Source organism: Vibrio sp. 1CM23M, from assembly GCF_023161755.1.
In the GTDB taxonomy this organism is placed as follows: Bacteria; Pseudomonadota; Gammaproteobacteria; order Enterobacterales; family Vibrionaceae; genus Vibrio; species Vibrio coralliirubri.
In genome coordinates, this window is record NZ_JALNTR010000002.1 from 115,343 (window position 1) to 173,013 (window position 57,671).

General features: G+C 44.6%; 43 protein-coding genes (2 of these 43 running past the window's edge). 13 read left to right on the forward strand and 30 right to left on the reverse strand.

Annotated elements, in window-relative coordinates; genetic code table 11:
• Positions 1-40, reverse strand: the start of a protein-coding gene (locus MSG35_RS05840) for a hypothetical protein (RefSeq protein WP_009846577.1). Its footprint begins 188 nt before the window's first position; 40 of the gene's 228 nt are visible here — the first part of the coding sequence; the start codon lies at positions 38-40; its stop codon lies beyond the left edge, outside the window.
• 616 nt (positions 41-656) lie between these two features.
• Here MSG35_RS05840 and MSG35_RS05845 point away from each other — a divergent pair.
• The 5 genes from MSG35_RS05845 (at position 657) to gnd (ending at position 7,177) form a co-directional block, all read left to right on the forward strand.
• Positions 657-2,309: a sensor histidine kinase gene (locus MSG35_RS05845; protein ID WP_248383330.1), complete on the forward strand. Its 1,653-nt coding sequence runs from the start codon at positions 657-659 to the stop codon at positions 2,307-2,309.
• Positions 2,310-2,378: 69 nt separating this feature from the next.
• Positions 2,379-3,074, forward strand: a complete 696-nt coding sequence (locus tag MSG35_RS05850) for a response regulator (RefSeq protein WP_017063807.1) — start codon at positions 2,379-2,381, stop codon at positions 3,072-3,074.
• Between the two features lie 410 nt (positions 3,075-3,484).
• Positions 3,485-4,987 carry a glucose-6-phosphate dehydrogenase gene (gene zwf, locus MSG35_RS05855; protein WP_048606938.1) on the forward strand — a complete coding sequence of 501 codons (1,503 nt, stop codon included), beginning with the start codon at positions 3,485-3,487 and terminating at the stop codon, positions 4,985-4,987.
• Positions 4,984-5,700: a 6-phosphogluconolactonase gene (gene pgl / locus MSG35_RS05860; protein WP_048606936.1), complete on the forward strand. Its 717-nt coding sequence runs from the start codon at positions 4,984-4,986 to the stop codon at positions 5,698-5,700. The genes zwf and pgl overlap by 4 nt, the downstream gene beginning before the upstream one ends.
• Positions 5,701-5,728: 28 nt before the next feature.
• On the forward strand, positions 5,729-7,177 hold the full coding sequence (gene gnd / locus MSG35_RS05865) for a decarboxylating NADP(+)-dependent phosphogluconate dehydrogenase (protein WP_017059712.1): 1,449 nt from the start codon (positions 5,729-5,731) through the stop codon (positions 7,175-7,177).
• Positions 7,178-7,309: 132 nt separating this feature from the next.
• Here the strand turns inward: gnd and MSG35_RS05870 are convergent, their stop codons facing one another.
• A complete protein-coding gene (locus MSG35_RS05870) occupies positions 7,310-8,458 on the reverse strand; it encodes an HD domain-containing phosphohydrolase (RefSeq protein ID WP_338108218.1) in 1,149 nt (382 codons plus the stop codon).
• A 441-nt stretch (positions 8,459-8,899) separates the two neighbouring features.
• Between MSG35_RS05870 and MSG35_RS05875 the strand changes: the two genes are divergently transcribed.
• Positions 8,900-9,313 carry a VF530 family DNA-binding protein gene (locus MSG35_RS05875; RefSeq protein WP_010438513.1) on the forward strand — a complete coding sequence of 138 codons (414 nt, stop codon included), beginning with the start codon at positions 8,900-8,902 and terminating at the stop codon, positions 9,311-9,313.
• A gap of 117 nt (positions 9,314-9,430) precedes the next feature.
• Here MSG35_RS05875 and MSG35_RS05880 read toward each other — a convergent pair whose 3' ends face one another.
• From MSG35_RS05880 to tssI, 28 genes are all read right to left on the reverse strand, one after another.
• On the reverse strand, positions 9,431-9,622 hold the full coding sequence (locus tag MSG35_RS05880; protein ID WP_017059711.1) for a hypothetical protein: 192 nt from the start codon (positions 9,620-9,622) through the stop codon (positions 9,431-9,433).
• A gap of 305 nt (positions 9,623-9,927) precedes the next feature.
• The gene (locus MSG35_RS05885) at positions 9,928-10,686 is read right to left on the reverse strand and encodes a sulfite exporter TauE/SafE family protein (protein WP_248383331.1); all 759 of its coding nucleotides are present in this window, start codon (positions 10,684-10,686) and stop codon (positions 9,928-9,930) included.
• Between the two features lie 191 nt (positions 10,687-10,877).
• Positions 10,878-12,398, reverse strand: coding sequence for a tripartite tricarboxylate transporter permease (locus MSG35_RS05890; protein WP_132968336.1), 1,521 nt, complete (start codon positions 12,396-12,398; stop codon positions 10,878-10,880).
• Between the two features lie 10 nt (positions 12,399-12,408).
• Entirely contained in the window at positions 12,409-12,909 is a 501-nt protein-coding gene (locus MSG35_RS05895) for a tripartite tricarboxylate transporter TctB family protein (protein ID WP_248383333.1), read from the reverse strand.
• Between the two features lie 241 nt (positions 12,910-13,150).
• On the reverse strand, positions 13,151-14,122 hold the full coding sequence (locus MSG35_RS05900; protein ID WP_017055247.1) for a tripartite tricarboxylate transporter substrate binding protein: 972 nt from the start codon (positions 14,120-14,122) through the stop codon (positions 13,151-13,153).
• A 285-nt stretch (positions 14,123-14,407) separates the two neighbouring features.
• Complete coding sequence (locus MSG35_RS05905; protein WP_248383335.1) at positions 14,408-18,103, reverse strand: response regulator; 3,696 nt, start codon at positions 18,101-18,103, stop codon at positions 14,408-14,410.
• A gap of 32 nt (positions 18,104-18,135) precedes the next feature.
• A complete protein-coding gene (locus MSG35_RS05910; protein WP_248383336.1) occupies positions 18,136-19,179 on the reverse strand; it encodes a two-component system response regulator in 1,044 nt (347 codons plus the stop codon).
• Between the two features lie 336 nt (positions 19,180-19,515).
• A complete protein-coding gene (locus MSG35_RS05915) occupies positions 19,516-20,181 on the reverse strand; it encodes an AarF/UbiB family protein (RefSeq protein ID WP_248383338.1) in 666 nt (221 codons plus the stop codon).
• A gap of 82 nt (positions 20,182-20,263) precedes the next feature.
• Complete coding sequence (tssM, locus tag MSG35_RS05920) at positions 20,264-23,656, reverse strand: type VI secretion system membrane subunit TssM (protein ID WP_248383340.1); 3,393 nt, start codon at positions 23,654-23,656, stop codon at positions 20,264-20,266.
• Positions 23,657-23,658: 2 nt separating this feature from the next.
• Positions 23,659-24,861: a type IVB secretion system protein IcmH/DotU gene (gene icmH, locus MSG35_RS05925; protein ID WP_248383342.1), complete on the reverse strand. Its 1,203-nt coding sequence runs from the start codon at positions 24,859-24,861 to the stop codon at positions 23,659-23,661.
• A complete protein-coding gene (gene tssK, locus MSG35_RS05930; RefSeq protein WP_048606919.1) occupies positions 24,861-26,192 on the reverse strand; it encodes a type VI secretion system baseplate subunit TssK in 1,332 nt (443 codons plus the stop codon). Before tssK ends, icmH begins: the two co-directional genes overlap by 1 nt.
• Positions 26,193-26,233: 41 nt before the next feature.
• A complete protein-coding gene (gene tssJ, locus MSG35_RS05935; protein ID WP_050621123.1) occupies positions 26,234-26,722 on the reverse strand; it encodes a type VI secretion system lipoprotein TssJ in 489 nt (162 codons plus the stop codon).
• Entirely contained in the window at positions 26,719-27,669 is a 951-nt protein-coding gene (locus tag MSG35_RS05940) for an FHA domain-containing protein (protein WP_102501095.1), read from the reverse strand. The genes tssJ and MSG35_RS05940 overlap by 4 nt, the downstream gene beginning before the upstream one ends.
• 3 nt (positions 27,670-27,672) lie before the next feature.
• Positions 27,673-28,401 (reverse strand): transporter substrate-binding domain-containing protein, encoded by a 729-nt coding sequence (locus MSG35_RS05945; RefSeq protein ID WP_248383344.1) that lies wholly within the window; start codon positions 28,399-28,401, stop codon positions 27,673-27,675.
• Entirely contained in the window at positions 28,388-29,386 is a 999-nt protein-coding gene (locus MSG35_RS05950) for an ABC transporter substrate-binding protein (protein ID WP_248383345.1), read from the reverse strand. Before MSG35_RS05950 ends, MSG35_RS05945 begins: the two co-directional genes overlap by 14 nt.
• Positions 29,383-31,950, reverse strand: a complete 2,568-nt coding sequence (locus MSG35_RS05955; RefSeq protein ID WP_248383347.1) for an MFS transporter — start codon at positions 31,948-31,950, stop codon at positions 29,383-29,385. Before MSG35_RS05955 ends, MSG35_RS05950 begins: the two co-directional genes overlap by 4 nt.
• 9 nt (positions 31,951-31,959) lie before the next feature.
• Entirely contained in the window at positions 31,960-34,572 is a 2,613-nt protein-coding gene (gene tssH, locus MSG35_RS05960; RefSeq protein WP_248383348.1) for a type VI secretion system ATPase TssH, read from the reverse strand.
• Positions 34,573-34,619: 47 nt separating this feature from the next.
• Positions 34,620-35,552 carry a type VI secretion system baseplate subunit TssG gene (locus MSG35_RS05965; protein ID WP_248383350.1) on the reverse strand — a complete coding sequence of 311 codons (933 nt, stop codon included), beginning with the start codon at positions 35,550-35,552 and terminating at the stop codon, positions 34,620-34,622.
• 64 nt (positions 35,553-35,616) lie between these two features.
• Entirely contained in the window at positions 35,617-37,368 is a 1,752-nt protein-coding gene (gene tssF / locus MSG35_RS05970; protein WP_248383352.1) for a type VI secretion system baseplate subunit TssF, read from the reverse strand.
• On the reverse strand, positions 37,361-37,783 hold the full coding sequence (gene tssE, locus MSG35_RS05975) for a type VI secretion system baseplate subunit TssE (protein ID WP_048606902.1): 423 nt from the start codon (positions 37,781-37,783) through the stop codon (positions 37,361-37,363). The genes tssF and tssE overlap by 8 nt, the downstream gene beginning before the upstream one ends.
• The gene (locus tag MSG35_RS05980; RefSeq protein ID WP_050654078.1) at positions 37,783-39,177 is read right to left on the reverse strand and encodes a type VI secretion system contractile sheath large subunit; all 1,395 of its coding nucleotides are present in this window, start codon (positions 39,175-39,177) and stop codon (positions 37,783-37,785) included. The genes tssE and MSG35_RS05980 overlap by 1 nt, the downstream gene beginning before the upstream one ends.
• Positions 39,178-39,215: 38 nt before the next feature.
• Positions 39,216-40,694 carry a type VI secretion system contractile sheath large subunit gene (tssC, locus tag MSG35_RS05985; protein WP_048606898.1) on the reverse strand — a complete coding sequence of 493 codons (1,479 nt, stop codon included), beginning with the start codon at positions 40,692-40,694 and terminating at the stop codon, positions 39,216-39,218.
• A complete protein-coding gene (tssB, locus tag MSG35_RS05990; protein ID WP_009846607.1) occupies positions 40,694-41,197 on the reverse strand; it encodes a type VI secretion system contractile sheath small subunit in 504 nt (167 codons plus the stop codon). Before tssB ends, tssC begins: the two co-directional genes overlap by 1 nt.
• 19 nt (positions 41,198-41,216) lie before the next feature.
• On the reverse strand, positions 41,217-41,738 hold the full coding sequence (locus MSG35_RS05995; RefSeq protein ID WP_017110736.1) for a type VI secretion system tube protein Hcp: 522 nt from the start codon (positions 41,736-41,738) through the stop codon (positions 41,217-41,219).
• A gap of 32 nt (positions 41,739-41,770) precedes the next feature.
• Positions 41,771-43,231: a type VI secretion system ImpA family N-terminal domain-containing protein gene (locus MSG35_RS06000; protein WP_248383353.1), complete on the reverse strand. Its 1,461-nt coding sequence runs from the start codon at positions 43,229-43,231 to the stop codon at positions 41,771-41,773.
• Between the two features lie 219 nt (positions 43,232-43,450).
• Positions 43,451-43,750 carry a PAAR domain-containing protein gene (locus MSG35_RS06005; protein ID WP_017110734.1) on the reverse strand — a complete coding sequence of 100 codons (300 nt, stop codon included), beginning with the start codon at positions 43,748-43,750 and terminating at the stop codon, positions 43,451-43,453.
• Between the two features lie 9 nt (positions 43,751-43,759).
• Complete coding sequence (locus tag MSG35_RS06010; protein ID WP_248383355.1) at positions 43,760-44,320, reverse strand: hypothetical protein; 561 nt, start codon at positions 44,318-44,320, stop codon at positions 43,760-43,762.
• 60 nt (positions 44,321-44,380) lie between these two features.
• Entirely contained in the window at positions 44,381-46,363 is a 1,983-nt protein-coding gene (gene tssI / locus MSG35_RS06015; protein ID WP_050650595.1) for a type VI secretion system tip protein TssI/VgrG, read from the reverse strand.
• Positions 46,364-46,735: 372 nt separating this feature from the next.
• Here tssI and MSG35_RS06020 point away from each other — a divergent pair, with 372 nt between their 5' ends.
• From MSG35_RS06020 to MSG35_RS06050, 7 genes are all read left to right on the forward strand, one after another.
• Entirely contained in the window at positions 46,736-49,909 is a 3,174-nt protein-coding gene (locus tag MSG35_RS06020) for an HD domain-containing phosphohydrolase (RefSeq protein ID WP_248383356.1), read from the forward strand.
• 391 nt (positions 49,910-50,300) lie between these two features.
• Complete coding sequence (locus MSG35_RS06025) at positions 50,301-51,020, forward strand: GntR family transcriptional regulator (RefSeq protein ID WP_061039750.1); 720 nt, start codon at positions 50,301-50,303, stop codon at positions 51,018-51,020.
• 96 nt (positions 51,021-51,116) lie between these two features.
• Positions 51,117-52,013, forward strand: a complete 897-nt coding sequence (prpB, locus tag MSG35_RS06030) for a methylisocitrate lyase (RefSeq protein WP_017100223.1) — start codon at positions 51,117-51,119, stop codon at positions 52,011-52,013.
• A gap of 146 nt (positions 52,014-52,159) precedes the next feature.
• Positions 52,160-53,362, forward strand: coding sequence for a 2-methylcitrate synthase (prpC, locus tag MSG35_RS06035; protein WP_248383358.1), 1,203 nt, complete (start codon positions 52,160-52,162; stop codon positions 53,360-53,362).
• Between the two features lie 100 nt (positions 53,363-53,462).
• Positions 53,463-56,099, forward strand: a complete 2,637-nt coding sequence (gene acnD, locus MSG35_RS06040; protein ID WP_248383360.1) for a Fe/S-dependent 2-methylisocitrate dehydratase AcnD — start codon at positions 53,463-53,465, stop codon at positions 56,097-56,099.
• A 9-nt stretch (positions 56,100-56,108) separates the two neighbouring features.
• The gene (gene prpF / locus MSG35_RS06045; RefSeq protein WP_248383900.1) at positions 56,109-57,281 is read left to right on the forward strand and encodes a 2-methylaconitate cis-trans isomerase PrpF; all 1,173 of its coding nucleotides are present in this window, start codon (positions 56,109-56,111) and stop codon (positions 57,279-57,281) included.
• Between the two features lie 118 nt (positions 57,282-57,399).
• On the forward strand, positions 57,400-57,671 hold the 5' end (the start) of the coding sequence (locus MSG35_RS06050; protein WP_248383362.1) for a propionyl-CoA synthetase. 1,633 nt of this gene lie beyond the right edge of the window; only the first 272 of its 1,905 coding nucleotides appear in the window; the start codon lies at positions 57,400-57,402; its stop codon lies off the right edge, out of view.

Here is a 57,671-nt window from a genome sequence, read left to right on the forward strand (position 1 = left end):
TAGTCTTAGTAAGACAAATTCCAAAGTTATCGCGTTTCATTGCCTTGTTTCCTTTTCAACAATGTTTATACGTTATGTTTGTTATCCTGTTTCTATTGGACGTTGCCACTGATCGATACTTCCTGCTCATCAATGCTTTATTATTGGTGCTGCTTGTATCAGTCACCTCTTCGTTGTCTGGCTAGCCGAGTTTGAAATAGCGATGGATGAATAGGGGAGAATACTTAATCCGTTTGTCCATCATTCGTAACGGCGAACGAGTAACTTTTACTTATCGATACGTCCAGTGAGTGAAGAGTTGTTGCCTTTCTGTTAATCGAAATTTCGATTTAAAGCGCGGTCTGAAAATCATGACCTATGGCTTAGCAACAATAAACTTCTTCATATGCAACCATTATAATTGTATTTATTTTGAACAACCTAAAAAACACCTAAAAGCTTAGTGATCTAGCTCAATATTTATTCGTTTATTTTGGTTTTTAAGCTAATCCGTTCTAAAAATGAACGATCAATCGAGATGAACAACGTAAAGGATTATCAATTAACAATCTGCTCAATTATTTAGTTGAGTAGCAGTCACAAATTCACGTCCCTAGAAAGGTCATGCGATTAACTTGGTGTTAACATCAATCGTCTAACACTAGGGACGGTGGAATATGAAATGGAGCAGTATCAGTTTCCGTAAAAGGTTACTGATTATCATGACGGTCACTGGCCTCGTTGAACTTTTGATTCTTGCAGCGGCTGGTTTTTACTACATCAAACAATCTCAAGAAGAAGAGATGGGTTTGAAAGCGTTAGGTGTTGCTGAATTTCTATCTGAATCGCCGCTTGTCACCAGCATTATTCAAGAAAATGGAACGTTGGACCCTAATGGCGTTCCCTACGTTCTGTCTGAAGAAACCCAAGTTAAGTTTCGTAACCTTACTCAGCTCATTGGCGCGGCGTTTATCGTTGTGGGAGATGATAAAGGTATCCGCCTGATTCACCCTTATGATGACAGGCTCGGTAAACCAATGCGTGGTGGCGATAACCAAAAAGCATTGGTATTGGGCGAGTCTTATGTGTCGACAGCCAAAGGATCGTTGGGTTTTTCAGTTCGTGGTAAATCCGCGGTAAAAGACACCCAAGGTACCGTTATTGGTGTGGTGTCAGTTGGTTACTTATTGGATTCTTTGCAAGATCGAATCGAACCTTACTTAGCCTTTTTGATTGTGATGGCGTTGCTGGTGGTTGCGGTCAACGCTTTGATTTCGAGTTATGTATCTCGCCGTTTTCAACGCGCTATTTTGGGCTTTGAGCCTGAAGAGATAGGCCGGTTGTATGTTGAGCTAGATGTAACCATGAGTACCGTGAAAGAGGGTATTCTGAGCATTGATAAGCACGGCATTTTACGTTCAATTAATAAGAGTGCCTGCGATATTTTATCGATAGACAGGGATAAAGCACTCAACCAACAGCGCCTTTCTGATGTATTGCCAGGCAGTGATTTAGAACAACTGCTATCAACGGGCGACACTGACCACGATGTTGAATTGTATTTGAACAATAAGCGAATTATTGCCAACCGCAGCCCGATTATAGTGGCTGGTGAGGTGGTCGGGGCGGTATCGAGTTTCCGATTACGCGATGAAATCAACGATTTAACAGACCAGCTCTCACAAACCAAAGAATATGCAGATCTACTGCGTTCACAAACCCATGAGCATCAAAACAAGCTCAACACCATTAGCGGCTTGATCCAGATGGGCGAGTTGGATTCAGTACAGCAACTGATTGGCCAAGAAACCGCGCACTATCAAAGCTTGATCGAGTTCTTGCGTGAAACCGTTAAAGACCCGCTCATTGCAGGTATGCTCCTTGGGAAGACGGAGCGCGCGCGAGAAATTGGTTTAGAGCTTAAAGTTGAAGAAGGCTCAAGGCTTGAAGCTCTGCCTAGCTGGTTAAACGCGGATGACGTTGTCACAATTCTTGGTAACCTGATTGATAACGCCTTTGACGCCACCATGACGGCGATTAAGCAAGAGGGTCAAATTGCGCCAGCGCGTCGGGTTATTGAAGTTTCAATCAGTGATTTTGGTAATGAAATTATCGTAGAAGTAGAAGACAAAGGGTGTGGTTTGCCGAAAGAGTTGGCAACCAAAGCACTTACCGAAAAAGGCGTATCGAGCAAAGCGAAGCAAAATCGTGGTGTGGGTTTGTATCTGATAAAGCAGTTGGCAGACCGATATCAAGGGCAGCTTGAAATGATCGACAACCACGATTTTGGCACGCGAATGACGGTTTATCTGCCAAAAGAAGAACAATAATAATTAAGCACGAAGCGATCTTGTGAAGATCATCGTGACGGAAAAAGCATGGTTAAAGGAAGAACATAAATGAACGCAATCACGAGAGTCATGGTCATTGAGGATGATATTGCGATTGCAGAGCTACACCATCGTTATTTAGAACAGATGGGTGGCTTTGACGTGGTCGGCATTGCCACCACACAGTCTGAAGCGCTGATGCAACTGGACATCTTAAAACCGGATTTGGTGTTATTGGATGTGTATCTGCCGGACGGTTGTGGGCTCGATATTCTTAATCACGTAAGAGGGAGCAATCAAGGCTGCGATGTTATCTTGATTACTGCTGCTCGAGATGTGGATACGCTGCAGCAAGCAATGCGTGGTGGAGTGGTCGATTATCTATTGAAACCAGTGATGTTCCCTCGCTTGGAAGCGGCACTGAAAAAGTATCAATCTCAACAGCAAGAGTTTGAAAGTGTGTCGGATTTGAATCAAGGTTTGGTTGATAAGATGCTGCAAGCCAATGCCAAAGCGGACTCTGGAAAAGTATCCACCTTACCCAAAGGCATTGATGGCGTAACGTTGGATAAGATCAGAGCCATTTTTCAGCAAGCTGATGCCGTTAATATTACCGCCGATGAAGCCGGAGAACGAATTGGTGCTAGCCGAACCACCGCTAGACGCTATTTAGAATTTTTGATTACCACTGGTGAGTTAGTCGCAGATTTAAATTACGGTACCGTAGGTCGCCCGGAGCGCTGCTACAACAAAGCGCAAAGATAAACACGACACCATCAAAATAAATATAAAGCCAGTTGAATAAGCTGGTTTTACCTTTTTCCCCCTTTCCTATTGCTCACTCCACCGACCAGATACCGTTCTTTCTTGACTACACTGTTTGAGAATGCCGATTTGCTTCTCCCTCGGGTCAAATGAACGGAACTATCGATTAGAATTTGTTCGAAATGAGTCAATATTTAATCGATTGCTTTCACAGTGGTTGATGTAAATCAAATAGTCATAGACAATACTGTCCCGAATAGAGGTGATAGCTTTCACCCTCGTTTACCAAACGCATTCTCAAATTTAATAGGCGCTTACTATTGATGTAATAGTTAAGACCTATTATCTATTTTCGTATGTCGCTGATACCTTTGGCGAATACTAAAAACCTTGTTTTTATAGGAAAGATGATGGTAATACCTGAAAACAGCAGCATCGTTATTTTTGGTGCGTCGGGAGATCTAACTTACCGCAAGTTAATTCCTGCTCTATACCACCTGTATGCTAGCAATCAACTACCAGAATCCTTTGCGATTCTTGGAGTGAGCCGTACTGAGTACAGCGATGAGTCTTACCGTGAGAAGCTGAAGAAGTCTCTTCAGGAAATGGAAAAAACTGAACCAGAGACGCTGAATGCATTTATTGAACATCTGCATTACCAAGCGATCAATACTTCAGATGTAGACGACTATGCTCGTTTAGCACAACGTCTAGACAAGCTTGAGCAAGACTACCAATTCGAAAACCATAACACACTGTTCTACTTGGCAACCCCGCCAAGCCTATACGGTGTGATTCCAGCAAACCTTGCTGCGCATGGCCTTAACGATGAATCGAACGGTTGGCGTCGTCTGATCATCGAAAAACCATTTGGTTACGACTTAGCATCAGCTCAAGCGTTGGATGAAGAGATCCATCATCACTTCCAAGAACACCAGATCTACCGTATCGACCATTACCTTGGTAAAGAGACGGTTCAAAACCTTCTAGTGCTTCGTTTCTCAAACGCGATGTTTGAACCACTGTGGAACCGTAACTTCATTGATTACGTTGAAATCACAGGTGCTGAGTTCCTTGGCGTTGAAGAGCGTGGCGGATACTACGACGGTTCTGGCGCAGTTCGCGACATGTTCCAAAACCACCTGCTGCAAGTGCTAGCGATGGTAGGTATGGAGCCGCCTGCGCAAATTAACGCTGATTCTATTCGTGATGAAGTGGTTAAAGTGCTTCAGTGTCTGAAACCATTAGAAGAAGATGATCTGCGTAAAGACTTAGTATTAGGTCAGTACACAGCATCAGATGTTCGTGGTCAGCACCTACTAGGTTACCGTGAAGAGCATGGTGTCGCAGACGACTCTCGTACTGAAACGTACATCGGCTTGAAAGCTCACATCAATAACTGGCGTTGGAATGGTGTTCCTTTCTACGTACGTACAGGTAAACGCTTACCAACACGTGTGACTGAAATCGTGATTCACTTTAAGAACACGCCACACCCAGTATTTGGTCAAGATGCACCAGAGAATAAGCTGATTATCCGTATCCAACCGGATGAAGGTATTCAGATGAGCTTTGGTTTGAAAGAGCCAGGCGCAGGCTTCAAAGCAAAAGAAGTGAAAATGAACTTCTCTTACTCTGACTTGCCTGAAACTCAGATGCTAACAGCTTATGAGCGTCTTCTTCTTGATGCACTGAACGGTGATGCGACTCTGTTTGCACGTACCGATGCGGTAGAAGCATGTTGGAAGTACGTTCAACCAATCTTAGACTTCAAGCAAGACCCTCAAGCACTGTTTGGCTATGCTTGTGGTACTTGGGGCCCACAGGAAGCAGATGAACTTCTGCAACGTGATGGCCGCGCATGGCGTTTCCCATGCAAAAACTTAACAGACACGGATTACTGCGAACTATGATCAATCACAAGATCTTTGCAACGCCTGAACTGGTTGTTGAAAACCTAGCAAATGAAATGAAAGCATACAGCGAGCAGGGCACACCTGTTCACATTTCACTGTCTGGTGGCAGCACGCCAAAAATGCTTTTCAAGCTTTTAGCACAGGCGCCTTACGCCGAAGGTATTCAATGGAATAACCTTCACTTCTGGTGGGGCGACGAACGTTGCGTTGCACCAGACGATGCTGAAAGCAACTTCGGTGAAGCGAATGCATTGTTGTTTACTCAAGTAAACCTTCCTGCTGAAAACATCCACCGCATCCGTGGTGAAGATGAACCAAAAGCAGAAGCAGAGCGTTTCGCAAAAGAGATGGCAGACGTAATCCCAACAGAAAACGGCACGCCTGTATTCGATTGGATTCTGCTTGGTGTTGGCGCAGACGGCCACACAGCTTCACTATTCCCGGGTGCAACCAACTACCAAGATGAGAACCTATCTGTATTAGCTTCTCACCCTGAGTCTGGTCAAATCCGTGTTTCTAAAACAGCGAAAGTTTTAGAAGCAGCAAAACGAATCAGCTACCTAGTACTGGGTGCAGGTAAAGTTGAGATCGTTAAAGAAATTCATACAACTCCTGCTTCAGAACTGCCTTACCCGGCAGCGAAAATCCAGTCTAAAACTGGCGAAACAGAGTGGTTCCTAGATTCAAATGCAGCAAGTGCTATCGCTTAAGTGCGAATAGCCGCAAGGAGATAAAATAATGAAAGGTGATATCGGTGTAATTGGCCTAGCAGTAATGGGTCAGAACCTTATCCTAAACATGAACGACCACGGCTTCAAAGTTGTGGCTCATAACCGTACTGCTGCTAAAGTAGACGAGTTCCTAGAAGGCCCAGCTAAAGGTACTAACATTGTTGGTGCTTACTCTCTAGAAGAGCTAGTTGAGAAGCTAGAAGCGCCACGTAAAGTGATGCTTATGGTTCGTGCTGGTGACGTTGTAGACACGTTCATCGAAAACCTAATCCCACTTCTAGACGAAGGCGACATCATCATTGATGGTGGTAACACTAACTACCCAGACACTAACCGTCGTGTAGCGCATTGTCGTGAGAAAGGCATCCACTTCATCGGTACTGGTGTATCTGGTGGTGAAGAAGGTGCTCGTTTCGGTCCTTCAATCATGCCAGGCGGCGCGGCTGAAGCTTGGGAAGCGGTTAAGCCAATCTTCCAAGGTATCTCTGCAAAAACTGACGCTGGTGAGCCTTGTTGTGACTGGGTTGGTAACGACGGTGCTGGTCACTTCGTTAAGATGGTACATAACGGCATCGAATACGGTGACATGCAGCTTATCACTGAAGCTTACCAGTTCATGAAAGATGGCCTAGGTATGTCTGCTGACGAGATGCAAGCAGTATTCGCTGACTGGAACAAGACTGAGCTAGACAGCTACCTAGTTGAAATCACTGCTGACATCCTTGGCTACAAAGATGAAGACGGTGAAGCGCTAGTTGAGAAGATCCTAGACACTGCAGGCCAAAAAGGTACGGGTAAGTGGACGGGTATCAACGCACTAGACCTAGGTATCCCGCTAACTCTAATCTCTGAGTCTGTATTCTCTCGTTGCCTGTCTGCTCTTAAAGACCAACGTGTTGAAGCTGAAGCTTTGTTTGAGAAGACAATCACTCCAGTTGAAGGCGACAAGCAAGAGTGGGTTGATGCATTACGTCAAGCTCTACTGGCTTCTAAGATCATTTCTTACGCTCAAGGTTTCATGCTAATGCGTGAAGCGTCGAACGAAAACGGCTGGGACCTAAACTACGGTAACGTAGCGCTAATGTGGCGTGGTGGTTGTATCATCCGTTCTGCATTCCTAGGCAACATCCGTGATGCGTACGAAGCAAACCCAGACATCGCGTTCCTAGGTTCTGACGAGTACTTCAAAAACATCCTACAAGGCAGCCTAGTGGCATGGCGTAAAGTAGCAGCGAAATCTCTAGAGTCTGGTATCCCAATGCCATGTACGATTTCTGCGCTATCTTTCCTAGACGGTTACACAACTGCACGTCTACCAGCGAACCTGCTTCAAGCTCAACGTGACTACTTCGGTGCTCACACTTACGAGCGTACTGACCGTCCACGTGGTGAATTCTTCCACACAAACTGGACTGGTACAGGCGGCGACACTGCTTCTACAACTTACGACGTATAATCGTTAGTTAGAATCAGTTAAGAACCTTGTTGTTCTTATCAGCTGTAGACTAGAAAACAAAAGGATGCCGATTGGCATCCTTTTTTGTTGGTTCTGCAAGAGAGTCACGTAAAGTAAATTTAATACAACCCGTTAAGCGAGCGCAGCTTGTGGACTTTGCACATCACTGTATTGCTCTCGTATCGACATGAAGTAATCAAGGTTTTGCTTCAGCGCAGACACACACTCAGGGTCAAACATCAGCCCAGTATGCGCTTCAATGTAGTCCATTACCTTAGATGCTGACCATGCGTGTTTGTAAGCTCGTTTACTCAGTAAAGCATCGAACACATCCGCTAGTGTGACAATTCTTGCCTCCAGTGGAATCGCTTCTCCAATGAGCGCATCTGGCAATCCCGAGCCATCAAACCGTTCATGATGGTGACGTACAATATTCTTGATGAACTGAACTTCTTCGCTACACATTGAGCTGTGGTGGGAAAGGGCAACCACGTCATCAATCATCTCTTCGCCATATATCGTGTGATTGTTCATGATGTTTCTTTCTTCTTCCGAAAAACGCTCAGTACTGAAGAGCACTTTGTCTGGGATTCGGTACTTACCAATATCGTGAAACGGGGCATACAAGCGAATACGGTGAACGAATTGGTGGGTAATCTCATTGTTACTATGCGAAAGCGTACGTGCCAGCTGCTCGCTGTATTTTCCCATGCGAATCAGGTGCTCTTTGGTTTCAGGATCACGTGCGTGCCCCATGTTTAGGGCGATTGCTAATGAGGACTGAAAATGTCGCTGACGTTCGAAGAGTTGCACAAACAGGTTCGAAATAGCTTGAGTGAGGTACGCGATGTCGCTTTGTATTGTCTGTTTAGCAAAAAAGTCAGTGCATGATGCGTTGATGAAAACGAACCCAAGGTTACTCTCTTGGTAGTGGATTGGAGTGGTGTAGCTACTTTGGTGACCAAGCTCGAGTAGATGAGAGATTTGCTTAGTCGGATTCATCAAAGAGAGGTCATCAACAATTCTTGTTTCCAATGATTCAGCCAGACGACTCAAAGCAGAGTTGGGTTTGATCTCCTGTTCGATGTAGTGATGCTTGGCGTTTTGGCACAGTGAGTCTGAAACAAAATAATTCGATGCTTTATTTTCACTGCATAGCACCACGGATAGCCGAGATAATATGGGGTAGTGTTCACGAGCTAGCTGGAAGAGATCATCGACTATGGCGACGATGTCTTTGTCTTGGGCCGCTGCTCTACTGAAATGGGAGTAGTCAAACATGTGGCAAGCCAACCTTTAATTATAATTATGTCATTGTTTAATCGGGTTTTTTACCGTTTCGATATTCAATAAAACCATAGCACTGTGTTATTAAAATGTAATACTGCGTACTGAAAAACTTTAATGTCATCACTAAATATATGGTTTTTGCATACGGTTACCGTAGGTTTTGTTAAGTTGAACCAGTTTCATAACCTTTGGGGTGAAGGTTTGTTTGCAGAATGTGCTTAGACTATATAGCGAGCTAACGTAGGGTGTTAAGTGACCAATTCGAAATTAATTTTAAAGATAAATAGGATAACGAGTATGCTTTATGCCATCATAAAGGCATAAATAAGGGCAATGGATGTAATGCCCAAGTGATTGAGCTAGAAATGGTCAGTGATGACGGTGTTCTAGAGTAAATTCAAGGCCTTTAGTTGCCTTGAAAAAGGTAATGTTATGACTGAAGAAGAAAGAATCGAACTGCAACAAAATAACCCGCTACACGGCTTAAAGCTTGAAACCATGATCACTGAATTAGTGGATCATTATGGTTGGGAAATTTTAGATGCGGCAATGCGTATGAACTGCTTTAACACTAAGCCTACAGTGGCAAGCGCAGTTAAATACCTGAAGAAAACCGAATGGGCTCGTGAGAAGGTTGAAAACTTCTACCTTTACCGTTTCAAGCGCATGCCTAAAGCATCTGACATCGAATACCAGATGCCTCCGCGTTCACGTACATTCCGCCATGGGCTAGAGCCTCGTGAGCCAATGGAACTAACGGTTGAGTCTATCCACGCTTCTCAAGCTAAAGCTGCGTCTGCATTTAAAGAGCGCCGCGGCGGTAACGGTCGTAACTTCCGTCGTTAATAAGAAGGCGTCGTTAAATAAGGCGTCGGCGATTAGTACGCCTAATTAGATAAGCGAAAAACACAAAAGGAGCCTATGAGCTCCTTTTTTAATTCGTACGATTTAAACCGTAAATGGCTAAGCTTCGCGGTTCTTTCTTTGATTCTTCCAAAGATCGGTGACATAAACGATCGCACTGACCAGTAAGAATAGCGCTGACACAGAAAACAGAGCGGGCATTTTTAGAATCCACGCGAATGTGGCAGCAAGAAAAGCGACAAAGCAAATGAGTCGACTTGATGACATGACATGACCGAGTTTAGTGTTCATAACGCCTCCTAATGAAGTCTCACTTTCGACAGAAGAATTATCCCACCTTTGGCAAAATAAAGGCTAAAAAACAGTCTAAATTGTTATCAAATTTGCTAATTGAAGGACTCGTCTCACACATTTTGGTCTGGCTATTTTATAAGCAATAAAATAGCGGGATCGGTATGAGAAGGGTGGAGCCTTTTGGCTTTATCTTTCCAGTTGCAAGCCTTATTGACCGAATGTCTAGTTAGCTTAAAACCGAGTTGGCACAGAGCTTATTTAACATAGAATCTAGTTGGTATAGAACCTACTTAGTATAAAACCTAGCTAGCATAGAAAAAGTAAGCGGTGATCAAAAAGCTCGCGATGATCACTGTGGTTCGAACATAGTGTTGAGGGATGCGGCGAGAGATTTTTGCTGAATAATAACCACCAACCAATGTACCCAATAATACAGCTATGCCAGACGGCCAATCAATCGAACCATTGACGATGAAAAACACGATCGCTGCGAGGGAAGCACACGCGGACACGAGCAGTTTGATGCCATTCATCACGTTGATGTTGGTGTAACCAGCCAGCGCCAAATAGCTCAATGTCACGATGCCCAAACCTGCATTAAAATACCCACCGTAGATACAGACAATCAAAAGCAATAAAGCGGAAAAGAATGCGCCTGCGCTGGTGGCGTGCTTATGTTTTGCTGTAGCTTGTTTAAGCCATTTATTGAGCGTGCCGCCAAACGTGAATAGCAAAGCAGCAAACAGCAACAGCCAAGGAACGGATTGAGTGAACAGAGCTTCTGGTGTGTGAAGTAGCAAGAAAGCCCCGATACCACCGCCAATGACACATAAAGCTATAGTCAGTTTTAGCTGCTTAGTACCAGATTGAATTTCGTGGCGCAGAGCGTAGGCTCCGCTAATGTACCCAGCACACGAAGCAAAGGTATTGGTCGCGTTGGCTGCTATTGGTGGAACCCCAGCAAACAATAGAGCAGGGAAGGTGATGAAGCTACCGCCACCCGCAATGGAGTTAAGCACACCGCCAATCACCCCTGATAAGAACAGAATCAACCAATCCATAGTTTAGAATCCAATACGTTAACTAACTGGTTACCTTACTTGAATTTGCTATGAATATCAGCGCGATGTGTGTTGTAAAGATAGGTTTGTGAGTTTGCTACCATCTTTAACCGCTGGTTTGAATTGAGGCTCTAAATGAAAAAAGGAGCCAATGGCTCCTTTCGTTGAGGTTTAGTTGATTCGGTAAAGCTTTACACTTCTACTGGCTTCGCTCTAAAACTCTTAAATAGTTTCACTAGAATCGGGCTAGACAGCACCAGTACCGCCAGAATAGTGAAGGTCATCGTAATAGGGCGTTCCCATAAGAAGTTCAGCTCACCATCACTGATCATCAATGCTCGTCTTAAGTTTTCTTCCATCAAGCCACCTAAGATAAAGCCAAGCAATAACGGGGCGAGTGGGAAGTTGGCAAGCCTTAATGCTATTGCTGCCATCGCCACTAATAACATCACAAATACGTCCATCGTGTTAAAAGAGACTAAGTACACGCCAGTGATTGAGAAAAAGATGATCATTGGTAGTAGTACTGTTCTTGGTACCGCTAGCAACTTAGATATGTAAGGAATAAGCGGTAGGTTCAAGATAACCAGTACGATGTTGCCAAAGTACATAGAGATAATCACCGACCAGAATACGTCTGGGTGTTCAACGAACAGGCGCGGACCCGGTTGAATACCGTAAGCGATTAACGCCCCCAGCATGATTGCGGTAGTACCAGAGCCCGGAATACCCAGCGTCAGTAGCGGAACGAATGAACCACTTGATGCTGCGTTGTTTGCTGATTCTGGAGCAACAAGACCGCGAATACTGCCTTTACCGAACTCTTTCTGTTTGTCTTTAGGTGCAAGGCTACGCTCCATGCCGTAACTTAAGAAAGCAGCGATGGTTGCGCCAGCACCCGGAAGTACGCCAGTAAAGAAGCCAAGAATCGAAGAACGAATTGAAACCGGAGCAACCTCTTTGATCTCTTCTTTGGTCACTTTCATGCTGCCGATATCAGACATCTTTTTGCTTTCTTCAGCACTGTTGTCTTGCTCAGGCTTAAGAATGCCCATTAAGGTTTCACCCAGTGCGAACGTCGCCATAGCCAACAATAGGAAGCTGAAGCCATCCATTAGATCTGTTAGGCCGAATGTGAAACGTTCAACACCAACGCCTTTGTCGATACCTACCGTTGAAAGCATCAAGCCTAAGATAGTCATCATCCATGCCTTGATAACCTGTCCTGGGCCTGCAAATGCCGCTACAGCTGATAAACCTAGTAGCATCAGTGCAAAGTAGTCAGAAGACTGGAAGCTCAGTGACACGCTTGCTAGAGCGGGCGCAGCGATCAAAAGCATAATTGCTGAAAGCGTACCGCCAGTAAAAGAAGAGTAAGCTGCTAGGGCTAATGCTTTACCTGCTTGGCCTTTTTGTGCCATTGGGTAGCCGTCGAATGCCGTTACTACAGTAGAAGAGCAGCCTGGAGCGTTGATTAGGATTGATGACGTTGAACCACCAAATACCGCACCGTAGTAAACACCGGCCATCAAAATAAGACCCGACGATGGGTCTAGGCCGTAAGTGATAGGGATCATCAGAGCAATGGCTGAGATTGGACCTAGTCCCGGCAGCATCCCGATGAAGGTACCTACGAAACAGCCCACGATTACCATCATGATGTTCATTGGCATCACAGCGGTCGAAAGTCCTTGTAAAATTCCGTCTAACATAATGTCATCCCTACCAAAGAGTGAAAATTAAACCAGGCTCTAGGTAGATATCTAAGCCTTGAGTTAAAAGAAGAAAGAACGCGATAACGAAAGGGAACGACGCGCCAAATAAAACCGCTTTACGACGCTCACCCAGTAGGTAAAAGCCTGCAAGTAAGAAGAAGCTGGTTGCTAAAACAAAGCCAAGATAAGTCAGCCCAACACCGTACAGTGCCATTAACACCAAGAAGCCAATCAGCAGTTTCCAGTTCAGCGGTGTTGTGTCACATGTGACTTTCTTATCTGGTTGTCCTGTTATCAGCAGGATCAACGAAAGACCAATGCCGATAAACGTCAACAGGGTAGGTAAGGTTCTTGCTGTGAAGGGTTCGTACTCGTCACCGGGGAACAGAGGAATCAGCGTGGTTTGGTAGCCGTAGCACAAGCACGCCAGCAGAAAGATCATGGCTCCGATGCGATCCTTCGAAAGCAAAGATTCCTTACTCAGAAATTTGGTTGGTAAGTCCGACATATCCAACTCCATTTGGGGTGGTATAAAAAGTAAAAAAGCCGTACATGAGCGAGTTAATGAAGAATGTCTGGGATCACTAACAAAGGTGAGCGAATTACATGACTTGGTTAAGCCACTTGCCTCTACAACGAATCAGCAAGCTTTAGCAATACACTACGAATAAACAAAGGAGTTTTAGTTAACTCATGTACGGCGAAACAGGAAAGAGTAAGAGGGCACAAAGACCCTCTCTGGTTGTTGGTTATTTCAAGAAACCAAGCTCACGCATTAGATCGCCCATCTGTTTTTCTTGGTCTTCTAGGAAGGCGTAAAAATCTTTGTCAGCTTTGTAGTTGTCGATCCAACCGTTACGGTCACGAACCACTTGCCACTCATCGGTTTTGTACATTTTGCCAAGAGCTTCGTTCCACTCGTCGATTTTTGCTTGGCTTGTGCCCGGTGCCGCGAAGAAACCACGCCAGTTAGCAAATACTGTCTCGTTGCCGTACTCAGTCAGTGTTGGGATGTTAGGTGCAGCGTCAAGACGCTTTGGAGCCGTCACAGCAAGCACTTTTACTTGGCCAGATTTAGACATTTCTAGTACTTCACCAAGGCCAGTTGAAAGCAGCTGTGTTTCGCCAGAAAGCAGTGCCGCCATCGCTTTACCGCCAGCATCGTAGGCAATGTAACGCACTTTCTTCGCATCAAAACCTTCGCCTTTGAACGCTGCCGCTACCACAAGGTGGTCCATGCTGCCACGAGCGGAACCGCCAGCAATCTTAACTTTACGTGGGTTAGTTTCGAACTCTTTAACGACGTCTTCCCAAGTGTTGTACTTAGAATCCGCAGACGCGACGATTGCACCGTAATCGGCAATAGTTGCTGCTACCGGAGTTAGGTCACGGAAAGATTGAGGGAAGATACCTGTTAGTGAGCGAACAACGATAGGCGTTGAGTTCACCATTAGCGTGTCTTCTTGGCGTTGTGCCGTTTCGATTAGGTGAGCAATCGCTTTACCGCCACCGCCACCAGACAGGTTTTGGAAAGAGACATTTTCTACGATGTCTGATTTCACCAATACATCACCAGTACCACGAGCTGTCATATCCCAACCACCACCAGCGCCGCCAGGGATTAGGAAGTGGATTTTTTCTACGTCAGCAGCAAAAGTGTTGAAAGAAAAGGTTGCTGCGATGATAGAAGCCGCAAGAGTAGGTTTCAGTGCCTTGAACATGGTTCACGTTCCTTATGTAGGGGATCTCTTCAATGGAGAGAAACTTATGTTTTATTTCCAGCTACTAAACAGATGAGTAGGATATTGCTTAGCAGATGAAGCTAAAGTTAACAGTGTGTTAACGAAATGTCTGTAATGCGGCGATATTGAGAATAAAGAACATTGGATTAATATTGTTCATAAAGTTCACGGTGACGTGTTGTGCGAAGGCCAAAAAAGAGAGCCATGTCAGGCTCTCTATAAAATTTGGAATGTTTGTAAAGAATGCCTTTATTTATCAGACGGTTAATTAGATAAGGTCGATCCTTTCAAGATCTCAGTTGCCTTGTCAAAATCAAACTCTTCCAACGAAACTTCCAGTCGCTTGAATTCTGAAGGGGATAACCCAATCTTGGCGCCATCTTCAATGTTAAGAATTATGGTGAGTGCATCGGTGTCATCATTAGCCGTCGCCTCCAATAATTGGCGGTAGAGTTGCTGATCAGTCGTCGATTGTTGCTGCTGTTCAGAGCTCTCTTCCGACTTGGTAGAATTGGTCGCTACTGAATCTTTCGATACTTCAATTTGAGACAAGGCTTGGCTTATTGATTTGCTTAGTTTAAGCGATGTGTCGATCACACTGTCTTTCAAATCGGTATCATCTGGCTGTGCTTCTAGGTTTTCACACAACGTGTGCAGTTGTTTCGCCCCTAAATTGCCAGCCACCCCTTTCAGTGTGTGAAGATAGCGTGGTGCGCTGCCGCCTGTTAGCTCGCTTTCAAGCTTATCTTTGTCAGAGTAGGCCTCGACAAATCGATGCAATAGCTTGCTATACAGTTGGTGATTATTGTTGGCTCTGATTAAGCCAAGCGTAATGTCTAGACCTTCAACTTTGGAAAGCGCTTCATTAAAGGCACTGTTGTCTTCTGACTCGTTAGAGCTAGAGTTCACTGATTCTGCTTGATGTGATATTGGATCAATAAACGCAGTAGGACGGGAAGGTGATACCCAATTCGCAAGAGTGGCAAACATGGAACCGACATCGATAGGTTTAGCAATAATGTCACTCATACCACAACTGAGCGCCTTTTCCTTGTCTCGCTCCATGACATTGGCTGTCATCGCGATGATCGGTATATCTTGATCGTTGATCTGCTGACGGATGTACTCTGTTGCTTCATAGCCGTCCATTACTGGCATTTGGCAATCCATCAAAATACCATCGAACGGTTGTCCGTCTGCAATGGCTTGTTGGTAAAGCTCAATCGCGAGCTTGCCATTTTCGGCTACCGAAACCTGAATATTCTGTCCTTCTAATAGCTCAGTCGCAAGTTCTTGGTTGATCTCATTGTCTTCAACTAAGAGTAGCTTGGCTCCGGTTAGTTGCTGAACGTTGGCTAACTGAGTTTGTTGCTCAAGTTCGCTGCGTGAGACACGGTCTGAATCGAGCCCATAGAGTGAGACAATAGAGTCATAAAGATGAGAGGAGGTGATTGGCTTATCTAGAATGCTAGGCACTTCAAAGCCTCTTTGTTCAATCGCTTCAGCAAGCTCTTCTCGGTCGTAAGCGGTCAACATCATGATCTTAGGCATTGCGTTTAGCTGCTGCTCATTATTGAGCTCTGCGAGTAAGTCTACGCCGTCTCTCTTAGGCATCTTCCAGTCGGAGATAACCAAATCAAATGGTTTGTTCTGAGCGTCAGCGGTATGTAACTCAACAAGAGCGTCATCGACCGATGAACTTAGTGTTGGTGTTAGCTTCAACGACTCTAGAATGTCACCCATGATCAAGCGTGCGCTGGAGTTGTCATCGACGACTAATACTTTCAAGTCGTTAATCGATGCAGGCACCACCACACGATGCTGCTGGATAGAATGACTGACGCGAGTGGCAATCGTAAATGAAAAGGTTGAACCTTTACCAAGCTCCGTTGAGACATGAATATCGCCGCCCATCAGTTGGCTTAGTTCTTTACTAATGGCGAGGCCCAAGCCCGTACCACCGTATTTTCGTGTGGTTGAGCTATCAGCCTGAGTGAACTTGTTGAATAACTTGGCGGCTTGCTCTTGTGTCATACCAATCCCACTGTCTGAGACGGCAAAGTTCAACTTGATGTCATCGCCTTCTCTTTCAGCAACTGAGATAGCGATTTTCACTTCGCCTTTCTCTGTGAATTTGACAGCATTGTTACTTAGGTTAATCAATATTTGCCCAATTCTTAACGGATCCCCAATCAGGTTAGTCGGCACGTCTCTGTCGACTTGAATGAGCAGCTCTAGGTCGCGTTCTGAGGCTCGTAAGCCAACCAAGTTAGTAATATTGTCGAGTACATTCTCAAGTTGGAAGTCCACTTTCTCAATATCGAGTTTACCAGCTTCAATTTTCGAGAAATCGAGAATGTCATTGATTAGGCCGAGTAGGGTATCGGAAGAGAGCTTCACTTTATGGATGTAGTTACGCTGCGCCTTGGTTAAATCGGTTTTTAATGCCAGATAACTCATACCAATGATGGCATTCATTGGGGTACGAATTTCGTGGCTCATGTTAGCGAGGAAGTCAGATTTTGCTTGGTTTGCGGCATCGGCTTCATCCCTTGCTGCGGCTAGACTGTGTGCGAAAGTTTCTAAAGCAGAATGCGCTTTGTTAGCGAGCAAGCCCATCAACAAAATAATCACAAAGAAAATCATCCCACCGATGGCTAAATGGAACGTCACGCTAGAAGAGTCTTTTACATTGACGCTTTCTGAAAGGTGACGTTGAGAGACGAAATCTCGAAATTCTAAGAAGCTCTCATCCATTGCAGTGAGTAGTTGGTGACCTCGCATCTGTGAACCGACTAACTCCATAAATTGCGATTCATAAATGCTGATATGCTCGTCAAAGGCAGTAATTTTTACGTTTGGTGCATATAAAGTAATAAGTCGTTGTGCATTGCTAGATTTGGATTGCATCTCATTAATCACATGCGACACTTTGTCGGCAATGAGCTTCTGTTCCTTTGAATTTGCGAGCAGAAAATCTCGGTTGAATCGATTTGAACGACTTAGTAGCGTGCGAATCGCCAATAGGTCTTGCCCTATGAGCAATTGGGAAGAGAGTTCTTCTTGAGATTGAGAAACGAGATGACTCAGTTCCGTGACTTGGCTCTGCTTGGTTTGATAGAGCAAGCTAACTGAGCGTGAGAATTCAGAGCCACTTAGGGTGACTTGATTGATAAGGGATGCTCTTAACTTTTTCGAAGATGCTGGTATGCCTTGCAGCTGAACTAAGTTGGTGTAATAGCGATTTTTTGCCTTATCTACAACCTCTAACAGTTGTTGTCCTTTGTCATCCAAAATCTGCTCTTGCAACTCTGAAATGAGCTGTGAAGCCTTTTGCATCTCAAGTTTGACTAACGAGTGAGTCTTTAGGTCGCCATCGAGTAAATACTCTTTTTCAAGATTTTGGATGTTAACGGCGAGAGTGGCAAGTTGACTGGTTTTTAGTGCGACGTTGGTCAGTTCTTCGCTGTTTAGTCGTAGACCGCGAATTTTCTGATTGTTTTGATTGATCGCTTGATTGTGTAGATCCCTCATCTCTCGTAATAAGTCTGTTGCGGCATTGGAGCGCTCGTCCATAAGCGTTCGAGTTGATTGGTTCAACTCAACAATGTCGACATATTGCTTGAATTGAACTAAATATTCCGTGAGTAAATTGATAGGAAGGGACGTTGCATACTGGTCGGCGTAATCATTTGCTAGAACCTCGGTTTGTTCTGCTTCTTGATCAAAGCTAGAGATGACTTGTTCGCTGTAGTCGTTACTAAAAGACAACTCATAAACGCGAAGCTTATCGAGTGAGGTCAATAAGCGAGTACTGGAAGCGTATTGTTCAACGCCGATGAAGCGATCGTTGAGATTGATCCAAGCACCTACCGCGACAGAAAACACCACGATGGCTGCGACCAGAAAGGAGGTTAAGATTAATTTCGAATCAGTAGCAAATCTTGAAACAGTATTCATAAAGTGCCTGTATTGATAAAGTACCAGCGAACTTAGTGTTCTTGTTCATCAGTAAAAGAGTCTTTGATAGTGAGCATTTCATCGAGCTTACTAATGAAAATAGGAACCAAGTTAGGATCAAAGTGATGGCCAGCTTGCTCTTGTATTAACTCAATCGCTTTTTCAATCCGCCAAGCTTTCTTGTATGGGCGTTCGCTGGTGAGGGCATCGAATACATCTGCTATTGCAACAATACGTGCACTTAGAGGGATGTCTTCGCCTGATAGCTTATGAGGGTAGCCGCTGCCATCCCATTTCTCATGGTGATAAAGAGCGATCTCTTGGGCGAGTTTTAGCAATTTAGAGTCGTTGTCTCCAATAATATCCCCGCCGATCGTTACGTGTGTTTGCATGATTGCCCATTCATCCGCATCAAGCTTGCCAGGTTTACCTAATATGCAGTCAGGAATACCGATTTTTCCAATATCGTGCATCGGAGCTGCTTGGAATAACAACTCCACCCACTCTTCACTGACGTCTAACTGCTGAGCCAGAATCTTTGAGTAGTAACTCATTCTTACAACGTGCATTCCGGTTTCATTATCCTTGTATTCAGCGGCGCGGCCGAGCTTGCGGATTATCTCCAATCGACTCATGGCGAGAGCTTCCGTTCTCTGTCTTACCTTACGAGACAGTGCCAAGTTTTGGTCATACAGAGAGATATGTGTGACAACGCGAGCTTTCACGATAGCGGGGCTGACTGGTTTAGTGATGTAATCAACAGCACCGAGTTCAAAGCCTTTCTGTTCGTCTACTACATCCGTCTTAGCTGTCACAAAGATAACGGGGATGTCAGAAGTGACAGGGTTACTTTTAAGTCGGCGGCATACTTCATAACCGTCCATCACAGGCATCATGATATCGAGAAGAATGAGATGAGGCTTTGGGTGAGTAGAAGCAATTTTTAGCGCTTTTTCTCCGGATGTCGCAGCCTTAATTTTAAAGTCGTCGTTCAGGATCCCTGAGAGGGTATGTATGTTGTCCGGAATGTCATCAACAACCAGAATGATCGGTTTATCTGTCGTAATTTGATTCATTTTTCGTCCCTAAAAAATTTAATCAGATTGCTATGTTTTATATTAATAAAGCGTAGTGGAATTTGGCGGAAATGCATGATTTCAGAAGGGTTAATTGTTGGTTTTGGAATCTTAAAAAATAATGGCGCGCCTTTTTATTAATAGATATTTTATATGTTAAGCGTTACTTAACAAAGAACAACTAAATGGATTGTGTCGTAGTGCGATCAAGGTTGAATAGTTCAGGTTCTCGTTTGCTAACACTGAATCATTCAGAGTTACTTAGTCGTTCAATTAGCGTTTCAAATCTATTGTGGACTTGCTACAGGGGAAAACATGCGATGCTGAATATCGGGCTTATCTATGCTGTTTCAGTAGAACCTGATACCGACTGGGCAGATCCGTTTCATCTAACTGTTCTTCCAGCATGACTGCAAGCGCGAACCAATCGTCTAGCCTACTTGTTACTGAATCAAGCATCGCGTATCGAAGTGTGTAGCTTTCAAAGCGAAGTGCAGTACGTTCAGTTCCCATTTTAGTGACGGAGCCAAAGTCGATGAGTTGAGCTTGTCCTTGTGGGTTGAGCACGATATTGGATGGCTTAATATCTCCATGAACAAAACCAAGAGTATGGATTCGGTTGATGGCCGATTCTAAAGTGCTAAGCCATTGAGAGGGCATATCGGCATTGATATTTGATCTGTTTTGAATTTCCAGCAGTGTGTTACCACTCAAGTGAGAAAGCACGAGGCAGTCAGTCTGATGACAAGAAAAGTAATCACAATAGGCAGGCCAAATATCGTTTGTGCCGGAACTTGTACAGGAACCTGTATTGGAATGAAGAAACTCCGCTTCCTGTTTTAAAAAGTGGCGGTGCTTGAGCTCTTTAGCATATTTGATGGTCACCAGTCCCCAACTAGAGTGCTGGGCTTGGAAAACTCGTAGACTTAAGCGAGTGAGATTAGTGTAGCCATGAGCTTTAAACGCTTGTAGAAGCTTTTCACCTTTCACATCTCCTTTCACGTCTTCTCTGTTTGAAGAGACTATATCCTCTGCAGGCTGAGCTCGCCTTGATAGGCAAGACGAGCTCGTTGGGAAAGCGTTATTAGATCCCACTTGGCAGAGAGAATCCAGAAAAGAAGCCAGGAACAAACGGGTTCGATTGACCTTGAGTCTTGATTGTTAACTTAACTTTGCTGTCGCCGTAAACAAATTCTACCTGAGTGTCTTGTGCAGACGTAAAGTTCACATTTGGTTCGAATAAGCGGAACCAACTCCATGTGCCTTTCACGGTGTTCTGCCCAATTGTAGAGTCCTGCGCATTGAGTTGAACGCCTAGCTTCTCGATAAACTTCGCGTCACCTTGCCACGATTGTTGGCTCCAAAGTGTTGGCCCATGTCGATAGGTAAAGATCGGCTTATCTGAAATGATCGAAAACTCCGTGATGTTGGGCGTCATATCGACGGCTTTCAACTGGAAGTTAATCAGGATATTGGATGGATCGGCTAAGAATAGGGCGCTCTTTATATCAGCAGCCTTATCCATCATTGTCCAAACATCAGGTGTGATCGACAAGCCCGTACCTGGAAGTAGTCCCGGCAAGTAAGGCGCTTCGTCGCTGTCTTTTACGAATCCATTTAGGCGAGTTTGAGAGAACTTGTCGACAATCCCGTTCGTCACGAAGAAGGCTTTAACATCGGCCACACTGACATCCGATTTGGACTTTCGGTTGAACGGATAGAATGAAGCTAAACGCTGTTGATAAGGCTGATAAATTTCATTTGACCAAGCTGTATTCAGGTAGTCATGAGCCAGCGACATTACCGTTTCATTGCTCTGGTGTACCACCTTATTAATCAGCTCTTCAGCGACTTCTAAATGACTGTTGGATAGGCTGGATAGTGAAGCAATAGGGTTACCAGCTTGCAACGTAACGGACAGCGTATCAAAGGCGACCTTTTGTGGCTCCTTAGTTTCGTAAAACTTGTCTCCCCACTTTTTAGCATTGATAAACGCCGTAAGAACGTTATCTATTGGCTTCTTACCTTGGTCATTGGCCGATACCTGTTTCTTGTACGCTTGGAAGCTAAGAGATATCTGGCGAGCAGACTCCTTCTTGTCAGGATCTTGAATCGGCATGCTTGCAGGATCTTGCTCTTTGTCATCCTTCGCAGGGATTTCAAGCTCCACATAGGTGTATTTAGCGATGGTTGAATACAAGCTGACGAGCGGGTTATTGCTTGCTTCCGACAGGCTCGTTAATGCGCTTTTCAGTTGTGTAGGATTAGCCACTTCTTTGACTTCGACATTACGAACTAAATCACGCCAATAGTTGATGTAATCATTCTGGTAAGTTTGCTTTAACTCTCGACTGATTCGATGCAGCTCCAGTGCGCTAGGGTAAGCCCCTGCGACGCCTTCATAAGACTGTAAAGCGGATTTTAGAGTAGGGGAATTCACCGATAAATCGAGTTGGTTAAACCCCGTCGGGGTAAAGATATACGGAACCAAGTAGCCTGCGTAACTCGGTGAAAACTGAAGCACTGAGCCGAAATTGTCACCGAGCTCACCGCGAATATCGACGCGCTTAGCATAGGCCGTAGAACTCTGAATGTGTTCGTACAGCAGGGTTTCAATGCCCGTTTGCGTGATGACTTTCTTCGCTAGACTTTCTAAATCATGATTCGATTTTACTGGCGTCAGGTTACGAGCAAAGATGTCATTGAGCAGTACGTCAAGCTGAGCGATGTTGACGCTATCTGCTTCGCCTTGGTCTTGGAGCGTGCGAATGTAGTAGTTCTTGAGCTCTTGGACGTTGGTTCTGTCTTTGCTAAACAACAGACGATAGTTGTTTAACAGAGATAGCGTCTGAGATTGATCCTCAAGGTTTACATACACAAACAGGTCTTTCTCTAGCGTGTTTTCCATTGAAGGAATCAGGACTTGTTGTAGCTCGGTGAAATAGGCTTCTTCGACTTCTTCCTTGATGCTCGGATTTGGCATAAACGGCAGGCTGTACCAAGGCTCTGGCTGCTTGTAGAGGTTATAGATACGCTGTAGTGAGAATAGGTTGGGGATATTGTCAGCCATATTCTCGATGTCATAAGGCGATGCCGATATCGCCTCTTTATAGCGCTCAAGCATGATATCCGCTCTGGTTTCACGTTGATTCTGGAAATCAAAATCAAACTTAATCACCAGCAACACGGCGGCGAGCAAGGCAATCCAAGATAGGGTGAAAACGACTTGGTTAACGAGCAGAGTGTTCTCTTTGCGTTTGTTGACGCCGACCAGCTCATGTTCCGATAGGATCACGTGAGTCATTAGGTATTGAGCAAATAAGGTTTGGTTAACCGGGATTTGCTCGTTTTGTTGATAATGCTCGTGACCTACTGAGTAAGAGACAGCGCTCGCCAATAAATCTGACTGCGCTGAACTTTGTCCATCATGCGTGAAGTAAAAGCCGCGGAATTGCAGAGCATCACTAAGTTGTTCTCCTCTGTATAAACGATTGAGGAACAACCAAAGATTCTGCTTTAATAATCCAAACTGGAAAGGGGCACTGGCTATGGAGTTGCGATAATCTTGATTGAGTTGTCCGGCAAGCGCATTGCTCATATTAGCAATCAGCTCGCTGATTAAGTGATCATACTCATCGTTAAACCAGTCTGCATCGATCCCACCGTGTTTAGAGTAAGGCGCGGTGGCACCAAACACTTCGTCTCTTTTGGATTCATCAAACGCTGAGAAGAACTGACAAAAGTCGCTGATGCTACCCATATTCGAGACAACATTATAAATCGGTAAGCTGACCCCAAATGTTTGATTAAAAGTCTTAATGGTCGATTTAAGCTCATCAGCTTGCTGTGTAATTTGCTCATTGTTTTCTAATAACGAGGAAACATCGGTGGTAAGCAATAAGCCATTGGCGGCTTGTCTTGGTCGCCACGCAGTTAACGACTGACACAGTGTTTTCAGGTACTCAGGGTGTTGGTCTTCTCCCATACTGATAGAAACCAAAATCGAGTGCTCACTGACCCAAAACAGGATTGGGAATTCAATGTCATTGCCGAAGTCATCGAGCTTATACGCTTCATAACCCATTTGAGTGATGATGCTTTTGTCCTTATTCGGGTTCTGACTTAGCAGTAGATAGATTGGTTGGTCGTAACGGCTGGTTAAGCGAGTTTTACGTTTCTGCCCACTGATCATTCGCTTGAAATGACTGGCTAGTTGCTTTTGTCGCTTCTGAATCAATTCTTTATCTAATGACTCTTCTTGTGATTTTGCGCTGCGATTGATCAGCACCCAGTAACAAATGAAGCCGATAAGCGTGGATATAATGGCGATAGTGGCCAGCGCCCACACCAAATAAGCATTGAGTGGTGTTAGCAAAATAACGCTAGAGGCGACGGTAAAAAAGGCGACAGAGGCTAGGGCTGAAATGCCTACTGTTTTCTTAACGTTGCCTGACTTGTTTGATTTGGCATCCGGCATAATCAGTTAGACTCTTCCTTGTTTAAGTCATGCGCAGAAGTGCGAACAATAATGGCATTGACTTGGTCGTTTTCTACGTACCAAGCTTTGGTTGTTCTCGCTTCTTCTGAGGTGTTGGCTCTTAATATCACACGATAGTATTTCTTGTAAGGTGAGATTATTGGCTCATAAGCTGACGGAGATAGATTTTTGATGAAAGCTTGGGCATTTTTCTTACTTGAGAACGTCGCGAGTTGAACCAACCAATTGGCTGAGCTTGGCGTGAAGTTAGTCATTTTTTCTGCTTCTACCGCGTCAACTTTACTCGCGTGACGAGGAGGATTTTCCAAATCGTTATCTTGGCTGATGAAGACAATGTCTTTGATTTCTCCAGATAGAACGTAGCGTTGGCTAAAGTTCGGCAAAAAGGTGAAATCACGCGATCGCTGTGCGTGGGTTTTGTTGTACCAGAACTCTGTTAAACCAATACTGGTTGCTATCAAACAAAAGAAAAACAAGCTGGTAATGAAGTAACGCTTACGTCTTGTCGGTTTTCTTACGTCAGGTAGCTTTACCTTCGTGCGGCAGTGAACGCCACTGGCGGTACGATATTGACTGATGGTTTGTTCTAGTTGGTGGACGAATGCTTTTAACTGTTCTGCACCGCCTTCACGATATTGGCCTTTGAATCCAATATTGATGAAGAGGTAGATAATCTCCAGAAGATCGATCAGTTTGTGTGGCTGTCTTGCTGCTTTTTCAGCAACAGAAAAGAACAGTTCACCACCATTACGCATGCCAAACAGCTCGCTAAGCAGTGTTTTGTTTTCCCAGCCGCGTTTTTCTCCCCATTCGGTGTAGATGATGAACTCATCGATGACTACGGCATACAAAAAGCAAAGTTTATCGATAACGGCAATAGGGTAGGTAAGCTCAGTGGCTTGAGCTTTTATATCGTTAATGCCCTGAATAAACTGCTCTCGGAAAACGGTTAAATCTTCAGGTTCAGACAGCGTTGAGATCTTGAGTGTTTTGGTCAGTAAATCACTACTGATGTTGATCAGTTGATTCTCTGCCTTATCAAAGTGACGCAGAAACTCTTCTTGGGTGTTGGTGGAGTGCACCGCAACTAATTTAGACAAAGCTTGGTCAGACTCTGTATTCACAGAGCCTTTTGATGCTTTATCTATGACCAGTGTTTCTTCGTCTAAATAATCCATGGCCATTATCTCAACGCGTATAGAACGACTTCGAGAGCGGGTATGCGAGCGTCGACGTGCAGCGCAATCGCATCACGCGTATCGAGCATATCCAACCAATTCCGGTCTTTGGTATCGACTTCAAAATAAGCGACACCTTGCATCGGTTTCAGCTCACTCGGTGCGATAGGCAGTGGCGTTAAAGATATACCTGAAAGCGAGCTTCGAACGAGTTCCACAATTTTGTTGTTACTGCTGAGCTTCGCGGAAATAGGGAACAGTTCATTTAGCTCTGTACTGCTGATGTCGGATTTAACACTCAGAACGAAACGGCGGTTATAAACGCTGCTTGGATCTTTGATTAACGTGCGAAGTAGACGGCGTTTCTCAAACAGAGAGATATCCCATTTGAACTCGATGACTGAATCTTGTTGAACCAGTGTGAGTAGGTTTCGTAGACTCGAAAACAGCGGGTTAAAGTTGTCATAGAGCTTGTCATATTTTAGAGGCTGACACTCACCTGGAATCGCTGGTGTTAACGCCATGACTTGAGCTTCAAACTGTTTTAGCTTCGAATACAGTTCGTGGGTCGGGTACTTGGTGTTGCTGATGGTCAACTCAAACCACGGTAGCCATGTGTTGAGAGTTTGCAGCCATAGAAAATCTTGCATCATAGACTGAGGGCTTTTTTGACCTTGGCCAGCTTCAATGCGTTTTAAAAGGTTTTGAGCTCGGTTGCTTACCAGCGCGTGGATCTCTTTGACTCGCTCGCTGAGGAGGGTAGAAGCGCCGTAATGCAAACAAGCAGGGATGAAGGCTCTATCAAGCATGACTTCGTCTGAGTCGCTGATTTCTAAAATCTTAGCCACTGGAATTAGGGTAAAGCCAGAGGTGTCTTCTCCCGCGAATTTGAGCCCGATATTCAGCTGAGCTACGTCGACTTCGACACTGGCGTTTTCGGAGGTAGAAGTATCGAATACATTGATTGAACGGGTGATGTAACGACTCTGTTCTTGGCCATCTTCGCTGTAGTCATTATTGCCTTGCAAAGAGATTGGCAGAGCAAGATAAACGATAGTTTCAATGGTGCCTTGCGGAATATCGACAACAATCTCTTGCTTGAGGTTGAATTGGGTTCCATCGGGGAAAACACCTGAACAGCTCGGTATAGACAGCTTACCGATCTTTAAGAGATCGTGGTTAAGCACTAGCTCGGTGATGCCAAAGAAAGGGGCAAAACCAGCCAGTGTTTCAATGTTCTGACGAATGTAGTTTTGCACATAGCGATCTTGCTGCTGAAAGTGCTGAGGGGCAATAAACATCCCTTCTTGCCACACTACTTTTTTGAAAGCGTCCACGTAAAATCCTTTTCTATTATTTTTATATATTGGCTTTTTTATTAAAAGATTTGCCACCAGCTCGAGTCAGGCTGTATCACGGCTAACTCTGCTTTCTTCCCTGTAATCGTTAACTCTAAGGTTTGCTCTGGATCTGAAGGCATAATCAAAACGGTCTTGGTTGTGCCATTCTGGTAATCAGCGAATTCGACCAGAGCTGCAATGTATTGCGTGTTCTTGTTGATGTCTAACGTCAGCTTTTGCTCTGAGTTAGGCAGTACTATCGGTAACACCTGTTTTGAAACTAAGTTTGCCGCCAATAGCTGCAAGTCATTGTTGTACAAATCAATAAACGGCAGCTGTTTGAACAGCTGTTGATCCGTAAGTTGGTAAAGCCTAACCACAACTGGGTTTGCTTGGTCGTCGTTGTATTGGTTGACGGTCGCATCAGCTTTAACGGTCAACGAATATTGAGTGACAACAGGAGCTGGGTCCGATGAAGAACATGCTGTGATCAGTAAACAAAGCGATAAGAGTATGAGGCGTTTCATTCTCTTTCCTCACTTTGCTTCTGCATGTTCTCCATAAACAACGCTTTGAATTGACGTCTGAAATCTCCGTTGTCTTGTCGGTGTTGGAAGTGTTTACGGTAGATCTTCCAATACTTTTTATCTTTGTTGGTAAAAATGCCGCTACTGACATATTCACTAAACTGGCTCTCAAGCTGCTTTGGTGCGAACTCATTTAAGAACTGATCAACAGTTTGTTCTAGGGCATCGAACAGCGCTTTTTGTTGAAGCTGAGGATTCTGTAAGTATTGTTGGTTCTTTTCGGTCAGCGTGATGAGCTTGTCGATTGACTCTTCAATGCGAGTATTGTTCTCAACATTGACTGGCAGATATTCTAACTCTGCAGAAGAGAGCGTGTTGTTATCGGCGTGAGAGATTTCGTCTACTTCAATGTTCGGTATGACTTTGTCATCGTCTAAATCTTCAAATGGATCAGATGAAAAGGGGTCGTCACTCAGAACATTCTTTGAAGAGAAATTCGAGGTCTTCTGAACGATTGCAACTTCTGGTGAGTCATCTAAAAAGTCAGTATCGCTGTCATCAAGCTTTAAGTTAAAAGGTTCTATAAAAGTTTCATCCTGTGTGGTGTTATTGGCCGCGTTGACTTTTGGATCACTCAATAAGCTAATCAGCAGTGTATAGCCACCAAGTTTGATGATGTCGCCGTCGGTAATGACGTACTCTTTCTCTTTTGCCAACGACTTGTCGTTTAGCGATACGCCGTTGTTACTTATGTCTTTAATCACGTAACCACGATCTGTCGGGTAGAGTTGACAATGAGTTCTAGAGATCCATTTTGATTGATCGGGTAGCGCAATATCACATGACGGAGAACGACCTAAGCTTCCGCCACTTTCGGGCAGATACGTCACTCTAGAGGAAACAACCTCTTCAGCAGGTACAGAAATCATGTGGACACTGATGGACAATGGCTACTCCTTGCACTTGGATATGGCTGAATTAAAACTGTCTAAGAAACCCGAATAGGTTTTAAGGAATCGATTCGAAAAATAGACCCCCATATCCTTGGTATCCAAATTCGTCGAATTGAAGTAATCGAGTGGTAAAGAGGCTTTGTTCAATTCTCTTTTAAAGACCAACTCATCTTCTAAAACAACATCAATTTCCCTTTGTTTTAAAAGTCTTAGTAATACTTTAGCATCTCGTGGCTGCTTAACGACGTTAAATCCATTACGTTTTAGCCAAAACCATTTGTTTGAGCCAAATTTGGCAGAAAAGTTAAGGTTTAACTTTGACAATTCATCAACCTTCGGCTCCACTCCTGGGCCAAAATACCAATTCAACGTCTGTTTTGCGATGGGTGCTGAGAGCGTAGCGTATTCATCACGCTCAGAAGTTTTAGTGGCGACGAAAAAGCCGTGTTGGCTACCGCTATGCACGCGCAGTTGTGCGTCCGACCAGGTTGTCATAGTGAGTTGGTAAGGCTGTCCCATTATACCTAAGGCACATTTAACCTTGTCCAAAGCAATTCCTTGCATTGCCGCGTTTTCGTAACTTTGGTAAGGCGGCCAATCTTGTGTGGTCAGCATTAGGCGAGATGGCCCAATTTTTACTTGAGCAGAGACACTCATCGACCAAAACGTCGAGATGAGTAGGGTGACTAACGATAGTCTGATGGTAGAGGCTCTAGTTAACGTCATTAGAGTGTCCTATCACTTCAGAAATCTTCAAAATAGACACTGGCGGGTAATAGTCGAGCTTGTGTGCAGCCTCGATATTAACAATATAGGAATATTGGCTTAGTGATTCTATTGGGATGTCTGAAGCTTTTTGAGTTCCTTTCAATATGTTCTTCGCTTTGTATCCAGCGAATTGACCAACATTGTAGTAACGGCTGACAATGCCAAACAGGGCCTTATGTTTTCTTATCGGACTCTCGGTCGCCGAAAAAGTAGGTATACCTGCGGAATGTAGCCCCGATACGACTTCCCCACCTTGGGTGATAATGTATGAATCCGGGGGTAAATAAGCCATATCGATACCATCACGTTTCATATTGTTTATCGTGATGTTAATTAAGTCGCTGTTTGACTTGGTTTTATCAATGTTTAATGGATACAACATAACACGCTTGTTATAAATTTCCGACAACTCCATCATTTTATTTGCGGTGATAATCGAATTATTTTCGTCAGCGTTATATATAACCCCAAGGCTTGAAATGTTATTGAGCTTCTCTATCGCTTTAAACTGTATTTCATGGGGTACGATGTGCGATACACCAGTGAAATTTCTGTCTGTTGAAGATAGATCAGTGATTAACTTAGAACCCACAGGGTCGGTCACGATACTGAATACAACCGGCGTCGTGTTGTTTATTCTAAACTCGCTAGGTTCTGTATAAGTTCCTAATAAATTCAATGTTATAGTGGTACCAAATGAATAAATGAGGTCGGCTTCTTTATATTCTATATCTCGAATATGTTGTTTGAGCTGAGCTTTATCTCGGTTTGCATCAAGAACGGTAAATCTCACATCAATATGTTGGGATAAATAATCCATGAAGCCTTGTTCAGCATCCGTTACTCCTCGCCATAATAAAAGAATGACGTGTTTTTCATCGCTTTTAGCAAATGAAGATGGGGACATTAAAATAAAGCTAAGAACGAGCACTATAAATCTCATGATTGAACCCCTAGCTTCTGTTTATCAGACTTCAGGAATATCGAGAAAAACACAATTAAACTAAAGGAACTCGCGAGGAGCGACGCGCCAAATATAAGAATAGTTTGGTCGTAACCGAAGATACTCAAACAAACCCCAGCCAGCATTGGCCCCGCGATATTGCCGATACGCTCTGTAAGTCTGAATATACCGATGATTTTTCCCTTCTCGATGCCCTGACCAGACAGGAGGTCGATGACCAAAGGTATTTGTGGAGAAACACAGATGCCGTGTGCGATACCAATAATGATTACGATAAGTAGCAACCCTAATGTGCCTTGGAAGAAGTAGAAGTTGAGCAACGCAAGGGATGAAAGCAAACCACCAATAAAAATGAAGGCCATTTTGTTTTTAAGCTTATCCACTAAGATCGCGCTTAATGGTGAAATTAATATGATCGCGAGGCCATACGCCATAATCACCCGTCCAGAAACAGAGCTGCTTTCGCCTAGGAATTGCAGATAGACGGGGCAGATGTAGTAGAGGAAGCCTGTCAGTACGATCTTCGCCGGTATCGCACTGAATATCGTAATTAATGCAAAATACTTATTACTTAATAGCAGCTTAAAGTCTTTCAGCTGAACGGGTTTACTCGCGTTGCTGGTAGTCGACTTTTCAAAGAACACATAGACCAGCAAGACACTCAATGTTGCCAACAGTCCTGCGAGCATAAATGTTTCTGAATATCCAAGTTTCTCGGCGAGGATCCCGCCAATAGCGGCGCCACATAAAGAGCCAGAGAAGAATGATGATAAGAAAGTCGCCATTCCTTTGGTGTGATTAGAGTCGTTAGTGGTATCTGATACATAACCTTGTGCTGAAATAAATACGATACCGTAGCCTACAGCGGTAAAAGCTCTAGCTACCAACAAGAGTTCGAGAGATTGAATGAAAGCAGTAGCAACTAAGCCAATACAAGTGATGAGTCCACCTGTCATCAATGAATGCCTTCTGCCTACTTTATCTGACCAGTAACCTGCAAATGGCAGTGAGATAGCCCAGCACAACATGAACAGAGAAATGGGTAAGCTCGTGACTAGGTTTTCAGGGATCCAACCGGTTGTGTTTTCCAGTGAAGAGACGAACCTAGGAAAAAAGGCGAGTGAAGATGCTTCTGAGAACACCAATAAAAACAGCGGTAAACGAATGAATCGAAAGTCTTGCTTATCGATGTCTTGTGATGGTTGAGTCGGGTTTAGCTTGGTAATGGCTTGATTAGTCAGGTTGAGCAGTTTGCCAATTTCGTCGCGCGTAGAGATTTTGGCTAAGTGATTCACGATGTCGCGGTTGACCAGCATGAACACTTTCTTTACCTGATTCCAAGGCGAAATAATCATGAAGTTACACATGAACAGAATGATTTCTGCAACCACGAGGCAAGAGGCGACCAACACGGTAATCATGTCCATGACGCTTTCTTTAAGCAGGTTAATGATCAAGTTGTTGTCGGTAGTGACATTCAGTTGAATTGTGTGGCTGTTGTTGAGTGAGAATGTCGATTCGCGGATAGAAGGGTGATCGACCTGTTCTGCAGGATAACGATAGGAAGTGCCCGATTGTCCTTCAAAGTTAATCGATAGAATCTCGCTATGATGATCAACAAAGAACGCAAATTCGTTTTCTAGACCATGCAGCTTATCGGCAGGAACGCCTTTATCGAGTAGCTCTTTAATCATTTGATTTAAAGAGTCGCCAATCAGGTTGGACTTCTGTTCGAGCTTAACCTCGTAAATCTGTGAAAACTTGTCTAGAGATTGATACGAAACCCCTAGGTTAGCAATGATCGTCAACAGGATAGCAAGAGAGATGATAAACACTGGAAAGTGTTTGTTTTTCAACTTCTCAAACTTAGACAATGAGTTTGGGGATTGCAGTGCCTTGTGAGCTTGGGTGATCGTTGGCAGTAATTCATCCGAATCGGTCGCGGACTCAAATATTGCAGTTGCGCCTTTTACTCGACCGACAATGCCTTTCAATAGGTACTTCAAGGCGACAAAGGCAAACAGGCAAGAGAGTAGTATCCAAATTGCCGAATAGAGGAACTGGAGCTTGAGCAAGAAGGTTTTTTGTTGTTCTAACAGAGTTGTGGAGTAGTAGAGCTTTACTTGCCCCTCAACTAATCCAAAAGAGTTGGTGATATCGAGCGATAGCTGACGGTTATTCTCGTTGTTTTGTTCTCCGGTACCAAACAGTCGTTCTCCAGAGCTTGAGACGACAACTAAGGCGGTAATACCGTCAACGATTTTCAATCGACGATCCAGCATGCCTTGTATGTTCGATATTGCTGAGAGCGGCAAGCCTAAACTGATCGCTTGATTGATATCGTTATGTGTTTCTTCTAATACAATTTCATAGATGGAGTCGGAGGTTTCAGTAAGCCTTTTCTCGAAATTAAAATAGTTTAGCGTTGCATTTAAGGTGATGGAAAACAGCAAAACCGCCATGATAGCAAGCATCAACTTAACCCGAAGTGACAGGTTAATTAATGAAGGTTTGGTCAATGTTTGGCTGGCTTTGCTGTTCATAGTTAAAACCTACTTAATCGATAAATCGAAGTCAGCACTATTGTTGGTTGCGCTAACGGTGACTTGAGTAATAGGTTCGCTTCGGCTTAGCCTTCCAATGCACTCTTCAGCTAATCTCGGCATCAATGAGCGGTTAATGATTTGCTCGACTGCACGGCCACCTGTCGTTGGATCGGTATTACGGTCGACTACGAATTGAATGAAATCTGCGTCCCAAGTAAAGGAAGCTTGATATTGTTCTGCGAGTTTCTTCTTGATTCGATTGAGCGAGATCTCAGTGATTTTCGCTAACTCTTCATCGTTAAGTGGGTAGTAAGGGACAATGGTGGTTCGTCCTAAGAAAGCGGGTTTGAAGTATTGTTGCAAGTCCGGACGAATAGCTTCAAGTAGCTCGTCGTTGTCGATACGGTCGGTGGTTTTAGCACAAACATCACAGATAGCTTGATCAGCTGCGTTCGATGTCATGATGATGATGGTGTTTTTGAAGTCGACGGTTCGGCCTTCACTGTCTTTGATATGGCCTTTATCGAAGATTTGATAGAACAAGTCATGCACGCCAGGGTGCGCTTTTTCCATCTCGTCTAATAGCAGTACTGAGTATGGGTTGCGTCGGATAGCTTCTGTTAATACACCGCCTTCACCAAAGCCGACATAGCCAGCAGGTGATCCGAGTAGCATCGAAATCTTATGCTCCTCTTTAAACTCGGTCATGTTAATAACGGTAAGGTCGTTGCTACCTCCGTACAGTTGCTCCGCAAGTGCCATGGCGGTTTCAGTTTTACCCACACCACTTGGGCCACACATCAGGAACACACCAATCGGTTTACGATTATCGGTTAACCCAGCGCGTGATATGCGAATCGCTTTTGCGAGCTCGTTTTTTGCGACATCTTGACCAATAACTCGAGTATTAAGCTCGTCTTCTAAGGTCAGCAGCTTGGCGATTTCATCACTCATCATGTTGCCAACAGGAATACCGGTCCAATTCGCAATCACTTGAGCAATGGTGTTGTCATCTACCATGGCGTAGACAAGAGGTTCTTCACCTTGCAGGTCGGCCAGTTCAGTACGCAGGGTGTCGAGCTGTTTTTGCTTGTTAGCGTCGACAGCATCTTGCTCTTGTTCTTCAGTGATCTCTTGTTGAACGGATTTGATTTGGTCAACTAACTCAATCTCTTTCTCCCAACGTGTGTAATACGCTGACAATGCTTGTTGGTTTTCTTCAATCGACTGTGTGAGCTCTTTGATCAATTCAGCGCTATTTGAGAACAGTGCATCTTCTTTTTCTAACGCCGACTTCTCGTTTTCTTGGTAACGAATGGTTTGTTCTAACGTTTCCAATACTTCTGGTTTCGCGCCTTGTGTCAGTGCGATTCGTGCACTGGCAGTATCAAGCAGGCTAATCGCTTTGTCTGGCAGTTGGCGACTTGGCAGGTAACGAATCGATAAGTTGACCGCCGCTTCAATCGCGGATTCAGCAATAAAAGCGCCATGGTGAGCTTGCAATGAAGCGGCTACACCACGAAGCATTTGCATTGCATCTTCTGCGTTAGGCTCTTCAATGGTCACGACTTGGAATCGACGTGTCAGGGCAGGATCTTTTTCGAAGTACTTTTTGTATTCCGCCCAAGTTGTCGCGGCGATGGTTTTGAACTCACCACGCGCCAAGGCTGGTTTTAGAAGGTTGGCCGCGTCGTTTTGTCCAGCAGCGCCGCCTGCACCAATAAGGGTGTGGGCTTCATCGATGAAAACGATGATAGGAATCTCAGAGCTTTTCACTTCGTTGATGACGTCTTTTAAGCGGTTTTCAAACTCACCTTTAACGCTCGCACCAGCTTGCAGTAAGCCAAGGTCTAAAGAGTGGATTTGCACGCCTTGTAGAGCACTAGGAACTTCGTCGGCTGCAATTCTTAACGCTAAGCCTTCAACAACAGCGGTTTTACCTACGCCGGGTTCACCGACCATAATCGGGTTGTTTTGGCGTTTACGACACAAGATATCAATCGCTTTTCTTACTTCGGCATTACGGCCAGAAATAGGATCGATATTGCCGTCAATCGCTTGTTGAGTCAGATTTACCGTGTACTTGCTCAGTGCGTCGTTTCCTGCTGGTGTGGTATCGACAGAGCCACCGGCTGAAGGCGTTGCAGAATTACGGGCAATAGGGGTTTTCTTTATCAGACCTTGTAGAGATTCGAGTGAAACACTGCTCAGCGTTTCTAGTTGTAGGGTGCTCACGCCTAACACGTTCTGTTGCATCAGAGCTTGAATAAGATGCAAGCTGACGATTTCGCCATGACCATAGTTGACCGATGCAATCATCCAAGCATCTTTGATTAATTCAGTTAAGCCATGGCTTAGTGTCGGCTGACCTTCGCTGCCTTTTGGAAGCATAGATATTTTTTTGGAAAGCTCATTCACTAAGGCGTCTAATGACAGCTTTTGAGATTCGCACAACGTCATTAGCTTCGGATCTTTTTGGGAAATAAGCTGAAGGATCCAGTGTTCTGTTTCTATCGCTCCAACACCTTGGTTCATCGCCGCGCCCGCAGACGCTTCCAACGCTTGCTTCAGTTCGGGAGATAGCTTTCCTACTAAGTTAGTGAGAGTTACTTGTGTCATAGTCAATTCCTTGTATCTCTATAATCTACACATTCCGTATTTATGAACTACAAAAGCAAAATCTTTACGGTTTCATTGGGGTTACGCTCAGGTGCAAGGTAGTCAATTTCACCTAAACGAGCGGCTATAGAAACCTTGCTTGATAAACGGGGTTTAGTTAAATATGAACGTTTGACGTTCAGATAAATGGCAACAGGCGTACTGTCTTTTAAATAGTGCTGAGTCAAAGACAACACAGCTTTTGCAAATTGGTCATCTTGTTGAATCTCGAGGAACTCATTTCTGTTCTTTGGGGTAACAAAAATACTCAAGTTGTTGAAATGGGCTAAACAAGTTTTGCCGACCAAAAAACCTTGCCCTAAGCGACTGTTAAAATCTCGATTAACACCGATGCGAGTTAACGAGTCGGTCGGTAATAGACGTTGTTCAAATGCCTTGCACTCCACCTCGATGGAGTAAGGGAAGAAGTCATTTAAAATCTTTTTCAGAGTCGTCAGGTTTCGGCTTTGTTGGCTTAGCAGTAGTGAATATTGGAGATACTCTTTGTGCTCTTTTCCAAGCGCAGCAAAGTGATTCAATAATGCTGTTTTCTTTGGGTTTTGCTCACTTTCAACGAGTAGCCAACGTCGAGCATTGGTTCGATAGGTGATTTCAAAGTGTCGTTGATTAAATACGTCCAGAAAATCTTGCAGCGAATGATCTTCATTGTGGATCGCGGCTAACAACTCTTCGTAAATGTAATTAGGTATCACGCCTTTAACGCCCGAAAGCGCTTGTTTTGCTAATCTGAGTTTGGCTTTGTTTCCCTTTAACGAGAAGTATTGGATCTCTTGAGGGTTGCCAGTCGGCATCGCCTCCGATTTCAATTGGATCTGTATCGGCGCGCTACTTTGGGACTGAAGCTGCTCCAATAGCCTCATTGCTTGAGAGAAGTCGTACTTTTCAGGCAGAGCGGCTAGGTCTTCGATGAAAGGCTTCATATATCCCCCTTACAGTCTAAGCTCTGGTTGATTTCCGTTCGCAGGATTGCCGATATTCGCTGAGTTATAAACACAATTGACTGCCGTGAATCTTAGGATATTTTTTAACGACACCATCTCGACCGTAGATTCGTATCTTGAGTTGGATATATCGATCAAAGCTACAAAATTGTTGGAAGAAGCGATTCAGTACATCTGCAAACGCCAAGTAGGGTGAGGTTGCATCGAGTGTGAGTTCAATCTCTGTTCCTGGAGAGAATACGTTTTTGCCTAGAACGCGAATCGCAGACACCTGAGAGTTAAACGTGATCGAGTGAATCATCTGAATTTCAGCGCTAGATACTTGTTCTCGACTGCACAAACTCAACATATGCTTGAGGTCAGTAACCGGATTACTCGACTGCACCAGTGATGAAAAGTTGGTGTTCAGTAAGCTAATGAATTCCCAATGGATATTTTGGTCGACTTCCTTTGTTATGGGTGCCGAAGGAGGATAAATAGGCGAAAAATCGCCGGGTAAATCAATACTCTCCAGGCATTCCAAAGTACCGCTTACGCCACACGCTTGCTTGCCATTTGTACACAACAAGTGAGTACCAAGTAGCTTACTAAATTCAGCCTCTGGCGCTTCAGATAGCGAGATTGCAATGCTCATTTCACCAAAGTGATTGTGTTTACTTTGCCAGTAGTCATATTGCTGATTGTGGGTGTATTTCTCTTTAAAAAGAGGAACTAACGGTATTTCACCGTTAGGCGTGATTTCATACACCTTCTGAATTTCGATGATTTCAATATTGTTGTCGCTATGCGCGTCGGCATTCACAGGAACTGAAAGGGTTCTGTGATCGTACGGAATAGGTTCGCCTGTCTGCTCAAACAAGTTAATTGCTGGCATTACGTTTAACTTGAAAACATCTTTATTGAATAGGCGGATAAATTCGGATGGCAATGACGACATGAACAAGTTAATGATGATTTCTGACTCATCAAATTGGCTTGCGTAATCCGCAAAGTTCTTAAGCCTAAAGAACTGTCGCTTCTCTTTGAAAAAGAAAAACTCGTTAATCAGTTGGTAGCCCGTGAATTGATTACCATGCTTAGGTAAAAACTTAAACTCGAGATCGCTGATTCGATTTTTAAGCTGGTGGCTGTCAATGGTGACATGTCGAGCGCATTCGTTGTCTGAGATAGAAATCGCTAAGGTGTTATTGAGAAGAAGTTCGACTAGAGAGTCTGCATTGTTTTCAAACCCTTTGACGAAGAAGTCGAGGTCATTCAGTTCTAAATGGCTGAAATGTACTTCGGGGTCGCCAGTGTTCAATGAGATCTGCACGACCGCTGAGCTTTGATTAGCTGATTTGGGTCTATTGAAGCTAAACGGGGCGCTTAGCGCTTTGATGTTACCTAAGCTAAACGGCGCTATTTTGAGTTCATCAACCGTTCTAAATAGACATTCGTTTTTGGTGTTTGTACTTGAGAAAAGCGAACCCTTTGGCAAAGTACTCGATTCAATCGGGCCTTCTTCTGCGAGTAACTCAAGATAAGCAACGCTAGGGACGGTTTGTATATAAGAAGGATAGAGCACTCCTAGTATACCTTCGATGACTTCAGGTAACTGCTCTGATAGTTTCTTTTCTACCTTAGCATTCAATAGTGCGACGCCATCTAATAGACGAGCCATGCTAGGGTCTTCAATCTTCCCCTGATGAATATTGAGCTTCTCAGCGTGCGTCGGGTATTCCTGACCGAACTGACCTAATGAACGGCGCACAAATGCCAGTTCTTGCTCGAAGTAACGCATAATAGGTTCAGTCATAGTTATCTTCTTCTAATGAGGTGGTGAGGTCACTTAATGCGATTTTGGAGTCAAAGATAAGGTCTTGTTCGCCATGACTTGTCTTAACCTTGGCGATGATGTTGAACGATAGTGAGTTGTCACCCTCTTTGCGCTCTCCAAGCTCTACCGAGATGTCATGGAGTCGTGGCTCAAAGCTTTTTATCCACGTTTCAATACGTAGAGTCAGTTGTGTTTTTTCTAGAGTGGCACTCAGCAATTGAATATCTTCGATACCAAACTTTAAGTTCGAGCGGTTGACTTCTATCAGTCTGTTATCGATATCTGTCAATGATGCCTCTGCTTCAAGGAGCTTGGTGAGATGGAACTTGATGTCTTCAATCTCCGCGTCCTGATAGGGCTTTGAATCACTGATAAAGGTCTTCCAAAAGCTCATTACGCCACCTCATTTAGGTCGGTGGTCAGCACCACTTCACCACTGAAATAATCAAATTGGTATTGAGGAACAATGCGCAGAGTACAAGCGAAGCTGCCAGCTTGAGAACTCGATTCCGTCACGCTCACTTTGGCGAAGCTGAGTGGGTATTTGGATAAGGTTTCCTCATTAGCAAATGAAACGTTACTCGAGAACTTTTCAATCCAATGGGTCAAAAACAACTCACACTCGGTGGCGTTGTTGAAGCTGCCGATCATCTCTCTTACTTGAACTTTTAGGTAATGAGCAATTCGGCAAGACATCAGTGTGGTTTGAATCTGCGTGAGCACTTTGTCATTGTCGTTTTGCCCGCACTGCCAAATTGAGTTGTTACCATTGAAGTAAAACTTGTCGGTCAAAGGGCTCTTCGCTAATGGGATAAAGCCGCTTTGAGCGTAGAAGTTCGACAGTTGGCCGAACAAACTGATATCCGTCACCGGTTTCTGCAGATGGCTGTCGAAATAGTGATTGGTTGGTAGGTTAACGACGGCACCTTGCAGCTTGTCGTTCCAACGGGATTTTAGGAAGCCAAACCAGTTCACGCGGTGAAACTCTCGCATGATAGTGGTAGCCAGTACCATATTGGCTAATCCCCAAGCACCTTGACCTTGCTCGTTGTAAATGAAGCCAGCGCGTCGATTCTTGTATGCGTCTCTCAGGCGGATTTGTGGTAGCGCCATGCCAATAAAGCGAGAGCTCGGCTTACTGCGTAAATCCTGCCACGCTTTAAAGTCGGGGCCGGAAAGGATCTTGTTGATGCGTTCTATGTCTGATAACCAATCTGCACCGCTTTCACCAAAGAAGGTTGATACGGGAGAAAACAGCATAGGGCAGAGTGTTGCTTCGCCTAATTTTCCTAACAGCTCTACGGTAAACAGATCGTCGTAGTCGGCGTCAAAATCGATGTCCATAGAAATAGGGTGACTAAACGTGATGCAACCAAAAGGGTGGCCACCTAAGGTATTCAGTTCGTTATTGCCGATCTTGTTATACAAGTCGCTGGATTTGGTGGAATAGGCTTGATTGACGTCGCTAGAGATCTCCGCCCAGTTCATATCGAGCAGTTTTACATGCGCTCTTTGGTAACTGACGGGTAGGGAAACAAGTTGCTGAAGGCTTAACCAGTTGCGTTCCAGTTTTTGAAACTCTGGTTCATGGAGGACTTCATCAAGCTGTAAACTGAGTTTGGAATCGATTGTTGATATAAGTGTTGATATCAATGAAATTAGTGAGGATTTAGAGCTTAAGGAGTGTTTGTCTAGCTCAGATAACAGAGATAAAGCCTCTTTCATAAAGGTATTATCTGTGTCATCTAATTGATTGAATCTGTTTTGCCATTCTGTATTTAACTTCATACAAAATTTTTGGCCGGATTACTCCGGCCAAATCCATATTAGCCTGGAATCTTAGCAACCATTCGAACTGAGGTCGTCAGTTCTTCAAGTTGTAACCAAGGTCTTAGATGAGCGACAGCTGAGTATGCGCCTGGCTTACCCGGTTGCTCGACCACTTCAATGCGAGATTCACAAAGAGGGGTTTTTGCACGTTGCTCATTACCAATGGCACCCGCGTTGGTGTATTGGTCGATCCATAGTTGTAGCTCTCGCTTGATATCCGGAGCTTCAAGATTCGAGCCTAACTTGTCGCGACCCATTACTTTCAGGTAGTGGGCGATACGGCTACTTGCCATGATGTAAGGTAGGCGAGCTGAAATTGCCGCGTTTGCCGTTGCATCTGGGTCCGTGAAGGTTTTAGGTTTCTGAGTTGTTTGACCACCGATGAACACAGCGTAGTTAGAGCTTTTGTAGTGAACCAAAGGAAGGAAACCAAGGTCAGATAGCTCTTTCTCACGCTCATCAGTTAGGTTAACTTCTGTTGGACATTGCTGAAGTAGATCGCCCGCTTCAGACTTGTACGTTAGGTTTGGAAGGTTCTCGACCTTACCACCGTTATCCAGACCACGAATAGACGTACACCAACCTGAAGCCGTGTAAGCTTGAGTCATTTTAAGACCAAGATCATACGCTGCATTAGACCAAACTAATTGATCATTGCTGGTTGGCTTAGGATTACCATCCATATCAGTACCAAGCTCTTCATAAGCGAAGACATCCGTACTCAAACCTTTGTCACCATAAGGCAGGCGAGCAAGAGTTCGTGGCAGTGTTAGGGTTACGTAGCGAGCATCATCACTCTCACGGAATGAATTCCACGCAGCGTAAGCCGGAGAGTCGAAACCTGCAGCAACAGGCTTGCCTTCAGAGAATGTTTGGAAGTCATTAAACTCGAACATCTCAGCATTCGCAGCGGCAACGAATGGTGCGTGACACGCTGCAGCAACTTCACCCATGTAGCGAAGTAGAGCAACATCTTCATCTTTCGCGCTGAACTCGTAATCACCGATGAATGTGCCGTAAGGTTCACCACCCGCGGTACCAAACTCACCTTGGTAAACCGCATTGAATAACGGGCTACGGTCAATTGCTGGTGCATCTTCAAATTGATCAAGTAGCTCTTCTTGAGTGTAATCGACCATTTTGATCTTTAAATCACGGCCAAGTTCGCTCTCTTTAACAAGTTTTTGTAGGCCACGCCAAGAGCCTTCAAGCTTCTGTAAGTCTTTTTGTTGCATGACTTCAGATAACTGTTGAGATAGCTTTTTGTCTATCTCTGAGATTGCGTTTTCAATTGTTTTTGTAACGTTCTTATCCCACGTCACGGTGCCAGAAAGAGCTTGCTCTGTAAGTACAGAAAACAGTTCTTTTGTCGTGTCTGCAGGAGTTTGAGTGGTTGCTTCAATCGCACGGTCTAGGAAACTCAGTGAGCCTTCCGCTGCTTCCGGTTGCGCTTGATTCTCAGTTTCAGTACTCATTACTCAGCTCCTTCTTCTTTAATGCCAAGCTCATCAGAAAGAGCATTAATCGTATCTGCACTTTGTAGAACTTCTTTAAGCAGCTTTTCTAGATCGCGGGAACGATCAGCTTTAGAAAGAAGTACCTTCAGTTGATTACGGGTTTCGACGAGTTTTTTAAGCGGTTCAACCTGTTCAATAATTGCTTCAGGTTCGAAATCTTTCATCGAGTCAAACTTAAGGCTCGCTTCAAACTGGCTGTCATCACCGGCAAGTACATTGTCTACTTTTAGGGATAATTCAGGGCCAACACGCTTCATTACAGTGTCGAAGTTGTCTTTATCAACGTTATAGAAGGTACGATCTTCCACTTCTTCTTTGTCTTGCTTATGGCCAGAGTAGTCACCAATAACCCCAACAACAAAAGGGAGCTCTTTGGTTTCTACAGCGCCATTAGTCTCAACGTCATAGGTAATACTTACGCGGTTCTTACTTACGCGTTTATGTTGGGAATTTAGTGCCACGGTAACTCTCCTTGTTTAATTACTTAGCAGTTGAAGTAACTTTAGCTGTAGTAGCATCGAAGCCAACCTCAGGGCCTTTCTCGATCTTACCGCCGTCTGCTTCAATGTAGTAAGCCTTAGAAATTTCTGTGTAGGTTAGGCTGAAAGACTCGCTTGGAAGTGAACCGTCTGTGCCAGACATGTTGTAGCTAGACATACGAGCCATCTTAAGCGTTAGAATCAGATATGGATCAGCACCAGAACCTTCACGGTTTGGTTTTGTCATAACGATTTCAACAGTGCGACCTTCTGGACCCGGCGCATATAAGAAAGTGGTTAGATGAGGTGTTGCACCATCACAGCCACGAGTCATGTTGACTTCACCAAGAGCAACCATACCTTGGTCCGCATTGTTTGCATTACCTACATCGATACCAACACCACGTACTGCACTCCAAGAAACGCTATCAAGTGCAAAGAATCCATCTTTACCCCCGATCTTTTCTACCGTTGCTGCACCTTTTGGTGTCGTACCATCAATTCTCATAAAAATAGAAGCCATTACTTTCTCCTTGCTCAACGCATTAATGTGCTTTACCACTCAAAATCTTGCAGGCTGCTCGATGATGAGTTGGAAGTCGGTTCAGATGTTTGGTTTGTATCTGTCGTACTATTTGAACTATCAGGAACTGGCGATACTGCCGCTGGCTCTTCAATAGTCGGTGTTGCTACCGGAGTTCTCTCCGGAGCGGAAGTCATTACTGGAACGGACTTTCCGGACAAATCGGTTTTGTCTAGGTTGTCCATTCCTGTCATTTGATTGATTTGGGCGATGACACTTTCATTGCCAACCATTTCTTGGAGTAACTCTGGGAAGCTCATGTAGCCCCAACGAATTGAACGTTCGAGTAAGAATGCAATAGGGCTATGAGGCTCTGTTTCTTTAAAGTACTCTGCGATTTTTCTAATTTCTTGAAACGCATGATCGCGATTAACAATGCCGTTAATGCTCGAGACGTTTTGAACAATCGTTTGAGTCTGGTTTTGAGGGGCAAGGTTGCTTAGTGCTTGGATGTCACTAGCCACGCTTCCGTTACCTTGATTTACCGGATTACTTGACCCTGAATTTTGGCTTGTTTCAGTTGTTAGACTCGAGTCATTCTGGGGAGCACTAGCTTGCATAGGTGCCGAGTGTGTCGAATCGTCTTGTTGAGGTGCTTCTGTTGAATTTTGGATAACGTGGAAGTTGTCATCCAGAGGCCAAGGAGCGAATTTTTCTCCAACGAGGAAATGTATCGCTTTAATTAAGTCACGTACGTTTGTCTTAATGAAGTTGAAGCTGATTACGGTCGCACCAACAGCTTGGCACTTTTCAGCTAAGTTTTTCTCTGCAATCTCTAATTCACTAAAAATACTCGCTAGTAGATAGAGTGTTTCTGAAACACTTCCATCAAATGAGCTTAATGCTGATTCTTTTAGCTCTGCGATATTTCCTTTACGCTCTGCAGTGAGGTAATCACCAAAAGTAACGCCTGCGCAAAAATCAAGCATTTGAAAAGGAATATAAACGGAGCTTGAATCAACAGACTCACCAACGAGTTGAAGTAGGGGTTTAGTTTTAAATTCAGTGATTTCCTTCGCTTTTCCTGCATCGTCAGAAGCTTTGAGTTTAGCTTCCGGAAGCATAGGGTTTAGCGTATCCCAGAATTGGTCGATGAAAAGGTTTAAAGCCGGGATAGCATTAGCAAGGTTATGAAATGGTTGAGAAGTAAAAAGTTGGCTCGTGATGTACCAACCTAATATCTCTAAGTCTTTTGACTGTGAAGTCAGCGTTTCCTCTGAAATCTTTCTTAATTCAGCCCAGTTGTCTGTATTGGCATCGACGATAGCGGGATCAGACGATGCATCAGGCGTTTCAACCAACTGTCGAAATGAGGATTGAGCGCTATTGTAAACGTTTCTCAAACTGCGATAGGCACTTCGATCTAACTTCAAATAAGAGCCTGAAGGCTCTTCATCTGAGATTGGAGCAAGTAGGCGAGCGATTTCTGTCATATACGTCCTGTAAAAATCTATTGTTATCCTGATCGCACCAAAGTGTCATATTTGATACATAATCCTTATGTTTCGTAAATACTTGTTAACATTTATTAATTCTAGAGCTTTTTCGTGAAAAGTCTCATGCAAAATATATATTTACTCAAAACTTTGAACTTCATCTAAGAAAGTGGACCGATGTCACGGTTTTTTGAAACCCCATGAAAAGTAAGGTATTTAGCCTCCAATCATCACCGTTGGCATACCTAGAACAATCGTACCGCCGTGGCTGGTTGTATCTCCCATGCGTGCTGCTGGTTTACTCATTATGAGCACAGTGGCACTGCCTTTGATGATGCTATCTGGAGGCCCGACACATACGCACATGTCCCCAAGCGTCGCGGCTGGCATATTGCCAATGAGAACTGTTGGTACTCCGGGTCCACTGATTGGCCCACCTACGTGAGGGATCGGCGGAACAGCGGGTGTCTGCATTGGGCAAACGTGCATGTCAGTTAATCGTGCGGCTAACGTCATCAGTAACTCCTATGCCTTAATGCCTTTGGCAAGCTCAAGAGCAATACCAATAGATTTCTTATAGTACTCGTCGGTTTTATCCCAATTGGGCAGTGCTGCAGAGTGGTTTATCGCGCCTGCTACCGCTTTCGAATACAGAAAAGGATCTGGGAGTACATTGGGTAAATCAGGAGCCACAATGCTGCCAGAACCGTTCCAAAATACGGCTTGGGCTAACCAAGAAGGCCCGCAATTTAATTTGAGCTTATTAGAGAATAGTTCACTCTTGCGCCTTTGCTCTTCTGATGGATATTTGACCCACGCTTTAGCTGTGGAAATACATTGCTTTTGCATTGCAGACCAGACGTCATTTCTCGCATCGAGCGTGTGCGCGCCCCACCAAATGGCTTCTCGAACCGGTAGCCCGTGAGCCAGAAACTGAACCAAATCGAAATAGAGCTCGTTTTCCAACAACGCTCCAATGGAGTCATCAATATTGAGTTCTTCATCGATCAGCGCTTGAGCTTCATCAGAGCTTGAGAACCTATCGAGCAATTGTCGGCCTGTCTGATACGGAATTTTTTTATACATGTTTTCGTTCTACCTAAATTTGTACTGCGGCGTAGTTTAAGTGGTGGCGATTTGAACTCGCTAATTAACCTTAACAATCGCACCTTTTAACTCACCCATTACGCCACCATCGAAAGTGCCTTTTAGGCCGGATTTAAACTCGGCACTTAGTGAACCTTCAGCTGAGAGGGTGGTATCGGCTTTAATCGCGACACTGAGCCCTTTAATGCTGTTGGAGCTCGTTGCTTCTAGAGCCGTGGTAACGCCTGAAATCTTGTTTGCAGATGTAGCCTTGCTGGTCACGTTCATCCCTTCGAGATTGAGCGCACTGCTGGCTTTGATATCAATATTGCTAGCTTCGATACTGATTGAAGATGAAGACATAGTGATCTTACTTGAGCCAACGGTCAGCTCTATCTTGTCATCAGCTTCAAGTGAAATGGATTTGCCTTTCTCACTGATCGCTTTATCCGAGCTAAGCGTGTAGTTATCTTCTGTTGAAACGGTCACTTGCTTGGTGGTTTTCTGAATCAGCTCACCTTTGATCGTTTCAGTCAGATTGTTCTCGACTTCTTTGGTGAAATCTTTGGTCGCATGCATATACAACAGCTCATTATCTTTCTTGTCATCGAAATAGAGCTCATTCGCTAAGCCACTTAATTTGGTGCTAATGCCTGTTTTCGTGGCGTTCGCCTCTTTGTAAGGTAGCGGATTTTTACTGTTATAAACGCTTCCTGTGATAATCGGTTGGTCAGGGTCGCCATCAATGAAGCTGACTAATACCTCTTGTCCGACTCTCGGAATAAACTGAGCACCGTAACCGCTGCCTGCCATCATCTGAGCGACACGCACATAGCAACTTGTTTTGTCGCCAGAGGCTTCGGTATCCCAATGAAATTGAATGCGCACGCGGCCTTGATCGTCTTGATTGATTTCACCCGCCGTACTGCCTGCGACAATCGCACTTTGCAGACCGTGGATTTTGGCTTTGTCTCTCGGTGACGGGTAATTAGGAATCGACGTATCGAGTAGGGTAAGTTTGGTCTCACAGTGATTATCTGTGTTGTATCGAATGTGAAGTTCTGTGACCAGATAATCGCCGAGTTGAGACTTATCTAAATGGGAAGATAATGAGAACCAAGTGCCTAATTCAAATGAATCGTGTTGAGCTTCGGCTTCAACGGTTTGATAACTTTGTTCAAGCTGCTCTATTCGCCTTTTGACTAGGTTGCTAGCGAGATCTTCCATCCCACCAGTGATACCAAGGTTAGGGTAAAACTGCTTGGTCAATTTGGTATTGTTGGCGATCTTATGGCTGGATTTCTTCTCTTTACTACTCACCAATTTGGTTTGTGAGTAGTCGTAGTTGGTTAGCTCAATGCTAGCACCATGAAATTGCCCCTGTGGCATCCATTTGTTGATTAATGGATTGCTGCCTGATGGGACCTCAATCATGTCTAGCTTGCCAGCATCCGATTTTTGAAAGGGGCTTTGCGCATCTTGCAGCATCATTAGATGGTCGGAATCGCTGTGTTGGAAAAAGTAGTGAACGCCTTCTTCTGCAAGCAATCGGGTTACGAAATCAAAGTCGCTTTCATCGTATTGAACGCAATATTCGCGTTTAGACGAAGGCATGGTGCCCGTCTTATATGAGCCACTGAAGCCAGCTTGGGTCAATACGTCTGAAACGATGTCTTTCGTTGATTGGTTTTGATAAACGCGGAAAGAGTGGGTGTGCTTCAGTAACCAGAACCAAGGTCTTAGAGTGACGCGGTAACTAGAGTACTGCAGGTTACCGTCCATACCCAGTAATTGAACCTGGGTAACAATACCGTTGAATACTCGCGTAGCGGTCAAATTATCGGTGTCATTAACGAAGCGGGTGATAGAGAGCTTTTGCCCCAATTGATCATCGATGACAAAGTTTTTTGAGATGATGGTTAGTTCGATTTTAAAAGGCTTCGATAAGTACTCAGAAATAGCAAAATCGCTGACTGCATGCTCGTTGCTTTTAGAATCTTTTGCCACAATAGTGCTGGCAGAAGGGGAGAAATTATCCGTCATAGGCTCGCCTGATAATGCTCGAAGATGTTCTGACATAAGGTTATGTCAATACTAACGAACTGACTTAATGTTAAAATTTTATATCTAAATTTATAGCATAAAGTAAATAATATAATAAGCCTGACAATAAAGGCGTGAGGTGTTTCCATTTTATGAAAACTAATACCATTAAATTAATTATGGTAATTGGCAGCTGATTTATATTGTTAAATGTCATTTAAATACAATGATATTGCGACGTAGAAGGGGATATAGGGAGATCTTGAATAATATATAGAATAATGTGTTGCTAGAGATAGTATGCCGTAGTAATAATATAAATATTGCTAGCATGTTACATTTCTGGGCTAGTGGTTATTCAAGGATAGAATAATGGCAAACACAAAAATCTCGTTGCGGTTTACCGTTGGAGGGATGTTTTTACTTGCGACAGTGCTGACGGCGATCGTCGCGGTTTCACTTCAATACTACTTCAGTAAGAAAATGGCGACTGAGCATACCTTGTCGAAGTTGACCATGGTATCTCAGGATTTAAGCGACTATATCGGCAACGTCGATTCAGATGCGATAAATACCGCTCGCTTACTCTCTTCAGTGCATCGCTCTATTAGTCATCAAATCTCTCGCGAAGAGTCGCGTGGGATTCTCTCAGAAGCGATAAAAGATAACCCTCTTTTTTACAGTATTTATATAGGCTCTTCTAACGAACGCTTCTTCCAAATTATCAATCTGGAATCTTCTCCTTTTGTTAGAGAAAAAATTGGTGCCGATCGTTCAGACCGTTGGGTGGTGATCGAGATAAGCGACAGGGAAGCAGGTCGTATCCGCACGACTAAGTATTACGACCTTGAGTTTAACCTCAGAGACTCAAAGACTGAGCCAAGCAATTACTTTCCCACGACACGACCTTGGTATGTTTCCGCGAATACTGAGACAGTTGAAAAAACACAGCCTTATCTTTTCCAACACCTTCAGATCACGGGACAAACTTATTCCTTAGCTTTTGAATCAAAGGCCGTTGGTGACACGCAACATGTAATCGGCATTGATATCGTGTTGTCTTCGTTAGCGAGTAAGTTATCTGCGAGTGCGTTAGGTTTAGATGAAGACAGTCAGGTTGAGTCATTTCTGTACTCTAAATCGGGCAATATCATTGCGTCTAATCGAGACACTGAAGCGAAACATGCACTCCCTCAGACAAGTAAAATCGATTGGTCTGCTCAGCAACAAGCTGTCATTGAGAACACGCCTCCTTTGTTACTCTCTAACCAAAGCGATTGGGGGCCAATGGATTTTGCAGTATCCGGACAGCCACACGGTTATGCGATTGATCTTCTGAAAATGATCAGTGAAATGAGTGGCGTTAAATTCGAGTTTGTTAATGGCTTTTCGTGGGCAGAGCTAACGGGCAAGTTTCATGAGGGTAGCATCGATGGTTTGCACTCTATTCAGAATTACGAAAGCAACGGAGTAAAAGGCTTATATACGGATGCTATCTACGAGTTGCCTTTCTCTGTTGTAACACGAGAAAACGCACAAACCGTCTCAAACTACGGAGATCTCAGCGGCAAAAAGGTGGCGATTTTATCTGGGTGGTCGGTTATTCCTCAACTCAGAAAAGACTTCCCAAATATTGAGCTTGTTGAGTTTCCAAGTATGGAATTGGCATTTGATGCTGTTGATCGTGGTGAGAGCTTTGCAGTACTCGACGCTAAGCCTGTGTTGGAATTCTCTTTGGACAAATTTTTCCATGCAAGATTGAAAGTTAATGAAGTGCTGTTGGATCTCAAAGCTAATTACCCAAACCAATTCCACATTGTGTTGCAGAACAAACATCAGCAGCTATTACCAATCTTAAATCAAGCCATTCGCGCACTCACTGATGAACAGAAAGCAGTGTTGTCACAAAAATGGTTCAATCATCATGCTCTCAATACAGGCACAACCATTCCTTACACTGAACTCTATGAACGTACTGCGACGGCTACTACCGAAGGCGAAATGGTTAAGATTGTGCTCAATGGAGAACCTAAGCGTCTTTATCTGAAAAAGATTGAAACGGGCGAGCACTACTCTGAATATTTTGCCGTAGCGATACCGGAAGCGGAAATCTACAGCGCGGTAAACAAACGAGTTGCGACGTCTATTGGTGTGACGGTGCTTCTTATGAGTCTAACCTTGCCAGTGGCTTGGATCTTTGGTGCGCCTATTGTTCGACCGATCCGTCAACTGAAAGCTGAAACGCAAAAAATTAGGCAGCGTGATTACGACAATGTGTCTGTGCTTAATACGCGAATCAAAGAGGTGTGGGAACTGTCTGTGGCAGTGAAAGGCATGGCGGCGGAGATTAAACAGCATGAACAGACACAAGAGGCGTTTGTGGAGTCGTTTATCAAGCTTATCGCCCAAGCTATCGATGATAAATCCGCTTATACGGCAGGGCACTGTAATCGTGTACCAGAACTCGGCTTGATGTTGGCTGATGCAGTTGAGAAATCACAGTCCGATCATTTCAAAGATTTTGAGTTTAAAAATGATGATGAACGTCGTGAATTCAGAATTGCGGCTTGGCTTCACGATTGTGGCAAGATCACGATACCCGAACACATCGTCGATAAAGGTACGAAGCTAGAAGCGAACTACAACCGAATTCACGAGGTGAGAACTCGATTTGAAGTACTTTGGCGTGATGCGGAAATCACCGCTTTGAGAAAGCAACTTGAAGGTACGCTATCAACGCAGCAAATTGCAGATGAGTTTGCGACAACCAAACAACAGCTACAAGATGACTTTACTTTTATCGCGACATCGAACGTTGGTGGTGAATTCATGAGTGAAGACAAAGTCGCTCGTATTCACGCGATAGCTGAGACGACTTGGACGCGTAACTTTGATGATCAAGTTGGTTTATCACCGATAGAGGCGTTGAACCGAGAACCGAGTGCAAGTTTACCTGCGACAGAGCCACTGTTAAGTGATAAACCTGAACATATAGTGAAAAGAGATAGGCCGTTAGAGTTTGACCCGAAACATAAAATCAAAATGGATGTACCTGAGCACTTATATAACCTAGGCGAAGTCTACAATCTGAGTATTGCACGCGGCACGTTGACTGCTGAAGATAGGTTCAAGATAAACGAGCACATGCTTGCTACGATTAAGATGCTTGAGAACTTGCCATTCCCTAAAGAACTAAGCCGTGTTCCTCGCTATGCTTCGACGCACCATGAAACACTCAAAGGTACGGGATACCCAAGGAAACTGACTGGTGAGGACCTTTCAATTCCAGAACGTATTCTGGTGATATCGGATATCTTTGAGGCATTAACCGCTGCAGATAGGCCTTATAAGAAGGCGAAGCCAATCAGTGTTGCTGTCGACATCATGTACAAAATGGCATTAGACGAGCATCTCGATATCGAGCTGTTTAGATTGTTCTTAACCAGCGGTACTCACCTGCGTTATGCAGAAGAGTATCTGAAGCCGGAACAAATTGATTTCGTTGATATCAACAAATACCTAGAAGTTACTCGTCAGATAGCTTGATTAAAGGTTGGCTTGTTAGAACGGGTTCGATGAATGAAGGCGCACATGAGTGCGCCTTTTTTATATCTGTTTATCGGTGAGCAGGAGGATAGACACAAAGGGATCTGCGTTTGACAAGTTCGGCTATAAGTTGTCGACACATCGATTTCAAATAATTTTAGCGTAGGTATCGGCTTGGTGGTTGTTAGTCTGTTTGAAGCTATAAATAACAAGTAGTTAAGTTATACTTAGTGTCCTTTTGGGTGAGTTTTTATCGTCTATGAAAAATACTACCTTAGTCTAAATTGTCGACAATTAGCTTGATTGTCGACAATTTGATCGTGTATTTTATGTTCATGTTATGGAATTGTTGACAATTAAGGTTCAGCAATCAGAAGTGAGCAGAGTGAATATGAATACTGCGATAAAAGATCTCAGTTTAAGTGCAAACACGAAGACACGTGTGAGCGATAAAGAGAACACTAAATCAGAAAACCTCACTGAGTATCTCGTTGAGGCGATTGTTAGCGGCGAATTAGTTCCTGGTAGTAAGATTTCGGAGCCTGAACTGGCTAAACGCTTTGAGGTAAGTCGAGGTCCACTACGTGAAGCGATAATGCGTGTTGAAGGGCTTGGCTTGATTGAACGCATTCCTCATGTAGGGGCTCGAGTTATTACCTTTTCGGCAGACAAACTACTCGAGTTGTACGCGGTGCGAGAGGCATTGGAAGGCATGGCGGCTCGCTTAGCAGCGCGACATATCACACAAGAAGAGCTTGTCGGGCTTGAAGGGTTATTGTCGACACACTCAAAACACATCGATGAAGTCGAAGGTTCTTCTTACTTTCATCAACATGGGGATTTTGATTTTCATTACCGCATTATTAAAGCGAGTCGTAACAGCAAACTCATTTCGTTGTTGTGTGACGAGCTTTATCACTTATTACGCATGTATCGCTATCAATCGCCAAGAGCACAATCTCGACCAAAAGAGGCGCTCGACGAACACAAATACATCCTGCAAGCGATTCGTAACCGTGATGAAGAGCTGGCAGAAATGCTAATGCGAAGACACATCTCGGGAAGCCGATTGCTTATAGAACAACAAATTCAATCCAAAGATCTTGATTAACTGACGACTGGTATTTGCTAGCGGTTCTTCGCTGGCGAGAGCTAAACATCAGCAGTCATAAAGATTAGAAATTAACAATTAACAGGGAGCGTCATTATGAAGTTATCAGCAGGGGCTAAGTTCCGACAAGCTGTGCAAGACAACGACCCATTGCAGATCGTCGGCACGGTGAATCCGTATTGCGCGATGATGGCAAAGAACTTGGGGCATCAGGCGATCTATTTGTCTGGCGGAGGCATCGCCAATGCGTCTTACGGTTTGCCTGATTTGGGTATCACCACATTGAACGATGTGTTGGTCGATGTTGAACGTATTACCAACGCATGTGATCTGCCATTGCTGGTGGATATCGATACGGGTTTTGGTGGCGCATTTAATATTGCACGTACCATTCGAGCTATGGAAAAAGCGGGTGCAGCTGCGATTCATATGGAAGACCAAGTTGCGCAGAAACGCTGCGGTCATCGACCAAATAAAGCGATTGTTAGCCAACAAGAGATGGTCGACAGAGTAAAAGCAGCAACCGATGCAAGAACCGATGAGAGTTTTGTGATCATGGCTCGAACCGATGCATTGGCGGTTGAAGGCATTGATAGCGCGATTGAACGAGCGATTGCTTGTGTTGAAGCGGGCGCAGACATGATTTTCCCTGAGGCGATGAACCAGCTCGACCAATACGTGAAGTTCTCGGCGGCGCTGAAATCAGCAACAGGCAAGCATGTGCCTATCTTGGCCAACATCACCGAATTTGGACAAACACCACTCTACAACTGTAACGAGTTAGCCCAATCAAGTGTCGACATGGTGCTTTACCCATTGAGTGCATTCCGCGCGATGAACAAAGCTGCGGAGAATGTTTACAAACACTTGTTAGTTGAAGGTAATCAAGAAGCTCTATTGGATTCAATGCAAACCCGTAAAGAGCTATACGAACACCTGAATTACCACGACTACGAGAACAAGCTTGATCAGTTATTTTCAAGCGAAGAGTAAACCGGTTTCAATTAATCAAAAATCAACTTAATCCAATAACGTGAAATGGTTAGTCGCCATATCCAGTACCGATGATAAAGATCACCGGACACATAAACAGGCAGCACCAAAGAGTGCAGGCGACTAACACAGAAAAGGAGTTCACCATGTCTGTATCTTTGAGTGATAAAGCAGCTGTCGAAAAGGCTTCAATAGAAAACCAACAACAAAGCGAAAAGCCAGTCAGCACACCTGCAATCGGTGGTGCTGGTCTACGTGGCCAGAGTGCGGGAACCACAGCGCTATGTACGGTCGGAAAATCAGGAACTGGTTTAACCTACCGTGGTTATGATATTACCGATCTTGCTAATCATGCTCAGTTCGAAGAAGTGGCGCATCTACTACTGAGAGGTCATTTGCCCAGTGAAAAAGAGCTAGATGATTACAAAACACTGTTGGTTGGTTTGCGCGGCTTGCCTCAACCTTTGAAAGCAGCACTAGAGCTTATCCCTGCAGACGCTCATCCAATGGATGTGATGAGAACGGGTTGTTCAATGCTAGGTAATCTAGAGCAAGAGTCTGATTTTTCTGAGCAGCTTCCCGCGACTGAACGAATGCTTGCGCTTTTCCCTGCGATTATTTGTTACTGGTATCGCTTTGGCCATGATGGAGTGCGCATTGATACTGAAGATCAAAGTGAAGCGTGTCTGGGTGGCTACTTCTTGAAGATGCTAACGGATAAAGCACCGAGTGAACTTCACAAGAAGGTAATGCACTGCTCGCTAACTCTGTATGCGGAACATGAGTTTAATGCTTCGACTTTTGCAGCTCGTGTGTGTGCATCAACGCTGTCGGATATCCACTCTTGTGTCACCGCAGCGATTGGTACGTTGAGAGGTCCTTTACATGGTGGTGCGAATGAAGCGGCGATGGAAATGATCCAAGATTGGCAAACCGCCGATGAAGCAGAAACGAACATCATGCAGATGCTTGCTAATAAAGACAAAATAATGGGCTTCGGTCATGCCATTTATCGTGAAAGCGACCCACGAAATGCTCTAATCAAGCGTTGGTCAAAAGAGTTGGCTCAAGAGGTGGGAGATGAACAGCTTTACGCCGTTTCTGAGCGTGTTGAAGCGGTAATGAAGCGCGAGAAAGGGCTGTTTTGTAATGCTGACTTCTTCCACGCATCGGCATATCACTTCATGGACATCCCAACCAAATTGTTTACTCCTATCTTCGTGATGAGCCGCCTTACGGGTTGGACGGCACACGTATTCGAGCAAAGAGAAAACAATCGAATTATTCGTCCAAGTGCAGACTACACCGGGCCAGAGCATCAAGACTGGCTACCAATCCATTTACGTTAGTCCTCTATATCGAACCTACTTATATCTCGAGGTGACTTTGTCTTCATGTGATAAGACCTCGAGAACCAACGAATAGAATTTAACAGATAATGGTGGATGTATGTCTGATGTAAAACTTGAAAGAAACCAAGAGTTTGATGAAAACAAGTATCGAAAGGTTTTACCGGGAACGGGTTTAGAATATTTCGACGCTTGCGAAGCGGTAGAAGCGATATCTCCGGGCAGTTATAAAACCTTGCCTTATACGTCGAGAGTATTGGCAGAGCAATTGGTAAGACGCTGTGATCCTGAAACCCTTGAAGACAGCTTAAAACAGATCATTGAACGCAAGAGCGACTTAGATTTTCCTTGGTATCCTGCGCGCGTGGTGTGTCATGACATTCTTGGTCAAACAGCCTTGGTTGATTTGGCTGGATTAAGAGACGCGATTGCCGGCCAAGGCGGAGACCCTGCCAAGGTGAACCCCGTTGTCGAAACTCAATTGATTGTTGATCACTCTCTGGCAGTGGAACACGCAGGCTTTGATAGCGAAGCCTTTGATAAAAACCGCGCGATTGAAGAGCGCAGAAACGAAGACCGTTTTCATTTTATTGAATGGTGTAAAACCGCGTTTAAAAACGTGAGTGTGATTCCTGCAGGTAACGGGATTATGCACCAGATTAACTTGGAGAAAATGTCTCCGGTTATTCAATCTAAAGAAGGCATCGCTTTCCCTGATACCTGTGTTGGTACCGATAGCCATACACCGCACGTTGATGCTCTGGGCGTCATTGCGATTGGTGTGGGCGGCTTGGAAGCTGAAACTGTGATGCTTGGTCGTCCGTCGATGATGCGATTGCCTGATATTGTCGGCGTTAAGCTAACGGGTCAACGACAAGAAGGGATAACCGCAACGGATATTGTGCTTGCGATTACTGAGTTTCTTCGTAATCAGAGAGTGGTCTCAAGCTATTTGGAATTCTTCGGTGAAGGGGCTCGTGCACTGACTATTGGTGACCGCGCAACCATCTCCAACATGACGCCAGAGTATGGCGCAACAGCCGGTATGTTTTACATCGATGAACAGACCATTCAATACCTCATGCTGACAGGGCGAGAGCCGGAGCAGGTTGAATTAGTTGAACGCTACGCCAAGCAAACCGGGCTATGGGCTGACGATCTAGACTCTGCTCAATACGAACGTGTATTAGAGTTTGATCTGTCGAAGGTTGAGCGCAATCTAGCAGGGCCATCCAATCCACATCGTCGTTTGCCAACCAGAGAGCTGGCTGAACAAGGCATCAGTCAAGCATCTTGGAGAGAGCAGCATGCTAAGCAGTACAGCGATGATCAGATGCCCGATGGTGCCGTAATCATTGCGGCAATTACTTCTTGTACCAACACCAGCAACCCAAGAAACGTGGTCGCCGCAGCATTAGTGGCTAAGAAAGCCAATCAACTTGGATTAGTTCGTAAGCCGTGGGTGAAAACATCATTTGCGCCGGGTTCTAAAGTTGCCAAGCTCTATCTCGAGTCGGCAGGTTTGCTACCTGAGCTGGAAAAGCTAGGCTTCGGTATCGTCGGTTATGCGTGTACTACCTGTAATGGTATGAGCGGGGCCCTAGATCCTGCAATCCAACAAGAGATCATCGACCGCGACCTGTATTCAACCGCTGTGTTGTCGGGGAATCGAAACTTCGATGGTCGAATCCATCCCTATGCAAAACAAGCGTTTTTGGCCTCACCTCCATTGGTGGTTGCTTACGCCTTAGCTGGCACGATTCGCTTTGATATCGAGAAAGACAGCTTAGGCACTGACAACAAGGGTAAGTCAATCTACTTGAGCGATTTATGGCCGAGTGATGCTGAGATCGATGCGGTTGTTGGTGAGCATGTTAAACCTCAGCAATTCCAACAAATCTACGTGAAAATGTTCCAGCCAGATGAGGATCAGGTAACGACTGAACCGCTTTATGACTGGCGACCTCAAAGTACCTATATTCGCAGACCACCTTATTGGGAGGGGGCTTTGGCGGGAGAACGAAGCTTATCTGGTATGAGACCTTTGGCTATTCTAGGTGACAACATCACCACAGATCACTTATCCCCTTCAAATGCGATTCTCGCTTCGAGCGCAGCGGGGGAATACCTCACCAAAATGGAAGTGCCGGAAGAGGACTTTAACTCTTACGCGACCCATCGAGGTGATCACTTAACCGCGCAACGAGCAACATTCGCCAACCCTAAGCTGTATAACGAAATGGTGAAGGACGCTGGAGAAGTCGTGCAAGGTTCACTAGCAAGAGTTGAACCCGAAGGTCAAGTTACGCGAATGTGGGAAGCGATAGAAACCTACATGAACCGTAAACAGCCTTTGATTGTCGTGGCGGGTGCGGATTATGGACAAGGTTCATCACGTGACTGGGCTGCCAAAGGTGTGCGTTTAGCGGGTGTTGAAGTGATTGTGGCTGAAGGATTTGAACGAATTCACAGAACCAACTTGGTTGGCATGGGCGTGCTGCCTTTGCAATTCAAAGCGGGGACCAATCGCAACACCTTAGAACTGGACGGCACCGAGCTTTACGACGTGTACGGCGACATTGAAGCAGGGTCTGATTTGGCTCTAGTCATCACTCGTAAAAACGGTGAAAAGCTGGATGTTCCTGTGATCTGCCGACTAGACACGGCAGACGAAGTGAATGTGTACAGCGCTGGTGGCGTATTGCAACGTTTCGCTAAAGACTTTCTCGCACAGTAGGAGCTTATGATGACAAATAAACAGATAAAAGTACCTGCTACCTACATGCGGGGCGGAACAAGCAAAGGCGTTTTCTTCAACTTAAGTGACTTACCTGAAGCTGCGCAAGTTGCCGGAGAAGCTCGAGACGCATTACTTCTGCGCGTGATTGGTAGTCCAGATCCTTATGGCAAACAAACCGATGGCATGGGTGGTGCAACATCCAGTACCAGTAAAACCGTTATTGTTTCGAAAAGCAGTAAAGCCGATCACGATGTTGATTACCTATTCGGCCAAGTAGCAATAGACAAGCCGTTCGTTGATTGGAGCGGTAACTGCGGCAATCTGTCTGCTGCAGTGGGCCCATTTGCTATTCATAGTGGCCTAGTCGACTCGAATCGTATTCCAGAAAACGGTGTGGTCGAGGTGCGAGTATGGCAAGTGAACATAGAGAAAACCATTATTGTTCATGTACCTATCGCTGGTGGTGAAGTCCAAGAACTGGGTGATTTTGAACTCGACGGTGTGACTTTCCCCGCCGCTGAGATCCAAGTTGATTTTCTAGACCCCGCCGATGCGAGTGGCTCTATGTTCCCAACAGGGAATGTTGTCGATTTTTTAGATGTTCCCGATCTGGGTTGCATCAAAGCGACATACATTAATGCTGGGATACCGACCATTTTTGTTGATGCTGAATCGGTTGGTTACCAAGGCACTGAACTTCAGCCAGATATCAATAGTGATACCAAAGCCTTGGCTCTGTTTGAATCCATACGAGCACATGGTGCAGTAGCGATGGGTCTTATCGATTCTTTAGAACAAGCTGAATCACGTCAACATACACCTAAAGTCGCGTTTGTTGCTAAGCCTCAAGCGTACCAAGCCTCTAGTGGTAAATCGGTTGCTGTCGAAGATACTGACCTTCTGGTGCGTGCTTTGTCTATGGGACAACTGCATCACGCTATGATGGGTACGGCAGCGGTCGCCATTGCTTCAGCGGCGAGTGTGCCAGGTACGTTAGTGAACTTGGCAGTCGGTGAGGGTTCCCGAGATTTTGTTACCTTTGGTCATCCATCAGGAACCTTAAAAGTGGGTGCTAAAGCTATTCAGACGGAAAGCGGGTGGAAAATAGAACGGGCAATTATGAGTCGTAGTGCCCGAGTGATCATGGAAGGTGCCATTCGAGTGCCTTTTCCTAAGTAAAGCGATTGTCGTGAACGGTTAAATGTTCACGAGCACAACGCTGAGAAAAGAGTGCAATCAAGTGCTACTGCCAAAAGCTAGGCGCTTGGACTAATGGATAAATCATGGAGGAGGCACTATGTCTGCTACGAATCGAATGAACAGAAAAACAGACTATATCACCGAGTATCAATGGGCTAGGGAAGACCCCAATTCGTTCTGGGAAACACAAGCACAAGCGATAGATTGGTTTGAACCACCAAAAACGATATTACAAACTGACGATAACGGTATTGAACGTTGGTTTCCTGATGGGGTGATGAACACCTGCTGGCTCGCGCTGGATTACCATTGTGAAAATGGGCGAGGTGGCAATACCGCGCTGATTTACGACTCTCCAGTTACAGGAAC

Excerpts from the sequence above, each read along its gene's own strand:
- MSG35_RS05845 (WP_248383330.1), top strand. The coding sequence starts at position 657 with ATGAAATGGAGCAGTATCAGTTTCCGTAAAAGGTTACTGATTATCATG.
- MSG35_RS05850 (WP_017063807.1), top strand. The coding sequence starts at position 2,379 with ATGAACGCAATCACGAGAGTCATGGTCATTGAGGATGATATTGCGATT.
- zwf (WP_048606938.1), top strand. The coding sequence starts at position 3,485 with ATGGTAATACCTGAAAACAGCAGCATCGTTATTTTTGGTGCGTCGGGA.
- pgl (WP_048606936.1), top strand. The coding sequence starts at position 4,984 with ATGATCAATCACAAGATCTTTGCAACGCCTGAACTGGTTGTTGAAAAC.
- gnd (WP_017059712.1), top strand. The coding sequence starts at position 5,729 with ATGAAAGGTGATATCGGTGTAATTGGCCTAGCAGTAATGGGTCAGAAC.
- MSG35_RS05870 (WP_338108218.1), bottom strand. The coding sequence starts at position 8,458 with ATGTTTGACTACTCCCATTTCAGTAGAGCAGCGGCCCAAGACAAAGAC.
- MSG35_RS05875 (WP_010438513.1), top strand. The coding sequence starts at position 8,900 with ATGACTGAAGAAGAAAGAATCGAACTGCAACAAAATAACCCGCTACAC.
- MSG35_RS05880 (WP_017059711.1), bottom strand. The coding sequence starts at position 9,622 with ATGAACACTAAACTCGGTCATGTCATGTCATCAAGTCGACTCATTTGC.
- MSG35_RS05885 (WP_248383331.1), bottom strand. The coding sequence starts at position 10,686 with ATGGATTGGTTGATTCTGTTCTTATCAGGGGTGATTGGCGGTGTGCTT.
- MSG35_RS05890 (WP_132968336.1), bottom strand. The coding sequence starts at position 12,398 with ATGTTAGACGGAATTTTACAAGGACTTTCGACCGCTGTGATGCCAATG.
- MSG35_RS05895 (WP_248383333.1), bottom strand. The coding sequence starts at position 12,909 with ATGTCGGACTTACCAACCAAATTTCTGAGTAAGGAATCTTTGCTTTCG.
- MSG35_RS05900 (WP_017055247.1), bottom strand. The coding sequence starts at position 14,122 with ATGTTCAAGGCACTGAAACCTACTCTTGCGGCTTCTATCATCGCAGCA.
- MSG35_RS05905 (WP_248383335.1), bottom strand. The coding sequence starts at position 18,103 with ATGAATACTGTTTCAAGATTTGCTACTGATTCGAAATTAATCTTAACC.
- MSG35_RS05910 (WP_248383336.1), bottom strand. The coding sequence starts at position 19,179 with ATGAATCAAATTACGACAGATAAACCGATCATTCTGGTTGTTGATGAC.
- tssM (WP_248383340.1), bottom strand. The coding sequence starts at position 23,656 with ATGCCGGATGCCAAATCAAACAAGTCAGGCAACGTTAAGAAAACAGTA.
- icmH (WP_248383342.1), bottom strand. The coding sequence starts at position 24,861 with ATGGCCATGGATTATTTAGACGAAGAAACACTGGTCATAGATAAAGCA.
- tssJ (WP_050621123.1), bottom strand. The coding sequence starts at position 26,722 with ATGAAACGCCTCATACTCTTATCGCTTTGTTTACTGATCACAGCATGT.
- MSG35_RS05945 (WP_248383344.1), bottom strand. The coding sequence starts at position 28,401 with ATGACGTTAACTAGAGCCTCTACCATCAGACTATCGTTAGTCACCCTA.
- MSG35_RS05950 (WP_248383345.1), bottom strand. The coding sequence starts at position 29,386 with ATGAGATTTATAGTGCTCGTTCTTAGCTTTATTTTAATGTCCCCATCT.
- MSG35_RS05955 (WP_248383347.1), bottom strand. The coding sequence starts at position 31,950 with ATGAACAGCAAAGCCAGCCAAACATTGACCAAACCTTCATTAATTAAC.
- tssH (WP_248383348.1), bottom strand. The coding sequence starts at position 34,572 with ATGACACAAGTAACTCTCACTAACTTAGTAGGAAAGCTATCTCCCGAA.
- MSG35_RS05965 (WP_248383350.1), bottom strand. The coding sequence starts at position 35,552 with ATGAAGCCTTTCATCGAAGACCTAGCCGCTCTGCCTGAAAAGTACGAC.
- tssF (WP_248383352.1), bottom strand. The coding sequence starts at position 37,368 with ATGACTGAACCTATTATGCGTTACTTCGAGCAAGAACTGGCATTTGTG.
- tssE (WP_048606902.1), bottom strand. The coding sequence starts at position 37,783 with ATGAGCTTTTGGAAGACCTTTATCAGTGATTCAAAGCCCTATCAGGAC.
- MSG35_RS05980 (WP_050654078.1), bottom strand. The coding sequence starts at position 39,177 with ATGAAGTTAAATACAGAATGGCAAAACAGATTCAATCAATTAGATGAC.
- tssC (WP_048606898.1), bottom strand. The coding sequence starts at position 40,694 with ATGAGTACTGAAACTGAGAATCAAGCGCAACCGGAAGCAGCGGAAGGC.
- MSG35_RS05995 (WP_017110736.1), bottom strand. The coding sequence starts at position 41,738 with ATGGCTTCTATTTTTATGAGAATTGATGGTACGACACCAAAAGGTGCA.
- MSG35_RS06000 (WP_248383353.1), bottom strand. The coding sequence starts at position 43,231 with ATGACAGAAATCGCTCGCCTACTTGCTCCAATCTCAGATGAAGAGCCT.
- MSG35_RS06005 (WP_017110734.1), bottom strand. The coding sequence starts at position 43,750 with ATGACGTTAGCCGCACGATTAACTGACATGCACGTTTGCCCAATGCAG.
- MSG35_RS06010 (WP_248383355.1), bottom strand. The coding sequence starts at position 44,320 with ATGTATAAAAAAATTCCGTATCAGACAGGCCGACAATTGCTCGATAGG.
- tssI (WP_050650595.1), bottom strand. The coding sequence starts at position 46,363 with ATGACGGATAATTTCTCCCCTTCTGCCAGCACTATTGTGGCAAAAGAT.
- MSG35_RS06020 (WP_248383356.1), top strand. The coding sequence starts at position 46,736 with ATGGCAAACACAAAAATCTCGTTGCGGTTTACCGTTGGAGGGATGTTT.
- MSG35_RS06025 (WP_061039750.1), top strand. The coding sequence starts at position 50,301 with ATGAATACTGCGATAAAAGATCTCAGTTTAAGTGCAAACACGAAGACA.
- prpB (WP_017100223.1), top strand. The coding sequence starts at position 51,117 with ATGAAGTTATCAGCAGGGGCTAAGTTCCGACAAGCTGTGCAAGACAAC.
- prpC (WP_248383358.1), top strand. The coding sequence starts at position 52,160 with ATGTCTGTATCTTTGAGTGATAAAGCAGCTGTCGAAAAGGCTTCAATA.
- acnD (WP_248383360.1), top strand. The coding sequence starts at position 53,463 with ATGTCTGATGTAAAACTTGAAAGAAACCAAGAGTTTGATGAAAACAAG.
- prpF (WP_248383900.1), top strand. The coding sequence starts at position 56,109 with ATGACAAATAAACAGATAAAAGTACCTGCTACCTACATGCGGGGCGGA.